This window comes from Spirosoma aureum, assembly GCF_011604685.1.
In the GTDB taxonomy this organism is placed as follows: Bacteria; Bacteroidota; Bacteroidia; order Cytophagales; family Spirosomataceae; genus Spirosoma; species Spirosoma aureum.
Genome location: NZ_CP050063.1, coordinates 2,084,289 through 2,141,959, shown reverse-complemented (window position 1 = coordinate 2,141,959; position 57,671 = coordinate 2,084,289). Strand labels below are relative to the sequence as shown.

General features: G+C 48.0%; 48 protein-coding genes (2 of these 48 cut by a window edge). 32 read left to right on the top strand and 16 right to left on the bottom strand.

Going from position 1 to position 57,671, the window contains the following annotated elements; genetic code table 11:
* The 3 genes from G8759_RS08605 to G8759_RS08595 form a co-directional block, all read left to right on the top strand.
* Positions 1-358 carry the end of an MFS transporter gene (locus G8759_RS08605; RefSeq protein ID WP_167207018.1) on the top strand. It extends 851 nt beyond the left edge of the window, so the window shows 358 of its 1,209 coding nt (coding positions 852-1,209); the start codon falls outside the window, past its left edge; it ends in the stop codon at positions 356-358.
* 84 nt (positions 359-442) lie between these two features.
* A complete protein-coding gene (locus G8759_RS08600; RefSeq protein ID WP_167207016.1) occupies positions 443-1,105 on the top strand; it encodes an HAD family hydrolase in 663 nt (220 codons plus the stop codon).
* A gap of 108 nt (positions 1,106-1,213) precedes the next feature.
* Complete coding sequence (locus tag G8759_RS08595; protein ID WP_167207014.1) at positions 1,214-1,993, top strand: peptidase associated/transthyretin-like domain-containing protein; 780 nt, start codon at positions 1,214-1,216, stop codon at positions 1,991-1,993.
* Between the two features lie 20 nt (positions 1,994-2,013).
* Here G8759_RS08595 and G8759_RS08590 read toward each other — a convergent pair whose 3' ends face one another.
* Together G8759_RS08590 and G8759_RS08585 are read right to left on the bottom strand one after the other, a co-directional pair.
* Positions 2,014-2,499 (bottom strand): MOSC domain-containing protein, encoded by a 486-nt coding sequence (locus G8759_RS08590; protein ID WP_167207012.1) that lies wholly within the window; start codon positions 2,497-2,499, stop codon positions 2,014-2,016.
* Positions 2,500-2,556: 57 nt separating this feature from the next.
* The gene (locus G8759_RS08585) at positions 2,557-3,561 is read right to left on the bottom strand and encodes an NAD(P)H-dependent glycerol-3-phosphate dehydrogenase (RefSeq protein ID WP_167207010.1); all 1,005 of its coding nucleotides are present in this window, start codon (positions 3,559-3,561) and stop codon (positions 2,557-2,559) included.
* A gap of 185 nt (positions 3,562-3,746) precedes the next feature.
* On the opposite strand from G8759_RS08585, the gene G8759_RS08580 reads away from it, so the two are divergent.
* The 4 genes from G8759_RS08580 to G8759_RS08565 all read left to right on the top strand — a co-directional run bounded on the left by G8759_RS08580 (position 3,747) and on the right by G8759_RS08565 (position 8,309).
* On the top strand, positions 3,747-6,221 hold the full coding sequence (locus G8759_RS08580; RefSeq protein ID WP_167207008.1) for a DUF2339 domain-containing protein: 2,475 nt from the start codon (positions 3,747-3,749) through the stop codon (positions 6,219-6,221).
* Positions 6,218-7,462, top strand: a complete 1,245-nt coding sequence (locus tag G8759_RS08575; protein WP_167207006.1) for a hypothetical protein — start codon at positions 6,218-6,220, stop codon at positions 7,460-7,462. Before G8759_RS08580 ends, G8759_RS08575 begins: the two co-directional genes overlap by 4 nt.
* A 212-nt stretch (positions 7,463-7,674) precedes the next feature.
* Entirely contained in the window at positions 7,675-8,019 is a 345-nt protein-coding gene (locus tag G8759_RS35815; RefSeq protein ID WP_232074182.1) for a hypothetical protein, read from the top strand.
* Positions 8,020-8,039: 20 nt separating this feature from the next.
* Positions 8,040-8,309 carry a hypothetical protein gene (locus G8759_RS08565; RefSeq protein WP_167207004.1) on the top strand — a complete coding sequence of 90 codons (270 nt, stop codon included), beginning with the start codon at positions 8,040-8,042 and terminating at the stop codon, positions 8,307-8,309.
* Between the two features lie 95 nt (positions 8,310-8,404).
* On the opposite strand, the gene G8759_RS08560 is transcribed toward G8759_RS08565, so the two are convergent.
* Positions 8,405-9,748 (bottom strand): sensor histidine kinase, encoded by a 1,344-nt coding sequence (locus G8759_RS08560; protein WP_167207001.1) that lies wholly within the window; start codon positions 9,746-9,748, stop codon positions 8,405-8,407.
* Between the two features lie 220 nt (positions 9,749-9,968).
* Here G8759_RS08560 and G8759_RS08555 point away from each other — a divergent pair, with 220 nt between their 5' ends.
* The 5 genes from G8759_RS08555 (at position 9,969) to G8759_RS08535 (ending at position 15,118) form a co-directional block, all read left to right on the top strand.
* Positions 9,969-10,661, top strand: coding sequence for a VOC family protein (locus tag G8759_RS08555; RefSeq protein WP_167206999.1), 693 nt, complete (start codon positions 9,969-9,971; stop codon positions 10,659-10,661).
* Between the two features lie 182 nt (positions 10,662-10,843).
* Complete coding sequence (locus tag G8759_RS08550) at positions 10,844-11,773, top strand: hypothetical protein (RefSeq protein WP_167206997.1); 930 nt, start codon at positions 10,844-10,846, stop codon at positions 11,771-11,773.
* 274 nt (positions 11,774-12,047) lie between these two features.
* Positions 12,048-13,103, top strand: a complete 1,056-nt coding sequence (locus tag G8759_RS08545; protein WP_167206995.1) for a sensor histidine kinase — start codon at positions 12,048-12,050, stop codon at positions 13,101-13,103.
* 4 nt (positions 13,104-13,107) lie between these two features.
* The gene (locus G8759_RS08540) at positions 13,108-14,148 is read left to right on the top strand and encodes a sensor histidine kinase (protein ID WP_167206993.1); all 1,041 of its coding nucleotides are present in this window, start codon (positions 13,108-13,110) and stop codon (positions 14,146-14,148) included.
* A 160-nt stretch (positions 14,149-14,308) separates the two neighbouring features.
* The gene (locus tag G8759_RS08535) at positions 14,309-15,118 is read left to right on the top strand and encodes a LytR/AlgR family response regulator transcription factor (protein ID WP_162387884.1); all 810 of its coding nucleotides are present in this window, start codon (positions 14,309-14,311) and stop codon (positions 15,116-15,118) included.
* Between the two features lie 11 nt (positions 15,119-15,129).
* Here the strand turns inward: G8759_RS08535 and G8759_RS08530 are convergent, their stop codons facing one another.
* The 3 genes from G8759_RS08530 to G8759_RS08520 form a co-directional block, all read right to left on the bottom strand.
* Positions 15,130-16,179, bottom strand: coding sequence for a sensor histidine kinase (locus G8759_RS08530; protein ID WP_167206991.1), 1,050 nt, complete (start codon positions 16,177-16,179; stop codon positions 15,130-15,132).
* A gap of 3 nt (positions 16,180-16,182) precedes the next feature.
* The gene (locus tag G8759_RS08525) at positions 16,183-17,229 is read right to left on the bottom strand and encodes a sensor histidine kinase (protein WP_167206989.1); all 1,047 of its coding nucleotides are present in this window, start codon (positions 17,227-17,229) and stop codon (positions 16,183-16,185) included.
* 244 nt (positions 17,230-17,473) lie between these two features.
* Positions 17,474-18,025 (bottom strand): cupin domain-containing protein, encoded by a 552-nt coding sequence (locus G8759_RS08520; RefSeq protein ID WP_167206987.1) that lies wholly within the window; start codon positions 18,023-18,025, stop codon positions 17,474-17,476.
* A gap of 544 nt (positions 18,026-18,569) precedes the next feature.
* On the opposite strand from G8759_RS08520, the gene G8759_RS08515 reads away from it, so the two are divergent.
* From G8759_RS08515 to G8759_RS08495, 5 genes are all read left to right on the top strand, one after another.
* Complete coding sequence (locus tag G8759_RS08515) at positions 18,570-19,514, top strand: NADP-dependent oxidoreductase (protein WP_167206984.1); 945 nt, start codon at positions 18,570-18,572, stop codon at positions 19,512-19,514.
* Between the two features lie 280 nt (positions 19,515-19,794).
* Complete coding sequence (locus tag G8759_RS08510; protein ID WP_167206982.1) at positions 19,795-20,724, top strand: EamA family transporter; 930 nt, start codon at positions 19,795-19,797, stop codon at positions 20,722-20,724.
* A gap of 316 nt (positions 20,725-21,040) precedes the next feature.
* The gene (gene idi, locus G8759_RS08505) at positions 21,041-21,568 is read left to right on the top strand and encodes an isopentenyl-diphosphate Delta-isomerase (protein WP_167206980.1); all 528 of its coding nucleotides are present in this window, start codon (positions 21,041-21,043) and stop codon (positions 21,566-21,568) included.
* A 332-nt stretch (positions 21,569-21,900) separates the two neighbouring features.
* Entirely contained in the window at positions 21,901-22,503 is a 603-nt protein-coding gene (locus tag G8759_RS08500) for a YceI family protein (protein WP_167206978.1), read from the top strand.
* Between the two features lie 103 nt (positions 22,504-22,606).
* On the top strand, positions 22,607-23,566 hold the full coding sequence (locus G8759_RS08495; RefSeq protein WP_167206976.1) for a sugar phosphate isomerase/epimerase family protein: 960 nt from the start codon (positions 22,607-22,609) through the stop codon (positions 23,564-23,566).
* 80 nt (positions 23,567-23,646) lie between these two features.
* On the opposite strand, the gene G8759_RS08490 is transcribed toward G8759_RS08495, so the two are convergent.
* Positions 23,647-24,231: a Crp/Fnr family transcriptional regulator gene (locus tag G8759_RS08490; protein ID WP_167206974.1), complete on the bottom strand. Its 585-nt coding sequence runs from the start codon at positions 24,229-24,231 to the stop codon at positions 23,647-23,649.
* Positions 24,231-25,103, bottom strand: a complete 873-nt coding sequence (locus G8759_RS08485; RefSeq protein WP_167206971.1) for a pirin family protein — start codon at positions 25,101-25,103, stop codon at positions 24,231-24,233. The genes G8759_RS08490 and G8759_RS08485 overlap by 1 nt, the downstream gene beginning before the upstream one ends.
* 388 nt (positions 25,104-25,491) lie before the next feature.
* On the opposite strand from G8759_RS08485, the gene G8759_RS08480 reads away from it, so the two are divergent.
* Complete coding sequence (locus tag G8759_RS08480) at positions 25,492-26,364, top strand: alpha/beta hydrolase (protein ID WP_167206969.1); 873 nt, start codon at positions 25,492-25,494, stop codon at positions 26,362-26,364.
* Positions 26,365-26,586: 222 nt separating this feature from the next.
* A complete protein-coding gene (locus G8759_RS08475; protein ID WP_167206967.1) occupies positions 26,587-27,336 on the top strand; it encodes a LytR/AlgR family response regulator transcription factor in 750 nt (249 codons plus the stop codon).
* A gap of 28 nt (positions 27,337-27,364) precedes the next feature.
* Here G8759_RS08475 and G8759_RS08470 read toward each other — a convergent pair whose 3' ends face one another.
* Both G8759_RS08470 and G8759_RS08465 read right to left on the bottom strand, forming a co-directional pair.
* Complete coding sequence (locus G8759_RS08470; protein ID WP_167206965.1) at positions 27,365-28,009, bottom strand: response regulator; 645 nt, start codon at positions 28,007-28,009, stop codon at positions 27,365-27,367.
* Positions 28,010-28,019: 10 nt separating this feature from the next.
* Positions 28,020-31,055, bottom strand: coding sequence for a sensor histidine kinase (locus G8759_RS08465; protein WP_167206963.1), 3,036 nt, complete (start codon positions 31,053-31,055; stop codon positions 28,020-28,022).
* 182 nt (positions 31,056-31,237) lie between these two features.
* On the opposite strand from G8759_RS08465, the gene G8759_RS08460 reads away from it, so the two are divergent.
* From G8759_RS08460 to G8759_RS08440, 5 genes are all read left to right on the top strand, one after another.
* On the top strand, positions 31,238-31,681 hold the full coding sequence (locus tag G8759_RS08460) for a hypothetical protein (protein ID WP_167206961.1): 444 nt from the start codon (positions 31,238-31,240) through the stop codon (positions 31,679-31,681).
* A 366-nt stretch (positions 31,682-32,047) separates the two neighbouring features.
* On the top strand, positions 32,048-32,218 hold the full coding sequence (locus G8759_RS08455; RefSeq protein ID WP_167206959.1) for a DUF1059 domain-containing protein: 171 nt from the start codon (positions 32,048-32,050) through the stop codon (positions 32,216-32,218).
* 23 nt (positions 32,219-32,241) lie between these two features.
* Complete coding sequence (locus tag G8759_RS08450) at positions 32,242-32,709, top strand: DsrE family protein (RefSeq protein ID WP_167206957.1); 468 nt, start codon at positions 32,242-32,244, stop codon at positions 32,707-32,709.
* 363 nt (positions 32,710-33,072) lie between these two features.
* Positions 33,073-33,534, top strand: coding sequence for a lipocalin-like domain-containing protein (locus G8759_RS08445; RefSeq protein ID WP_167206955.1), 462 nt, complete (start codon positions 33,073-33,075; stop codon positions 33,532-33,534).
* 12 nt (positions 33,535-33,546) lie between these two features.
* Positions 33,547-34,137: a hypothetical protein gene (locus G8759_RS08440; protein WP_197933107.1), complete on the top strand. Its 591-nt coding sequence runs from the start codon at positions 33,547-33,549 to the stop codon at positions 34,135-34,137.
* A 27-nt stretch (positions 34,138-34,164) separates the two neighbouring features.
* On the opposite strand, the gene G8759_RS08435 is transcribed toward G8759_RS08440, so the two are convergent.
* Together G8759_RS08435 and G8759_RS08430 are read right to left on the bottom strand one after the other, a co-directional pair.
* On the bottom strand, positions 34,165-34,908 hold the full coding sequence (locus tag G8759_RS08435) for a LytR/AlgR family response regulator transcription factor (protein ID WP_167206950.1): 744 nt from the start codon (positions 34,906-34,908) through the stop codon (positions 34,165-34,167).
* Positions 34,886-38,152 (bottom strand): sensor histidine kinase, encoded by a 3,267-nt coding sequence (locus G8759_RS08430; RefSeq protein ID WP_167206948.1) that lies wholly within the window; start codon positions 38,150-38,152, stop codon positions 34,886-34,888. The genes G8759_RS08435 and G8759_RS08430 overlap by 23 nt, the downstream gene beginning before the upstream one ends.
* A 13-nt stretch (positions 38,153-38,165) precedes the next feature.
* On the opposite strand from G8759_RS08430, the gene G8759_RS08425 reads away from it, so the two are divergent.
* From G8759_RS08425 to G8759_RS08415, 3 genes are all read left to right on the top strand, one after another.
* Complete coding sequence (locus G8759_RS08425; protein WP_167206946.1) at positions 38,166-39,047, top strand: SGNH/GDSL hydrolase family protein; 882 nt, start codon at positions 38,166-38,168, stop codon at positions 39,045-39,047.
* A gap of 129 nt (positions 39,048-39,176) precedes the next feature.
* Positions 39,177-41,396, top strand: coding sequence for a VWD domain-containing protein (locus tag G8759_RS08420; protein ID WP_167206945.1), 2,220 nt, complete (start codon positions 39,177-39,179; stop codon positions 41,394-41,396).
* 4 nt (positions 41,397-41,400) lie between these two features.
* A complete protein-coding gene (locus G8759_RS08415; RefSeq protein ID WP_167206943.1) occupies positions 41,401-42,954 on the top strand; it encodes a right-handed parallel beta-helix repeat-containing protein in 1,554 nt (517 codons plus the stop codon).
* A gap of 3 nt (positions 42,955-42,957) precedes the next feature.
* On the opposite strand, the gene rodA is transcribed toward G8759_RS08415, so the two are convergent.
* The 3 genes from rodA to G8759_RS08400 form a co-directional block, all read right to left on the bottom strand.
* Positions 42,958-44,238, bottom strand: a complete 1,281-nt coding sequence (rodA, locus tag G8759_RS08410; RefSeq protein WP_167206941.1) for a rod shape-determining protein RodA — start codon at positions 44,236-44,238, stop codon at positions 42,958-42,960.
* A 91-nt stretch (positions 44,239-44,329) separates the two neighbouring features.
* Entirely contained in the window at positions 44,330-46,279 is a 1,950-nt protein-coding gene (locus tag G8759_RS08405) for a penicillin-binding transpeptidase domain-containing protein (RefSeq protein ID WP_167206939.1), read from the bottom strand.
* A gap of 136 nt (positions 46,280-46,415) precedes the next feature.
* Positions 46,416-47,438 carry an SMP-30/gluconolactonase/LRE family protein gene (locus G8759_RS08400; RefSeq protein WP_167206937.1) on the bottom strand — a complete coding sequence of 341 codons (1,023 nt, stop codon included), beginning with the start codon at positions 47,436-47,438 and terminating at the stop codon, positions 46,416-46,418.
* A gap of 234 nt (positions 47,439-47,672) precedes the next feature.
* Between G8759_RS08400 and G8759_RS08395 the strand changes: the two genes are divergently transcribed.
* On the top strand, positions 47,673-49,106 hold the full coding sequence (locus tag G8759_RS08395) for a Gfo/Idh/MocA family protein (RefSeq protein WP_167206935.1): 1,434 nt from the start codon (positions 47,673-47,675) through the stop codon (positions 49,104-49,106).
* Between the two features lie 78 nt (positions 49,107-49,184).
* Here G8759_RS08395 and G8759_RS08390 read toward each other — a convergent pair whose 3' ends face one another.
* The gene (locus G8759_RS08390) at positions 49,185-53,291 is read right to left on the bottom strand and encodes a glycosyl hydrolase (protein ID WP_167206933.1); all 4,107 of its coding nucleotides are present in this window, start codon (positions 53,289-53,291) and stop codon (positions 49,185-49,187) included.
* A 333-nt stretch (positions 53,292-53,624) separates the two neighbouring features.
* Here G8759_RS08390 and G8759_RS08385 point away from each other — a divergent pair, with 333 nt between their 5' ends.
* From G8759_RS08385 to G8759_RS08370, 4 genes are all read left to right on the top strand, one after another.
* On the top strand, positions 53,625-55,259 hold the full coding sequence (locus G8759_RS08385; RefSeq protein ID WP_232074181.1) for an amidohydrolase: 1,635 nt from the start codon (positions 53,625-53,627) through the stop codon (positions 55,257-55,259).
* A 202-nt stretch (positions 55,260-55,461) separates the two neighbouring features.
* Positions 55,462-56,322, top strand: a complete 861-nt coding sequence (locus G8759_RS08380) for an ABC transporter permease (RefSeq protein WP_232074180.1) — start codon at positions 55,462-55,464, stop codon at positions 56,320-56,322.
* A gap of 10 nt (positions 56,323-56,332) precedes the next feature.
* Complete coding sequence (locus tag G8759_RS08375; RefSeq protein WP_167206929.1) at positions 56,333-57,610, top strand: ABC transporter ATP-binding protein; 1,278 nt, start codon at positions 56,333-56,335, stop codon at positions 57,608-57,610.
* A 22-nt stretch (positions 57,611-57,632) separates the two neighbouring features.
* Positions 57,633-57,671 carry the 5' end (the start) of a glycosyltransferase gene (locus G8759_RS08370; RefSeq protein ID WP_167206927.1) on the top strand. 1,581 nt of this gene lie beyond the right edge of the window, so 39 of the gene's 1,620 nt are visible here — the first part of the coding sequence; it begins with the start codon at positions 57,633-57,635; its stop codon lies beyond the right edge, outside the window.

The window sequence follows — 57,671 nt, the reverse complement described above, 5'->3', positions numbered from 1 at the left end:
AATCCCTAAAATCGGCTCTAAACGCTGGCTGCAAATTGGCGGTTTATTAGCGGCATTTGGCCTTTTCTTCGCCATCGCACTCCCCTATCCGGCCACGGCGCTCATTGGCTTTGCCATACTTGGGGCAGGCTGTTCGCTCGGAGCACCCATTTTGTATGCAGCCTCCATGCGCGTACCGGGCATTCCACCAGCTGCCGGTTTAGCTACCTTTGCTACCTTTAGCTTCATCGGATTTCTGGCTGGCCCACCCGTCATTGGCTTCGTCGCCGAAGCGTTTGGCCTGTATTATGGCCTGGGCTTTGTAGCCGTCGTGCTCCTCATTTCAGCTGGTCTGGCTCGTATTGTAAACTTATTTTAACCGACAAACATCGGGCAGCAATTTTCAGGACGAAATCATCTCTGGATAAGCTGTCAAAACGTTCCCGGTGTTTACTATCAAAGTATGAAAGCAGTAATTTTTGACATGGACGGTGTGATCGTGGATACGAATCCACACCACCGAATTGCCTGGCGGGAGTATTATCAGCGCTATGGCAAAACGTTGAGTGACAGCGATTTTATTCAATACGTTTCGGGAAAACACAATACCGATATTGTCGCTCACTTATTCGCGGACCGCACGCTTACCGCAGCGGAATCACTCCAGTTAGCTTACGAAAAGGAAGCATTATTTCGGGAACTGTATCAGCCGGTTATCACGCCTGTAGCGGGATTTGTCGACTTTCTGAAAGCGTTAAAAGCGGCTGGTATTCGCACAGCGGTGGCTACGTCGGCTCCCGTCGAAAACCTCGACTTTATTATCGATGCGCTGAATCTTCGTCCTTATTTCGATGCCCTGCTGAACGAAAGTATGGTCAGTCATCCCAAACCTGACCCGGAAATTTACCAGAAAGCAATGGCCCAATTAGGGGTCGATCCGGCAGATAGTGTTGTCTTTGAAGATTCGATGCCGGGCATTCAGGCCGGTAAAGCAGCGGGCGCTTTTGTCGTTGGGGTCGCCACGACCCTAACCCCGGATGAGCTTCGGCCGTTTGTCGATGATGTCATTCGGGATTTTACGGAAATGTCTCTCGATCGGGTACAGCAACTGGTTAACGTTTTTTAACGCGGTAGTTCGCCTTGGCGAAACCAAAAAAAACGTAACTTTACGTACTGACTGTGTAAAACCTGTGCCATTGCGCTGAGCAGTGGCACAGGTTGTTTTATAAGCCCTATGCGTCAACTCATCGTTCAACTCCTGCTTATTCTGACCGCGCTGGTCGCTGAACCGGGTTCTGCATGGGCACAAGGCAAATATGTTATTGGCACAGTGGTCGACCAGACCAGCCAAAAAGGGGTTGACAAGGTTACAGTCATTAACCAACGGACTCGGCAACGGGCCCGAACGAACTCAACCGGCCGTTTTTTCCTGACGGTATTACCCGGCGATTCGCTCATTCTCACGAGCCAGTTGTATAACCGCACGGGCATTCGCTACGACGGCGCCGATAACCCAACCATCACAGCCCTTGCCCTTCCTCCGATGCCTTACCGCGTTGTGGAGCTGGCGGAGGTTACGGTTACAGGAAAACGATATGAAGAAGTCAAGCGGGAGATTCAGCAGCTTTTGGATGAACCCGTAGCCTCAAAAAAAGTAACGGGCGAACAGGCTTTTGACCGGCTGGCCGATGGTGCTGGCGTTACACTGCTCTATGAATTGTTTGCCAAACGGCCCAAATCTGACCGAAAGGCGTATTACATCATGCAGCAGGACCGGCGTCACGCATTGGCTCTCGAACGGTTCCGTTTACTGGTCGAACAGTCGACCAACCTCAAAGCGGATGAAATCGATCGCTTCTTCGATTTCTGCGATCTAGATGATGAATTTCTGCTCAAATCGCAGGACTACGACCTCATCAATACCATTCAGCAACTGCGCAATCGCTACCGGGACGGCTTCAACCGGCCCAGCAAACTCTCCGCCGATCCGGACAAAGCAACTAAACAGCGCTAGTTTAGACGTATCGGTATCAATCAGGTCGGTTTAGTCACGACGACGGTATCCCCAACTCGTATTGTTCCACCCCGAATCACCTTCGCTGTCATGCCTCCGTGTCCACGCATGGCGTTGTAACCGCCTGGCCCAAGCGCCGTTTCCATTTTGGAGCAGGGGTGGCACTGCCCGGTAACCTGAAGTACTACCTCACCAATCTCAATCTGCTGATCTTTGAGCGCCAGCAAATTGATACCTGAAACGACAAGATTTCTACGAACGATGCCCGGATCAAGTTCGTCGCGGCCAGTCAGCGCAGCTACGACCGGCAAATGCTCGGCCTGAATGAGCGTAACGTGACGATTTCCGCTTTGGCCGCTGTAATGATCACCCAGCAGCCCCTTCTTTTCCGACACGTCGACCGATTGCACAACGACTACGGGGTTCCGCCGTTCTGGCCGAATGCCGATCCACTCTACCCGGCCCGGACGTGGAAATATGTTGAATAAGTCTTTTATATTCTCCATTCAATACGACAACAGAGCCAATTCCTGCAACGATCACTTTCGTCCGATCTGGCTCTATTACGTTAACAACTCTTTCAGGGCATTCATTTCTGTAGTTGGCGCAGCTTTTTCGTAGAGAATAGTATAAACCGCGTCGACAATCGGCATTTTGACATTAAATCGGCGGTTGATTTCGTAGATACTCTTGACCGCGTAATAACCCTCGGCAATCATGTTCATTTCCGCCTGCGCCGATTGAATGGTATACCCACGACCGATCAGGGTGCCGAAAGTTCGGTTTCGGCTGAATGGCGAATAGGCCGTTACCAGTAAGTCACCGAGGTAAGCCGAGCCACTCAGGTCACGATGCTTTGGATAAATAGCATCAACAAACCGCTTAATTTCCTGCATGGCGTTGGACACTAACACAGCCTGAAAATTGTCGCCATAGCCCAGCCCGCGCGTAATGCCGCAAGCTAGTGCGATGATATTTTTCATAACGGCGCTGTACTCAATGCCATAAATATCATCGACAGGTGTGGTCTGCACGAACCGGCAGCGGAGCAGGTTCGATACAGTGTCAGCACAGGCCGGATCGGGCGAGGCAATGGTCAGATAGGAATATTTTTCAAGAGCGACTTCCTCAGCATGGCAGGGACCGGCAATAACCGACATTCGCTCTGACGGAACGCCATACTGCTCGCTAACCCAATCGGTTACCAGCTGATTTGCCCCCGGAATCATGCCTTTGATAGCCGATATGACGCACTTGCTGGTGAAGTGTTCGGGCTTTATCCCGGTTAGGGCATCGGCCACAAAAGCGGCTGGAACCGCCAATACAACATACTCACTATCTCGAAATGCCTCCCGAATTTTTGTACAGACTTTCACCTTCCGGGTATTGATCTGCACATCGCTCAGATAGCTGGGGTTATGACCAAACTTTTTAATGTGTTCCGCATCAGACGTTTTGCGAAGCCACCATTTTATACTGACGTTATTTTCGGAAAGGATTTTGACGAGCGCAGTCGCCCAACTTCCCCCACCTACCATTGTCAGTCGAACGGGTTGCGATACTTTCATGGGGTAAAGAACGGAAGAAAGCCAATGCCTGACAAGTTTGCCAGCCAGGCTTTTCCGTACCAAACGACCGATGACTAAGTTGTCTTACCTATTAGAAAGTCATGTGCTATAGGGTGTTCTATTTTTTGCATATTTGTCCGTCTACACCTCCGTAACACCACTCTAAATCTGCCTTTTACCTTAAAATGGAAGCCTTTTTACTCTTTGTTTTAATTGTGTTGGTCATTGTCGCCAACAGTCGGTTTAGTGCCGTCAAACAATTGCTCGAAAACCAGCATACCGATCTGACTAACCTACGGAATGACCTACTTAAATTCAGGAATGAAATCGTCAACAATGCCGGTCCTGCTCCAACTCCCGAACTAACAACCGAACGCACCGTCGAGAAGCCACCTGTCGTGGCAATTCCTCCCATAGAAGTGCCACCGGTAGTTGTAACGGAACCCGAGCTTGTGTTGCCTCTGGCAACTGTACCTGACATCAGACCCGAGCCAACATCAGAAATACCCTCTCTTCGGCCCATTCCTCAACCCATTATTCCAGCGGAGCCAACGCCTTCATTTTTCCAGCGTTTTCTCGCTGAAAATCCCGATCTGGAAAAATTCATCGGCGAAAACCTAATCAACAAGATTGGTATTGCAATTCTGGTTGCGGGGATCGGATACTTTGTCAAATTCGCCATCGATCAACAGTGGATCAACGAAATTGGCCGGGTCTTCATCGGCATTCTGGCTGGCGGACTTTTGTTGGGAGTAGCACACCGTATGCGCAATTCGTTTGTAGCCTTTAGTTCCGTGCTGGTCGCGGGTGGCTTATCGGTGCTTTATTTTACCATTGCCATCGCCTTTTCGGACTATAAGATTTTTAGCCAGACAGTGGCTTTCGTGCTGATGGTCGTCATTACTGGATTTTCGGTCCTATTGGCCATTGCCTACAATCGTCCTGCTTTGGCCGTCATGTCGCTCATTGGTGGATTTGCCACCCCCTTTATGGCTAGTTCGGGCCAGGGAAATTACATCGTTTTATTCACCTACCTACTTGTTTTAGATTGTGGGATGCTGGTGTTAGCCTATTTCAAAAAGTGGAATATCGTCCATTTTGTGGCTTATGGTTTCACCGTGCTTCTTTATAGTCTGTGGCTTAGTGGTGAAGTCAATGGCGTAAAGAATGCTCCTTATGTGGGAGCCCTGATCTTCGCCACGTTATTTTATCTGGTGTTTATGGCGATGAATCTGATTTATAACCTGAAGGAACGTAAGAAATTCTCGGCGGTAGAAATCAGCCTGCTTATGAGCAATACGGCGTTCTACTACGCGGCCGGGATGTTCATTTTAAGCTCTATTAATCAGGGTGCCTACCAGGGGCTATTTACAGCGGGCCTGGCGGTTATAAACGCGGGCATTGCCTTGCTTTTATACCGACGTGAATTCGTTGATCGTACCCTCATTTACCTGCTTATCGGGCTTATAATTACATTCGCCAGCCTGACAATACCCGTGCAACTGGATGGCAATTTTATCACTATGTTCTGGGCGCTGGAGGCTGTATTGTTATTATGGCTGGCTCAGCGTTCCGGAATTACATTAATCGCGACAGGAGCTATCGTTGTCATGGGTTTAATGCTGATCAGCCTGACCATGGACTGGGCGAATCTTTACGGTGTAGCGTCTACTCCTCCCCTGCCCATTATACTCAATAAAGCATTCATTACCAGCAGTATTGCTATCATCGGCCTCCTATTAACCAATCGGCTGCTTCGGAATCAGACATCGCCTTTTCAGTTATGGATGGGTCAGTTGAGCGTACCAGCTTATACCCGGATCATACGATACCTCACGCTTTTGACAATTTATTTAAGTGGTGCGTTCGAAGTAAATTATCAGCTCATAACGGCATTTGGTTTCGGTCCCAACCGTACGATTTTGCTGGGTACATATCATCTTTCGTTTGCCTTTGTACTCTTGCTGATAGCCCGACGCTATCAGGTTCGTAGCTGGCTCCTACAAACGTCGGTAATTGGACTGCTTGGCCTGATCCTGTTCATAACGCTATTCAGCCCTGCCGTTCTTGAGCTATTAGGTACGTATTATCGAGGAGATGAACCGAGCTTAATTGGCTATCCGCTCCATTATCTCAGTCTGGCTGCGGTCGTTGGCATTCTGGTTTTGGGAAGCCAGGTCAAGTCGCTTCTGGAGCCTATACCACCACTAATTACTAAAATCTGGCCCTGGCTTCTAGGATTTGTCGTGGTTTATATCGCGAGTTATGAATTGGCTGCTCATGTTATTTTCTTCAACTTTTCGGCAGCCGATATTGCCCGCCAGCCGTCTCAAAAAATTGTTATCGATGATCGCTATTACGCTCTGCTCGTGCAAACCAATAAGGTAGGACTGCCGATTATTTGGGGGCTGTGCGCCTTTGCCTTCATGTATCTGGGCCTCACCCGCCGAAACCGTGCATTCCGGATTATGTCGCTTAGCTTATTTGCACTGACCCTACTGAAGTTATTCTTTTATGATCTTCAGGGCATTTCCGAAGGAGGACGCATTGCCGCCTTTATCTCATTAGGTGCATTATTGCTCATCATATCGTTTATGTACCAGCGAATCAAGCAGTTAATACTAGCCAACGATACGACACCACCGACGGCTGAACAATGACCCACTTCATTTATCTAACCATAGCCAGCCTCTTCATAACGATAACAAGCCAGGCGCAATCGTTTCGTCTGGAGGCTCCTGTCGAAGCGGTTCAACAATCGGGCTATCATCGTATTCAGTTACCACCCGATGTTGTTGGGCAGCTCAATATGGGGCTGACTGACATCCGGCTTTATGACCATCAAAAGCATGAGATTCCCTATGTATTGATTCGTGAGCAACCGGGTCGGATTGCCCAATTTATCGACTATGAAGTCGTGAGTCGAAACGCGTTACCGCATGTGGCCACGACAGTGATTCTACGAAATCGGGCTAAAAATCGGATTAATTCACTCGGCCTTCTTATTAAAAATACAAACGTGGGTAAAAAGGCCAGACTTAGTGGCAGTTCAGACGCTCAAAACTGGTATGCAATTGATGATAATTTGTGGCTGGAACCCACCCAGACTAACGCTAGTACAACCGAAACGAAACGACTGGACTTTCCCCTAAGTGATTACGAGTATTACCGGCTCGACATCAATGACTCGTTAAGTACCCCATTAAATATTTTACGAATTGGCTACTATCTGACAGCGGCCAAAGCAGGCGATTTTTCGCTGATTCCTGATGTCACGATTTCGCAGAGAGACAGTAGTGATAAACAAACCTACATTCACCTTAGCCGAACCCGTAATGCCCGCTTCGATAAACTTAGTATCCGTTTCAAAGCGTCTGCACCATTTAGACGGCAGGCCGCTGTTGGTCAATTTCGTACCCGGAAAAAGAAACGGGGCCGCCTAGAACAGTGGTTTGACATTGTACGCACGGTCGAACTAAGCTCAGCAGATAGCAGTGTGATCTACCTGCCGGGCCTGAAAGCAAAGGATTTATATGTCATCATCACGAATGACGACAATCAACCGCTGGTTGTCAGCGATGTTCGGGCGTATCAGTATGCCACATTTTTGTTGGCGAACCTGACGGCTGACTCAGCCTATCTACTCCGTTTCGGTGCCAAGAATAGTGCCGCTCCAGCTTACGATCTGGCCTATTTCAAAAATAATCTTCCGGCCAATTCGCCAATCGTTCAGGTCGGAATTGTTCGTTCTATCAGCTCCAGCAAGACCGAAACTACGTCTCTTTTCAGTGATCGTCGGATCATCTGGCCTGCATTAGGGCTGGTGTTGGTGATGCTGGGGATTTTGTCGTATCGGATGTTGCGGGAAATGGGAAAATCGAACCCCAAACCAGACCTATAAGGTTTTTAAAACCTACCGAGTGTGTTTGAGTAAGCCTATTTTGAACTAAACGAAGGGGGCCACTCGTCAAGAAGGTGTGCAAAACTCCTATTCGATTGACTTAGGCCCTTTGCAGTGGCAAGTTATCCAACCCCTAATTCAAGTCCAACGGCAAAGTAAATGGAAATGGCCCATCAAACTAATCGTGGAAGCCGTGCTCTAACTGACTAAAAATGCCGCCACTTGGTGTGATTTACCCCAGGGCTTTTCCCCCTGGCGGAACGTCTACTGGTATTTTTATAAGTGGGTGGCGGATGGTACGCTTGAAGGGATCGTCACCAAACTGCCTCTGGTACATCGAGTGGCCCAAGGGTGGCCCCCTGCCCACCCAGGTGATAATCGATGCGCAACGTGTGCGCTCAACCGAAACGACTGGCCAACAGGTAGGCTATGATGGCTACAAGCGAATCAGAGGCCGTCAGCGGCTGATTGCTGTTGATGAGTTGGGGAACCTATTGTGGCCGCCAACCACCATGAGTGCACCAGGGCGGCATGCTATTGGCCATCAGCCCTGGTAAAGCAACCGCTGCTAGAGCGCGTGAAGACCATCTATGCCGTTGCCAGCTTGAGCAGACACTTTGCCCGGATTGCCACCCACACAGGCCAACAAGTACGGGTGCCGGCTCATCCGATTGCCAAAGCCAACGAGTCGCTCTTAACGGCCAAACGCTGGGTGTTGGAACCTATCTTTGCCTTGTTGGGCAAGTATCGTCGGTTAGCCAAAGACCATGGACGCCCTCCCCACACCAGTGAAGGCTTCAATTGGGTGGTTCATAGTCGGCGCACGCTAAAATGGATCATCCACTAACTCAAACACACTCATAAGGTTTAAATGAGCCGGGCACTAGTTTGAGATAGATGGGTAACTGGCGAGCAAATCCTGCCAGTTACCCATCTATCATTTCAGGCTTGTTGTTTCAGCAGCATCGTCTGTGGTACGAGTAAAGGTAAAGTAACCCGAAACCAGCCATCCTGTTCTTCAATCATGGGATCTGGCTGATTCAGAAGCTGATATTTAATGGATATGTTCGACAAACCCACGCCATTCGATTCGACCCGCAATGGTTTCCGTTGCAACGTATTTTCGACAATCAGTTGTTTCTGATCGGTCGTACGGATACGAATAAGGAGTGGTGCTTCGGGCAGAACAACGTTATGCTTTACTGCATTTTCAACCAGTAACTGCAAGGTTAGCGGTGGAAGCCAGGCCTTATTATAAGCCTCATCGATAGATACTTCCAGACTCACATTGTTGCCAAACCGGGTTCGGAGCAGGTGAAAATACGAATGGATAAAGGTCAGTTCAAGATCCAGTGTCGTTAATTCATTTTCGTTACTCCGCAGCAGATAGCGGTAAACGCTCGATAATTCATCGACAAAATCATTGGCCTGCCGGGGACTTTCGTCGATCAGTGACGACAGCGTATTCAGACTGTTGAACAGGAAATGTGGATTAATCTGACTCTGTAAAGCCCGCATCTGCACTTCCGTTTTTTCATGCTGGAGCTGCTGCATGGCGAGATCCGCTTCGAGCTGTTCACGATAATGCTGTTCGCGTTCGTTTTCCAGATTTTTTTCGACAACGGCCTTCCGAACGGCTTCGCGCCGATGCCGGTACGAAATACCCAGCGAAAAGAATATCAGATCCAGCACGACACCCAGTTGAACAAACAGATCAGGGTGTTGCCAGAACGGTAATTTCAGGCTAAGATCAGACGAACGAATCAGTAGAAGCAGCGTAATCGAGTGATTGATCATCAGGGAGGCAGTACCGGCAACAAAGAACCGGGCCACCATGTCTTTTGATCGATAAAACGTGAAAACGATATAACCACCCACCGTCAGAAGGGCAAAGCGAACCGGATGAAGCAGTAAATCGTGAAGCTTTGTTTGCCAGAAATCGGTAAACAGATAGATGTACGTTTTGGTCACGCAGTAGAAAACCAACACCCACTGTACGCGGGTTACCCAGTACAAAAAACGGGGCCGCCCCCGAAGTTCCAGAAAAATTTTGGCTAGCTCCAGATACAGAATATACGACGAATACGACAGCAGCAGCTTGTAGAAATTTCCAATATTTTTAGGCAGGCCAAAGTGATTAATGGTAAAGTAAATGGCCCAGGTCAGCGTATAAATGGTATAAAGGCCGTAAATGCGTTCCCGATACATGAACCATTGTACGGCATTGGTCAGCAACATGGCAATCACCATGCCCAGAAAAAGGGGTGACCAGGCTTCGTAAGTCATTGACGGTGTCTTCCTTATGATTGCCCAAAAGCAAGAACGAATGTACAAAAAAATATAGATGCTTCAATCAATTGGTTTAATAGTCGGTAGAATGATGTAAAAACGGTTCATGCCCATCTTTTTCCGTTTCAGGAAGCAGAGTCTTGATTTACCAACCGTATATCAACCATTTTTGGGATAGTAAACAACAGAAAGCAGGTAGTAGTCTATCTCCCAGGCCATGAAATTCCTTGATATTGAACTTTATACAGCCGATCCGGCAGGGACCCGGCGATTCTACACGCAGCAATTAGGGCTGGATATTCTGGCCGAATCAGCGGACTATATCACTCTGCAATTGGGCTGGACACGCCTGACATTTAGAGCGGTAACCATTCCGGTGGCTCCTTATCACTTTGCCATCAACGTTCCGGCCGGCACTCTGGAAGTATGCATGCATTGCTATCAACTCGATTATCTGGACACACAGGCTGTTAATCAAACGATTGCCGATTTCCCCAACTGGAATGCCAGAGCCTGTTACTTCTACGATAACAACGGCAATCTGCTCGAATTCATTGGTCGAAACGAACTGTTACTCGACAACCCGAACCTGACCATCGGTGATTTGTTTCAGGGCATCAGCGAAATAGGTATTGTAACCGAGAACGTGTCTTATACGACCCGCCAGCTCAAACAACAGTTTGGCGTAACGCAATTCAGTCGCTCAACACCCATGTCCGACTTCAACGCGCTCGGCGACGATAATGGGTTGTTCATTCTCTCAAAGGTTGGCCGCAACTGGCTATTTACCAATACACCGGCTGGCCTGTCTTACTGCCGGATAGTATTCGAGACAAAGCCTAACGGAGACATACAAACGTTGTTTAGTTATCAGGTAAATCAGTCGCCAATTGGTTCAGCCATTGGGTAATGACGAGAAATGAATAACGGCAAAACCGGTTCATAACCAATTACACAGTTATTCATTTCAACGACAAAATACTACGGTTGACCATTGGTTTGTTGCACTTGGTTTCAGTCACACTTCTGTAAGAGCGAACGCTCTGCCAACTTTGTCAACATCAACTCCTTCCTCTTTTTATAACCAATATCATGAAACCCGTTAAACAACTCTTTTTACTGGCACTGCTTACAGCTAGCTACTGGCTGATTGCCGCCCGTTCCAGCGATGTACTGGCCGACCTGGGCATTGGTCTGGGTAAACTCCAACAAGATGTACTGCTCAATCTGAAGGAACCCAAATGGTTCTTTTTCAACAGCACCTCAACGATTCGTACTATGGCCCGCCGACTCCCCGAATCGTCGAGGGCGGCTACAGTGCGGACGTTAGGCAAAACCGTTCGGACGTACGTTGAATCATCCGTTTTTCGGCAGGAATGGCTTCAGGATCTGAAGCAGGAGTACCCATACAACGATGCCTACAGCCCCGAAAATCTGGCAAAGAAAAAACAGGAGCACGATGCCGGGAAAGTGGCCGCAGAAGGGCAATTGGCAAACATGGATCAGGCCTTTGCTCAACTAGACCCGGCTATGCTGCAAATGGGCATCCGCTCGCAATTGCCGGAAGAAGAAAGGAAAATAGCCTCGCTCTCCGGCGATGAGCGTACAGAGCGGACACGCTATATTGCTGACCTCAAAAAGATGTTATCGCTCCCAGCGGCCGACTTCAAAAAGCAGTACTTAGCCTATCTCAAACAGCAGGCACGGGGAAACATGGCTAAACCAGCCAACGATTCGGAGGCCGACCGGGAAGGTATTGCCCGGTATCGCCAACAAAAAGCCGAATTTGACGCCCACGCGGACTTTAAACCCTTACTAAAAAAGCGGCTACAGGATTTTATTGAACTCAGCAATTCAGTTGATTTTGAAGCCAGGCTCGTGCCGATGGGATCTAAACAGGAATTTGCCAACCCGCTCTACCAGCGCAAACCAGCCGAATGGAAATTTCTGTATCGCCTAGGTAAAGAACCGGTTGCAGAAGCTCGTTCGTTTGCGCAACAGTGGCTGGCCGACCTCCACTAAGTTAACACAGACAGGCCACAGTACGTAAGTATGGAAAAATAGCAACTGAAGTCCTCAATTCATTAACTCATTCTGGGACACTTCGTCAATCCATTACCTAAAATACCGTTTCATCCTCTGAATTTGTCACATGAGCCCACTCACCATTTTCGGAAGGTGAGTGGGCTTTTATTTTTACATTACCAACCCATAAGCGGTTGACTACCTGTGAGATCGAAAAATCATTAATTTTACCCGCATCGTGATTCCCCGTTTTGTTCAACCAAAATCGCTTTTGGAACATCCTAACGACAAATGGCTCCGCTGGTTTGTTATTCCACTGGCGGTCCTGCTGGCTAATCTCCTCTTTTTAAGGGAGGGCTACTACAACCTGCGGCTCTACGTAGGCTGGTCGCTTGTTGGTATCGGCTATGCTTCGCTCATGTGGCATGTGACCCTGCAATGGCTGATGTACATCCGTCGGCGATATTCCGACATTAAACAAACCCGTAAACGAGTATTTATTACGTTTGGCGGCTACCTGGCGATCACAGCCAGTATGCAGGCTATGATTGTCTGGCTCTCAGGCGCAACCGGGCTGAGCAGTATTCCGGCTACGGGTGAGGTATATGGTAAATTTATAGCCGTCAGTCTGGTTTGGGTGCTCATTGTCGGGACTATCTATGAGGTCATCTATTACCTCCAGAAATACCGGGAAGCTTTACAGGAAGCTGAAGCGCTGAAAAAAGCAGGTCTGCAACAACAATATGATCGACTGAAAAATCAGGTGAATCCGCATTTCCTGTTCAACTCGCTCAATTCGCTATCGGCGCTCATTGCCGAAGACAGAACGAGGGCCTGTGCGTTTCTGGATGAGTTATCGAGTGTTTATCGATACCTGCTACAGGCCGGACAACGCCCCATTGTAACGCTCTGCGATGAGATGACGTTTTTTACAGCGTATCGTTATCTGCTCGATACACGCTTCGGAACGACTATTCACTGGGACATCCGGGTCGATGACCAGTTTTCGGATCGGTGGCTCCCTCCGCTCACCATCCAGACACTCATTGAAAACGCCCTACGCCACAATCTGCTGTTACCTGAACAGCCACTGACAATTTGTATCCTAACGACCAACGACGGCAACCTGGAAATTAGTAATGGTATTCAGCGTAAGAAACTGACCGTGTCAACGCAACCAGGCGGACTAAGCAGGCTGGCCACCCGCTTTGAAACCCTTGGTCTACCCCGACCTATTATTGAAGACGACAGTCACCTGTTTACTGTTCAGATTCCGCTGGTCCGTACGTCGCAGACCCAGGAGAATTTTATCGCCGAAACCCAGTAGTCGGATGAAACGATTCAGCTACACAGAACAGGACAGCACATTGCAGTTAGTCGTATTGCCCGTTTTTGTGTTTATTCTGAACTGGATTCTGCTGAGAAATGTATACTGGCAAAACTGGCAGATTTTCGGATTTGCTACCCTCTCGGCGGGTTTGCTTTCCTATGGTAACTGGTTGGCCAACAACGCTATTTCCATTTATATCAATCAGCATTTTCCGTACTCTCAGCAGACTCCCCGGCGCATTCTTTTTATGTTTATTCTAACCGGTCTTCAATCATGCCTGACAATATCGGTTATTTATGGATTATATAAAGTGGTTGCCTCACCAGCATTTCCTGTTTATCCGGGCTGGTTGGGGTGGGCTTATACCTATGACCTGCTGGTGGTTGTTATGGTCATTACGGTTTATGAAGGTGTTTTTGCTTTTACGCACTGGGAACAAACGCTCATTGAAACCGAACAGCTAAAAAAAGCTAATCTCCAAAGCCAGCTCGATGGATTAAAAAGCCAGATCAACCCCCATTTTTTATTCAATTCGCTCAATTCGTTATCGTCGCTGATTGAAGATGACCCCGATCAGGCCGAACGATTTGTGGAAGAAATGAGCAGTGTGTATCGCTATCTGCTCCGAAGTAATGAGACCGAACTCGCTACGCTAAGTCAGGAAATTCAGTTCGCTCAATCGTATTTTCATCTGCTCAATACACGCTATGGCGACGGTATTCAGCTAAGGCTTGCTATTGATCCTGCCTTAGCCGACTATCTGCTTCCTCCACTAACGCTTCAAATTTTGATTGAAAACGTAGTGAAGCATAATATCATTCTTCCCCAGCAACCGCTCACGATTCGCATCGCCACAACGCCGGATGGAAGGCTGGAAGTACAAAATAATGTGCAGCGAAAAAATATTCGGGTGCCCTCAAACCGGGTAGGCTTATCCAACATAACTACTAAATATCAACTGCTTGGCCAGGGTTCGGTAAGCATTCAGGAAAATGATCAGACTTTTAGTGTAACCTTGCCATTACTAGCCAATTCTGAGTAATTCTACCCCGGAAATGCGTGGTTTCATAGGCAGAAAGCACCGTTTCATGGCTCACTTATATCAGTTCAAGCAATATAATTTTGGATAAATAGTGCTTCTTTTATCATTTTGTAACATAACCAGGCCAGAAACTTAACCTCACCCTCAAGGTAGCGACCCTATGAACGTATTTTTAATTGAAGATGAAGAATTAGCTGTTCGGAAACTATCCAAGCTTTTGCTGGATGTAGACCCAACCATTCAGATTGTTGGCACCGCAGCCAGTGTACGATCGTCGGTTGCCTGGCTCAACGCCAATGGCCCCGGTCAGCCATCTGCGCCCGACTTAATTCTAATGGATATCGAACTGGCCGACGGACAAAGCTTCGAAATCTTCGAGCAAACAACGGTTGGTGCGCCGGTTATTTTTACAACTTCCTACGACGAATATGCGCTCAGGGCTTTCAAAGTCAATAGTATCGACTATTTATTGAAGCCCATCAAACGGCACGAACTAGAGGCCAGTCTGGCCAAATACAAGCGTACGGTTGCCGATAACGGCGACACGATTGAACCGAAAACCAGTGATGTGGGCGTAATGGATATCGACGCGCTGGTTCAGCAGCTCCGGCAGCAAATCCAGCCGACCGATTACCGGCGTCGCTTTCTGGTCAAACACCGGCAGCAGTGGGTACCAATTGAAGTCAGCGACATTGCCTATTTTTATTCGGAAGAAGGCGTCAGCTTGTTTCGCACGCACGCAAACCAGAAATATTCACTGGATTATCCACTTGATGAGCTGGAAAAAATGCTTGATCCAGCACAGTTTTTCCGGGCCAATCGCCAATTTATTGTCCAGATCAATACGGTCCAGCAGATCCACCCCTACTTCAACAATAAGCTTAAACTTATACTCAAACCGGCTACCGACGAAGAGGTTCTGGTAAGCCGCGAACGGGCCACCGATTTCAAAAAGTGGATGGGAAAATAACTACGTTCTACTTAATGGACAAGTGATTCGTGGTCGACTAAAAGCGGCAAGGTTACCCGAAAACAATCGTCCAGTTCTTCGATGGTTGGCGTTGGCTGATCGAGTACCTGGTATTTAGTGGCCATATTCGACAATCCGGCGCCTGCCGTTTCTACCCGCACCCGCTTACGCTGGATCGTATTTTCGACGATCAGCTTATAGCCCTGAATCGTACGAATTGTGATCTTCAAGGGCCGATCGGGCAAAAAGGCATTGTGTTTAAGGGCGTTTTCGAGAAGCAGTTGTAAGGTTAGTGGTGGCATTAAGTAATGGGAATAAGCCGGGTCGACCGAAATCGTTAACTCAAGCCCTGCGCCATAACGCATCTTAAGCAGATACGAATACGACTCGATAAAGGTCAGTTCGTTACGCAAGGTAGTCAGCTCGCGTTCACCCGCCTGCAACAGATACCGGTACACGCTCGCCAGTTCATCCACGAAGGCTTCGGCCTGATGGGGATTTTCGGCAATCAGCGACGAAATGGAATTAAGGCTGTTGAACAGGAAATGCGGACTCACCTGATTTTTCAGCGAAACCAACTGGCTCTGGAGATTCCGTTTTGTTAATTCGTCTTTCTCGATCTGCGCTTTTCGCCATTCTTTAAGCACATAAGCACCTTCATAAATCACAAAATAAGCGCAGTGGTAAAAAAACTGCATGCCAACGGCCCGCGAATATTCAATCAGTTTCGAAAAATACCAGATATTTCCATCCAGCACGAATCGGGTAGTCTGGCGCACAAACCAGGCCAGATTCGCCATAACAGGCAGCAGTATCAACAACCAGAGCAAGCGTTTCCGGCTATTGTGCAGGCCGGGATAATGGGTCTGAAGCTGCAAAACGACCCACCGCGCCAGTTGCCACCAAAGTAGCCCGATCGATAAACCAATCAGATCATTGATTACGAGCGTTCGAAAAGGCAGTCTGAGATACCAATCCAGTCGAAAAAATAGCGCAACGAACGCAAACAACCCAATGGGTCCCCAAATACGGAGTTTGCTATCGTTGAAGGATGTCGTCATGAATTACAAGGTAGTCGTCAATTGGTGGGCACGCAGCAAGGGCAATCGTACTGTAAAATAGTCTTCATCGTCTTCAATTGATACCTGATCTTCACCCAGCAGTTTGTATTTGGTCAGAATGTTCGCTAATCCAATGCGATTTGAAGCGACTTTGGTTGTTTTACGCTGAAGATTATTCTGAACAATAAGCTGTTCATTCTGCACCCGTATGTCAATCTGCAACGGCAATTCCGGCAGAATTACGTTGTGTTTAACAGCATTTTCCACCAGCATCTGCAACGTTAGTGGTGGCAGCAGATAGTCGTCATATTGCGGATCGACAGCCATATAAATGTCAATACCGTCACCATAGCGGGTTTTCAACAGGTGATAATACGACTCAATGAAAGCCAGCTCATCGCGCAAGGACGTGAGTCGATCCTCATTGTTACGCAATAAATACCGATAAACGCTGCTGATCTCATCGACGAAGGTTTCGGCCTGAGCAGGATTTTCGCCAATCAGGGCTGATAGCGAATTGAGCGAATTGAATAGAAAATGGGGGTTGATCTGGCTTTTTAGTTCTTCGAGCTGGCTCTGTAACGCAGTTTTCCGGAGGGCTTCCTTCTCTGCATGCGTCTGTTTCCATTTACGCAGGCTATAAATTCCTTCGTAAATCACCATGTAGACACAACAATAAAAAATTTGAATCCCAATCGAATAAGTATAGTCGACGAAATCAGGCAACTCCCAAACGCTGTCATTCGCCACATTCTGGGCTACATACCGAATAAACCAGGCAAAATTGACCAATACCGGAGCCATTGCCAACAGCCATTTGAAGCGCGTTTGTGTTTGAGACAAATCGGGAAAACGACGTTGTAACGACATGATAACCCGCCGGGCTACTTCCCAGCAGGTAAAGCCAGCGGCTAAGGCAATCAGATCAGATTTGACTAAATCCGGGAAAGACAGTTCGAAATACCAGTTCAGCCGAAAAAAGATAGTGCCGAACACAAACAGTACGATGGGCCCAAAAATTCGCAGTTTTGTGTCGTTGAACGGCTTCATGCTTACTGATGTGTAGAAAATACGGCTACAACAGCGCTTTCCAGTAAAGATATAGATTTTAGCGTAAGTTGCGAGTCCTGGGTTGCCCCGGTTCCCGGTAGCTTTCTATTCACAAAACGTACCCCGCAGCAGCCAGCCGTAGAACCTCGCCATCGACCCGTATACGGCACTGGGCAATAAGGGTTAGGCCATTGTACGCTGTAGAGACGGTCTCCGATTCATCTAATAATGGCAAAGAAACTCCTTAGTCGAGGTATTTCTTATAGGTCGGCTTATAACCAGCAAGATAGGCAAACGGCGTCAGGAGCGTAAACAGGATTTTCTGCACGGCAAACGGTGGTTTAGCAATCCTGAAAACATTCGAAAAATGGTTGGCCATGAGTGCCGTCTGCAACAGTGGTGGCATTCCGGTTGCCTTCACTTTACCATCGCTGGCGAGCCCATTTGCCGTTTCGAGCAGTTGCTCGGTGTCCATGGCTGGCCTTACCTGCCAGTTGATGACGGTCTCACCGTCAGACGCATTCCACATGGCATGGACGGTATTGGCCGGAACATGCAGTTTATCACCCTTTTTCAGAATCTTCAATTGCCCATCCAGCTGAACAGTAAGCTCTCCGGCCAGAATTTCGAAATCTTCTTCCTGAAAGGGATGATAGTGTGCCGTTGGCTCTTTTGAGTGCGCGCGATAGGTCGATTCCATCTCCAGCAGTTTGCCGTTCGTGTCGGCAGCTGTCTGCAAAAACCGGATGTTCTGGCCGGTTATTTTATTCTGAACTAGTTTATTTTGATAAGCCATAGTATCAGTAAAGAGGTTAACACGTCGCAATTGGGAAACAAGAATAGGTACAAGATGAGCGAATATCAATCAATTCTGAACTGAACTCCCGGAATTGAGCCATGAACCGGAACTATTAACTGTCGAATAAATTATCTTCAGGCAATGCTGCGAGTTAGTCAATCAGCACTTTCGTATCAAAAATTTAAACCCTGGTAGCCGTGTCATTTTCCAGACGATAAATTGGCAATTCACCCCTGTGCGGCTTATAAAGGCATGGATTATTCTCGTTCTATAAATCAGTTTATGACTTTGGCATTTTTACACGAAATTCCTGTTAAGTAACTATAGGAACATGCTATGAATGTGATTTTTCGTCATTTTTATCGCCGTATTTCACCAACCCTAACTGGCCGGCGATTCGGTTTTTTCGCGCCGATAGTCGGCTGTTTTATTTGTAGAACCCACCTATTTTTTGATTAGTTTATTCAGGTGACGCTCGTTACTAAATCCATTGGCATCGTGTTTCGGTCAGCCATAACAGTAATCGATTAATTAACTAGACATGAAAGCGGTAATTCTTAAAGAACCGGGAGGGGTTGACAAGCTAATTCTGGCCGACCTACCCATGCCAGTACTAGCTCCAACCGACGTACTGGTTCAGACAAAAGCCATTAGTATAAACCCGGTGGATGCCTTTCTTCGAACCAGTCGCCAGTTTCCACCCTGGTTTACCCCTAAGGCTGGTGAGCCCGTTATATTAGGGTGGGATATTTCGGGGATAATCACTGAAATCGGTAGCGATGTTACCAATTTCAAACCGGGCGATGCGGTCTTTGGCATGGTACGCTTTCCCGGCCACGGTCAGGCCTATGCCGAGTATGTGTCGGCTCCGGCTGCGCAACTTGCGCTAAAACCCGATCTTGTGTCCCATGAATCCGCTGCTGCTGCCACCCTCGCAGCCCTGACCGCCTGGCAGTCACTGGTCAATTTTGTTAAGATCAAACCGGGCGATCGGGTCCTCATTCATGCGGCAGCGGGTGGTGTTGGGCATTATGCCGTACAACTGGCAAAGCATCTGGGAGCCTATGTGATTGGTACGTCATCAGCTGCCAATCGTGACTTTGTGCTGGAGTTGGGGGCCGATGAACACATCGACTATACGTCTCAGAAATTCGACCAGGTGCTAACCGACATTGATTTTGTGCTGGATCCGATCGGGCGGGATACGTTTGAGCGATCGCTGAACATTATCCGGCCGGGTGGTGCCCTTGTGGGTATCGTTGGCAACAAAGCCGTTATAACCGAAAAAACGCAGGCCAAAGGAATCAATGGCTTCCGGCAGGGTGTAATGTCAAATGGCGATGACATGCGTCAAATTGCCGATCGGATGGCCAATGGCACGCTACAGTCCCATGTATCCGATACATTTACGTTCGATCAGTTTCCCGAAGCGCATACACTGGTTGAGACCGGCAAAACAAAAGGCAAACTGATTGTAACCGTATAGTCGTCTGACCCTTTACCCGCTGAAACTGGGGTTTGCCTCAGGTTGTCAGGGTGCGCACTCTAAAACAGCCACAACGCCACATTGGGCAGGGTAACTGGCCGTAACGGCCAGTTACTTTGCATTGGTTTCCTGTAACTGCCTGATCTGTTCGCTGATCAGTCGAATTTTTGCCGCTGTTTTCTGAGAAAGCGCATGAGTCAGCATAATCTTCTAAAATTAAGTCTTGACAATTATATTAATTGGCACTTAGAAAAGCAGGCGCTTTATTTCCTGGAAAGGCATGACAACACAAACGCAGCCGCGTGCTCTCTCAACGTCCTGGACGGTCGTACTCGCATTCGCAGCTATTTACCTGATCTGGGGATCAACCTATATAGCTGCCCTGATCGGCCTGGAAAGTCTGCCCCCTTTTCTAATGGCGTCGCTTCGGTTCTTCATTGCCGGTGGGTTACTATTCAGCTGGTGTCGTATGCAGGGAGAGCGGGTAGATATGCGTATGGCGCTCCCACGTAACGCACTGGCTGGTACATTGATGCTGGGAGGAGGCACTGGTTCGGTCATCTGGGCTGAACAATACCTGCCAACCGGTCTGGCAGCTATTCTGGTTACGACCTTACCGCTCTGGTTCGTAGTACTCGATCGCCCACAATGGGCAACGTATCGCACGGCTAAACTCCGTTTAGTGGGGCTTTTACTTGGATTTGGTGGTATTCTGTTGCTTTTCAGCGAAGATCCGGCCGCGTTTGTATCGCAGGCAAAGGCCAGTATGTACTGGCCAAGCGTAGCGGTTATTTTAACGGGTACGATTTGCTGGGCAGTCGGATCACTTTATTCCCGATACCGCACAGCCCCAGGCTCAACCATCCTGAATGCAGCCATCCAATTGCTGGCAGCCAGCCTGTTCTGTGCCTTGGTGAGCTGGCTACTGGGTGAGTGGTCAGGATTTAGTTTCGATCAGGTAACGGTTCGAACCTGGACGGCTCTGGTTTATATGATTGTGTTTGGATCGATTGTCGCGTATTTATCGTATCTGTGGTTACTTCAGGTACGCCCACCAGCCGTGGTAGGCACCTACGCTTACGTTAATCCGGTGGTAGCCGTATTGCTCGGCTGGGCACTGGCCAACGAGGTAATAACGGAGCGGCAAATTGCGGCTCTGGCTGTCATTCTGGTTGGTGTTTTACTGGTTAATCGGCCTTCGTCTCCTTAATAGCGCCCTTGCACCTAAGCTCATTTTACTCTGATCATTTGCTAAAATTAGGCCTGGATATTACCATTCCTGACCCAGATCCTGATGGAACTGGTTTCTACACCCGGCAAGTTATTAATGAACTAGCTCCCATCTGGCAGCAGTTTCATTTGCGCTTAAACAAATTGATGGGCCGTTTGTATAAACTCAGTATTAAATTTCACTTTTTAACGAAACTTACTAAACTACGTACCCCTGCAAGACCGTTCATAAAATAATGGTATATTGAGGCTAGGACTTTCACTTCGAACCGTGCCACCATCTATTCTACTCACTTATGACGAACGAAATTACATCTTCACCAACCGTATTGCTTGTCAATGAACATGACGCCGTGATCGGCACGGCCGAAAAGCTGGCTGTACATCAGTCAGGGGAACTTCATCGGGCCTTTTCCGTACTGATTTTCAACGATCAGGGAGACTTTTTGCTTCAGAAACGAGCACCCCAAAAGTATCATTCCGGTGGTTTATGGTCGAATAGTTGTTGTGGTCACCCAAGTCGGCCCGACAACACCGCCGATCAGGCCGAGCAACGCCTGTTCGAAGAAATGGGTTTTCGGACAGCGCTGGAACCTCTATTCAGCTTTCGATACCACGCTGAATTGCCGAACGGCCTGACGGAGCACGAACTCGATCATGTTTTTACTGGTCGCTACCAGGGCCAGGTTCCGTTCAATCCTGACGAAGTTTGCGCTGTCCGCTGGATATCGGCCGATGATCTGGGGCAGGAAATAATCAGTGCTCCCGATACGTTTTCGGTTTGGTTTCGAATGCTCTTCGAGCGACTTCAACAACCAGTATAATTTACGTCAATTGTATACTTAGGTATTTAACCGAAAAAATACCGGATTCAGCTACCTAAATCGGGCATTCCGCAAGACTCATTTCTAAAATCCGGCTTAATCACCCCAATTTAGTAGCGCAGATACCTGATTAATAGCCGGTAACGTTATCCAAGGGTACTAATACATGTACCTACAGGAAAGTCGGTTTTACGGGTTAAAACACATTAATTATGAACTGATACAGGAAAGTAGTTTTGCTTATCAGGCAATTACTCGTTTTTTTAACCGTTTTCATTTCGAATTAACCAGTCTAACTTAGAAAAATTGATTCCATTAAACCAATTAAACACATGAAGACACTTACCGTATTAGCTGCCTGCCTTTTTGTTTCCGGAGTTTCGCTAGCCCAAAGCTGGACGGTCGATAAGGCCCACTCCCGCGTCGGGTTCACCGTAACTCACAATCTGCTGGCAGAAGTAGATGGTAATTTCAAAACCTTCGATGCTAAAGTTACTTCGGCAAAGCCTGACCTTTCGGATGCCGTTTTTGAACTTACGGCTGATGTAGCCAGTATCAATACGGACAACGAACGCCGGGACAACCACCTGAAAAGCCCTGACTTTTTTGACGCAGCAAAATTCCCGACCCTGACCTTCAAGAGCACATCGTTCAAGAAAGTAGATGGCAAGAAATATACCGCAACCGGTGATCTGACTATGCATGGTGTAACAAAACCGGTTACGCTGGATGTAACGATGGTTGGTCCTGTAAAAATGAAAGGACAGGGCGGCAAAGAACAGGAAAAAGTTGGTTTTAAGATAGCCAGTTCGGTGAAACGCTCTGATTTTAGTATTGGTACGATACCCGTAGTAGTTGTCAGCGATGAAGTTGAAATAAAAGCAAGCGGTGAGTTTGTAAAACAGGAAGGCAACGCTGCTGAGGCCAAGAAATAAGTAAAAATCAACCTGTCTTGAATCGTGCCTGATGATCGTTTTGTTATCATCAGGCTTTTTCTTTTTAACTAGTACCCAATTACTCGTCAAACCTTTTACCTCCATGAGAAACCGCAGAGATTTTTTGAAACAGGCCAGTACAGTGGCGTTAGGTGGATTGGTACTACCACAGCTTACACAGGCCGAACAACTGTTCGGATTGGCTGCTTCCCGCCCGATCGGCATCCAGTTATTTACGCTGTTCAGACAGATGAACGAAGACCCGAAAGGCACACTCCAAAAAGTAGCCGCAACGGGTTACAAAGAGGTAGAGTCGGCTTTTAGTCTGAAAGGGAAATACTACGGCTACACAGCCAAAGAATTTAAATCGCTGGTTGAAGGCATGGGTATGAGATGGCGGGCGCACCATGCGGGTGGAGCACCGTTCAAACCACGGCCAACACCGCCTGCCAGCACAACCGCAACGGGTGCAGCGGCAGCACCAGCTCGAAACCCATTTGGTAGTGGACCGATGCCTCCCATGCTGAATCTGCGTGATAACTACCAGCAGTTGGTTGACGAAGCAGCCGAAGGCGGGTTGAGTTATCTGGTTTGCGCCAGTACACCCGTGGCAACGCTGGATGAGATCAATAAATCAATCGAGGTATTTCAGAAAACCGGTGAAGCTGCGAAAAAGGCAGGTATCGGTTTTGCCTATCACAACCACGCTACCGAATTCGATCCTGTCGAAGGTGGGAAGACCCCTTACGAACTGGTTCTCTCGCAGACGGATAAAGACCTTGTGAAGATGGAACTGGATCTAGCCTGGGCAACTAAAGCGGGTAAAGATCCCGTTGACTTGTTCAAAGGGCAGCCAGGACGCTTTCCGCTCTGGCACATAAAAGACATTAAGTCGGATCTGAAAACGATTACCGAAGTTGGCAATGGCGTCGTTGACTTCAAGCGAATTTTTGCGGCAGCCAGTATTGCCGGTTTAAAATACTTCTTTGTCGAGCAGGATATGGCTCCCGGAATTGAAAACATTCAGATCAGTTACCAGAATCTCTCGAAAGTACTGGCCTGATCATACTAGCCTCAGCGAGATTTCCCAAACTGAGCCGACTGATGGCTCAGTTTGGGAGAGTTCTATCAGATTCAGCTTATCTACCTGGTAATCGAATGTTTACGAATACGGCTCAGCGTTTCGGGTGAAATACCTAAGTAAGAAGCGATCATATTCTGCGGAAATCGCTGCAAAAATTCAGGGTTTGATTTTAGTAAATCAATGTACCGTTCTTCGGCAGTAAGGCTAATCGATGCGTGAATTCGTTTCTGAGCGGCTATATAACTCCGCTCATCGAGCAATTGCCCCAGTTTTATAAACGATGGCGAGTGAGCCCTTAATTCCTGCAAACTGGCATTGGTTATCATCAACAGGTCGGTATCTTCCAGGGCATCGATATTATACCGGGATGGCGTAAGCATAATAAAGCTCTCCCGGTCGCTCATCCACCAATTCTCGATCCCAAACCGGACAATATGTTCTATTTCTTTCGCATCAACGGAGTATTGGCGCATCGCTCCTTTGACAATAAAGGCAATGTATTTACACACATCGCCTTCCTGCAATAAATACTGTTTCCGTCTGATTTTTTTAGCGACAAATGCCCGTTTGATCAACTCAAATTCCTCATCAGACACCGTATCGGATAGTTGAGTATCTATATAGTTTCGAAGCTTATCGTACATTACGCTGTGTACTTAATGGTACCATATTTCCCGTTAAAAAAATCACGGTATGCCTCCGCAATTTCCAGATGGGTATTCATGACAAACGGCCCTTCAGCCACGATGGGCTCCATGTAAGGTTCCCCGCCAAAAAGCATCACATCGGTCGACGCAATACGGTCGCTCTGGAGCACAATATCACCACCATCCATCTCAAAAGTAAGGAGTTTGCTGTTACCAAGCATCGATCCGTTTACGTTTACTTCATCGGAAGGTACGAAAGCCGCGTACTCAAAATCAGACCGCGTTGGCAGCGTAAACGATGACTTTGGATTCAGCTTTATATGGTATAAAAACTGCCTGCTGAATGTTTTGACCGGCGAGACCTCGTTACCTAATTTCCCAATCAAAATCCGTACAGTACCAGCATCATTGGGTAATACCACCTCCGGAATTTCGTCGGCCTGCACGGCCAGGTATTCGGGGGCTTCTGCCTTGTTTTTTGCGGGCAGATTAATCCAGAATTGCAGCGCATGGAGTACAGAGCCGCCCGCATCGGTCATACGGGGCTGTTCGTCATGAATGATTCCATTCCCGGCTTTCATCCACTGAATTCCCCCCGAGGCTACCGTACCGCGATGTCCCTGGCTATCGAAATGTGCAAGGCTACCCTTGAACAAATAGCTGAATGTGGCAATACCCCGATGCGGATGTGCAGATTCGCCGGTTGGCACTTCGGGTACTTCCGGATTTAGTTCTGTTGGGTATAGGTGATCAAGAAATATAAACGGGCCAACGGCATCTACATAACGATTGGGCAGTAAGCGATTGACTAGCAAGTCGCCCACTCTTGAATTGGTACCTCCGTAGCTAATTGCGGTTACTTTTTCCATGGCTAAAAACGGCAAATAATAGACTACAAATATGCAGTAACCAGCCCTTTGGCAGGAATGATATAGATCAGAAATAAGTCTTGACAAATATCAAGCGACAACATTCAGCACGGCCTTTGATTTGTATTACCAGACGAAAAAATTAAAAATAATCAATAGTAAATTTCACTTGATTAGCGAAAAATCTTATCATTACGTATAAATTACACAAAGAATTTTTCTTCTTCCTGAGCAGTCATTTATACGAGTAAACCTGGCGTTATTGATAGACTGAACTATAGTCCCACACTTCTCCCCTGCTTTCAACTTCACAAATATGAACCAGCACCAGAATCCAGTCTAACACCCATACTATCGTTTTTCCGTCACATTCCTAACCTGGCAAACTATGTATTTACGTTTTCTAATTCTAGGTATGGGCGTACTCATGCATCTCTCCGCATTTAGCGCGAAGGTCGATACGCTCGATATTCCCAGTGCCGCCATGCAAAAAAACCTTCGGGCGGCTGTTGTATTGCCCAGTAGCTATGCGAAAAGCAAGGCGTCCTATCCGGTTCTCTACCTACTGCATGGTGGTGGTGGGCAGTTCAACGACTGGCTGTCAAAGACGCCCGACAAGATGCTGCTGCACAACCTGGCCGATCAGTATAACCTGATTATTGTTACACCCGAAGGTGAGAAACTCAGTGGTTATCTCGACAGTCCGATTCAGAAAGACAATCTGTTTGAGACTTATATCACGAAAGAAGTGCTCGAAAAGATCGACAACACATACCGCACCATTCGCGATAAAAAAGGTCGGGTAATTACGGGCCTGAGCATGGGTGGGCATGGCGCATTGTATCTGGCTACGCGTCATCCGGATCTCTATTGTGCGGCTGGCAGCATGAGTGGCGCCCTCGATCTGAGCCCAACTCACTGGCGAATTGCGCCCGAGTTTGCCAAACAGATTGCTCCTCAGTTCGAGCGAATCCTGGGACCGCAGGGAGCTACACCCGATTTATACGCGGCTAACTCTGTCGTGAACATGGCCGATAAGATAAAGGCCAATGGGCTAAAGCTGATCATTGACTGTGGCGTCGATGACTTTCTGATCGAACCGAACCGAGAACTGCATCGCCGGTTGGTTTACAACCAGACGCCACACGATTACACCGAACACCCCGGCGGTCATACCTGGGATTATTGGGAAAATTCGCTACCCTTTCACATCCTTTTTTTCAATAAGGTTCTCAAATCCAACGGCGCAATTGCACCCTAGATAATTCCTAATGGCGCAGTACAGTAAAGCGGTGTTAGATGTTGATTACCAGAATCTAACACCGCTTTACTGTTTTTTACGCAGACGAAAATCCAGGTATACATAAGCTGAGCGATCAATTGGTTTCACTCCGAAGAAACGGCTTTTTTCGTAGCCTTTTAGTTACCGGTCAATCTTCTGCCCTCATAAGTCCGTATATTTATCAATGGACAACCAACCGGAATGATGAAATTATCTGCTATTCTTGTTGATGATGAGCGAGCTAGTCTGGATGCATTACGTGTAAAGATCCAAAAAGTAGCCCCTGACGTGGATGTTCTACAGACCTTTCAACATCCGTCAGATGCCGTGGCGAGTTTAGCCCATTACAAACCCGATGTATTATTTTTAGACATCGATATGCCTGGGATGAACGGGTTCTCTCTCCTGCGCGAACTGGGAACAATCGACTTTGAGGTGATTTTCTGCACAGCCTACGGTCAGTATGCGATTGATGCCCTGCGGATGAGTGCACTCGATTTCCTGCTTAAACCCATCCACGAAGGTGAGCTTCAGCAGGCCATCGAACGGCTGCACCAGAAGCGTCAGCACCGCGAAACGGTTTCGATCGATATAAATCGCCCAACGCCGTCGCCACATGCCCTGTTCAATAAAATTGCCGTGTCGTCATTGCGGGGGCTGATGTTCGTACCCGTTCAGGACATTATTCGGCTTGAAGCTGACAGCAATTACACGACGTTTTATCTGGTCGATGGCCGTAAAATTGTGGCCACCAGAACATTAAAAGACTTTGCTGACCTGCTCGAGCCGCTCAGCTTTGTCCGGATTCACCGCTCGTCGCTCATAAATCTTCAGCATCTGAGCGAGTACGTCCGGGGTGAAGGTGGCACCGTCGTTATGTCTGATGGTAGTGAGGTGGAGGTCTCGCGCCGGGAAAAGCAGCACTTTTTTGAGCGGATTGGCTGGGTCTGATGAGCAGGCTTTATAATGTCACTAACGATTATAACCCATGCTCATTGGCAAACCGAATCAGTTCGGCCAGGTTATTTATGTCCAGCTTATAGTAAATATTCTTTCGGTGTGTTTTAACCGTTTCTTCTGAAATAAAGAGTTGCCGGGCTATTTCTGGCGCCGATAATCCTTCTCTCATTAACACAATAATCTCTAACTCTCTGGGCGACAACTTAAACCGTTTCACAAACTCATCTTCCTGATGGAGGGCAGCTGCTTTTCCATTCAGCTTTATATCGAAATACCGACCGCCTGTAATAACACTTTGCAAACAGCTGATCAATTCCTGTTGTGAGGCACTTTTCAACAAATAACCGGCAACACCAATTTCTTTAAGTTCATCAACAAATTTCTGGTAGTTATACATCGAAATGATTACTACCCTGACGGTCGGGTAGTCGCGTACAATTTGCCGGGCCACATCGATACCATTTCGATGGGGCATATTGATATCTAATAAAACGACATCAGGCTGTAGTTGATGAATGCCCAGGATTACGTCATCGCCCCTATAGACCTGACCAACAACCTGAAACGGGCTCCCCTCAAATGTTAATAATGTACGTAATCCATCATTGAATAGTTGATGGTCGTCGGCAATGAGAATTGTAGAAGGAATTGCTCCCGAAACCATACTTCTGGATTTAAAGAGGCACTTCCAGAGTGATGGTTGTACCTCTCTCTCCAGAATCAACCAGCAACTTCGACTGAAGATAGGCTACGCGGGAGCGAATATTTCGTAATCCGATTCCTGATTGACTTATGCCCTCGTTAATCGGATAACCCCTGCCGTCATCTTCAACCAATAAAGATACTTGTTGCGGGTAAAAAATCAACTGGATTGTGATTTGCTTTGCTTTTGCGTGCTTAATCGCATTATTAATCAGTTCAATGGCAATTCGGTAGATTGTTAGCTCCGTTTCGTTATCGAATCGTCGTTCCTGCCCATGGGTGATGAACAGAAAATGCAGTCCCGAACTAGTTTCGGCCCGCCTGACGGTCTCGTGGATAGCCTCTGTCAGCCCCAGCCTGGCAAATTCGGGAGGCATTAGGTTATGTGATATATGCCGCAGATCCCGAATTGCCTTTTCCATCAGATCGATTGGTCTGGCCAATTCATCGCTGGTTTGGTGAACGGTTTCCAGCTGCCCTTTTATAGCCGATAATGTGGCGCCTAAATCGTCGTGCAGATCAGCCGCCAGCCGTTGACGTTCTTCCTCCTGCACCTGCAGGACCCGTTTCAGAGCGTTTCGTTGCCGACGTAGCCTGGCCTGTGTATACAACCGGATCGAAATGCCGGCGAGCAGCAACAAAATGAAGGCTGCTGTTAACCGGAACCAGATGGTTTGCCACCACGGTGGCTGAATCATTACGTGGATAGATGCCCCTTTTTCATTCCAGACACCATCATCGTTTGAAGCTTTTACCCGAAATGTATAGTCTCCGGGGGGTAAATTGGTATAGTTGGCAAATCGGCGGGTTCCTGCCTGTACCCACTTCTTGTCTACACCAACGAGTTGATAGGCGTACTGATTTTTTTCGGGAGTGTTGTAGTTGAGAGCGACGAACTCAAAAGAAAGAAAGTTTTCCTGGTAGGCTAATGCAATATGATCTGAGGGTACCGCCCGACGTTTTCCCAGCACCGTGAAGCCGGTAATATACACGGGAGGAGGAATGGCATTATCCCTGACGCTATCTGGGTAGAACATAACGAACCCATTCCGGGTACCAAATAAAAGCTTACCCTTGTGATTTTGAACCGCACCGGTCAAAAACTCATTGTCGGGCAGGCCATCTCGCACATCATAGTTACGAAACACGTTGGTCATAGGGTCAAATCGGCTTAGCCCCCTGGTTGTACCCATCCACAAATGTCCTTTCTGATCGCCTATAATACTTAGGATTCGATTACTCGGTAGTCCTTCCTGAGTCGTATAGGTAGTAAATTTGCCCGTCCGGGGATCTAATCGATTAAGACCGCCCAACCCCGTACCTGCCCAGATAATACCTTGAACATCTTCGTACAGGCAACGTACTTCTTTGTCGTTGACATGGCCAATTAGCGACTGATAGTCAGGCATATAGTGCCGAAATCTACCTGTTTTTGGATTCAGACGATTTATGCCTCCCCCTCCTGTAGCCAGGTAAATATCTCCATTGCGGCTGGCCAGAATGCCGTAATAAAAGGGATTATTTAAACCAGATGTATCCTTTTCGTTGTAGCGATAGGAAGTGAACTGTGCTTTATCGGGATCAAACGCAGAGAGTACGGCCGAATCGCCTGCACTGCCGCTCGGGAGCCATAATGTACCCTTTTCATCTTCAGCCATATGGTAAACGGAAAATGGGTATGCATAGCGGACAAACCTGCCCGTAGTGCGATTCAGTTGATACAGGCCGTTGGCAGCACCCATCCAGAGTCGTCCTTTACGGTCTTCATAGACCGTTAATACATCCTTGCTGGCAGGATCAGAAGTATCCAGCGGAACAGGCTTGATTTGCTTATCCCTGGGATCAAACCGGAATAACCCATTCTTGAAACTACCATCCATGTTCCCGGCATTACTACCTAACCAGATGGTTCCCGTTTTATCCTCCAGCAATGTGTTGATGTAGTTGCTATTCAGGCTGATTGTGGGTATAGACGGAATAATCTGGTGAGCTATAAATGATTTGCTATAGGCAGATCCTTTATTAACACCACTATTGGTCCCTACCCATAACGTGCCTGTTCTATCCTGAAATAATGACTGAATACTGTTATTGCTTAAACTACCCTGCTGAGAAGCATTGGACTGGTAGGTGATCACCCGGTCAGTTTTCGTATCAATGTCTTGCAAACCCTCGCTGGTAGCCAGCCACAAGTGTCCAGCTTTATCAGAATAAATTCCGTTATACCGTATCGCTTTATTGACTTCCCCACGAGGATTGTAGCGTGTAAAGGCCAAAGGACGCCGTTTGGTATCCATTCGCCATAATCCACCGGAAAGGCTCCCTGCCCATAATAGGCCATCGGCATCAATACAAAGCGACGAGATAAATGGCTGACGATCAAGAGAAGAATCCAGTAACACATCCGTAAACGTACGGGTCTGTCGATCAAACTGTTGTACACCCTGAATACCACCCACCCAAAAACGCCCTGATTGTTCCTGGGTTACGGCAACGAGGTATTTTTGTTTCGTATAGAGCGTATACTGTTTGGCCTGCGTATCAAATCGGGCAAGGCCCCTGCCCGTTGCGATCCATAAAAAACCTTTCGCATCTTCATGGATAGAAAAAAGCGTATTTAATGAACTATTATGCCCCGATCCAATCTCATAAGCCGTCACGTTTCCGGACCGTTTGTCTACGAGGTGTAATCCACCGCCGAGGGTAGCAGCCCATAATAGTCCCCGGCGATCCTCATGAATGTCGGTTATGATGTTATGATGAAAGGTGTGTTTAGGATCACGGGGATCGGGCTTAAAAACCGTAAAGGAGTACCCATCATATTTGTTCAGGCCATTATGAGTGCCAAACCACATAAAGCCTTCCCTGTCCTGACAGATGCTTCGCACTGTGCTTTGCGAAAGCCCCTGCGGAGTAGAAAGATGTTCGAAGTTAAGGGTCGTTTGGGCATTGCTTAGCGACGCCAAACTAAGACTGAAAATTAGTACTGTAAACCATGTGTAGTTCATGGTGATGTGCTTAGGCATTAAGAAACCGTGTTCACTGATTACTACGAAAGTACACGACAGAAAGGGCACTAAAAATCCCCCTTTCGGGGGATAGAATACAACTGAAAAGTCAGTGAAATTTACAGGCAATTCAGTACGTATCTTTAGTTAATCAATTAACATTCTTCCTTGAACTAAATACTATGCTCTATTCTTTACGTTTATCTCTGATTTGCTGCCTCATCGCCCTGATCAGTATACCTGCCCTGAGCCAGAGCACACGCACCGTTGCCAAACCGAATGAAACGGTTTGGGTGATTGCCTATCCGGTCAAGGCTAACAAACGTGCCCAGTACGAACGATTCATTCACGAAATTTTCTGGCCCGGCGCCAAAAATTTATCGGCGGCTGAACAGAAAATATTCAAACAGACGCGCGTTATGCATCCCACCAAGCCAGAGCCCGACGGGTCGTATGCCTACCTGTTCATCATGGACCCAGTGATTAAAGGGGCCGATTATGGCATTGAGTCGTTGCTGAAGAAAGAATATGGCGAACCCAAAGCCAGCGAGTATTTCAAGCTGTTTAAGGACGCTATTATTGAGAAGAATTACAAAGATTACCGACTTACTCAATCAAAGGATTAAACGGCTATTGAGTTTCATTTTCTTGACATAACGATTGCTTTCCGATTCTATCCACACAATATCTCCCAGAACAGGCGAGTCCAGGTCTATAATCGCCGTTTGCTCAAAGGTTTTTGCTTTTCGACAACCAGCGATTTAGCTTGGACTCATTATTCTCGTTTCCTTTACGCTGCCTATCAGCTCATTAACTGAAAATCTTAGCTAACTTTTTTAAAGAATATCATCTTTTGGCTTGCCAGTTAACTGAAGATTTTTGTATAGAGTCGTGCTACGGTTCCGAACCGTAGCACGACTCTATACAAAAGCCTCAACTACTCTGAAGCTTTTGTTTTTATAGTCCATTTAACCTAAAAAATTCACACGATCATGAAAGAACTACGCTGTAAAGATGTTGGATTCGATTGCCCTGGAATTATCCAGGCTGAAAGCGAAGCCGAAGTATTGCAATTAGCGGCACAACACGCTCTGGATGCGCATCAGGTGATGGTCACTCCGGAGATGGCCGAGCAGATCAAACCACTGATTCATGAAGCATAGTAACCAGGCGAAACCGAACGATCATGCGCAACAAAAGCTGTTTATTTATCGCCCTCTGGTTCCTCCTGGCCTGTGCAACAGGTCAGGCTCAGACATCCACAACTAGTTCCACACCGACAACCGCCAAGAAGATGAAATTCCTGATACATATTACCTGTGGTCCAGAAAACGCAACGAAGGCTGCACTGGGTTTTCTGGTGGCGAAGACCGCTATCGATGAAGGTCACACCGTTACGCTCTTTCTGGCGGGCGATGCCGTTACGCTGCTGAAAGATGCAGAGATGGATAAGGTTGTCGGGTTGGGTACAGGCAAGCTCCGCGAACATTATGAAGCCATCGCGAAAGGAGGTGGCCGATTCTATTTATCAGGTATGTCATCGAAAGCACGGGGACTTGCTGATGCGGACATTGCCGGAAAACCCGCTGAATTTGCGATGCCAACGGTACTGGTTCGGCTAGCGACAGACAGCGACCGCATGTTTACCTATTAAGTTTTTCCAACACCAGCGAAACAGACATAATCATATTGACAGTCAATAATTTACAGACCAATTCTTTTCATAGCATTTCCGATAAACAGGCGGCAAAACGACTATTTATTAATCGTCAATTTTGTAAACAAATTCTCTGAATATCAAGAAAAATCGCACTTCGCTAAATAGTAACCGCCGTTTGCGCAGGGGCTTTTGCCCGGTGCTAAACGGCGATTTACTTTTCAGGTATAAACTACCTACCTATGAAACGGCCCATGCGCCAGCAACTCATCGAATGGCTATGCTTATTCCTGGCTGGCCTTCTGGGCTTGTTATTGATTTTTCTCTAAATACCGACTAAGACCGAAACCATTGACCCGTATGTATCGCTCATTTATCCTGTTAATTCTGATCGCAACAGCCTTCCGACCTGCGTTTGCTCCTCGTGTCGGTGGTGTAGCTGGCACCTGGAAACGTACGGCAATGACCCTGGTCGAAAGTAATGGCAAAGCAACCGACATGATGCAAATGATGACGCGTAGCATGCCCTGTACCAAAGACGTTACTTATACATTTATGAGTGATGGAAAAATGAAAACAAATGTTCCCGATGCCTGCGGATCAATGAAAAAGACCATCGAATCAATGAGCGTCGATGCGCACTGGTCAATAAGTGGCCGGAAAATAACCGTTACATCGTCAATGAAGGAATTTCCCGAGGCTGTGTATGATGTTAGTATGCAGGGCCGTACCATGACCTGGGTATTCACCTATGCCGACAATCCGAAATCGCCTAATCCGACAAAAGCGGAACGGCTAACGACGGTTTATGAGCGGATTTAGAAACGTATGCCCATGAAAAAGCCTTTGGGTTGTCTGACTGTTCTGGCAGGGCTGTTCCTGATCGGTTTGGTCTGGGGTGGTATTCGTTTCTATGGAGGAAAATTTTTTGATCGTTACCAACGTCCCTGGGCCTACAGCGACACCGAACCGCTTTTGGTCGGCCACTGGCAGGGTTCTTTTAACGATCCAGATGGCCTATCGAAGAATCTCACCCTTACTATCGACGTACCCGTAACCGACGATGAGCGTTGGAATAAGGCGTTTAAAAAGCGCAGGCGTCGATCCCGTTCTAATAAGCAGGCATTCGATGGTCTGGCCACCGTAACGAGTAAGCTTGGCCGGGAAGAGTATAGAATCAATGGGAGTGTCAATAAAGACGACTATCATCTGTTTACGATGCACTTTGGCCCAGTTGATGCGAAGTATCATGTGGTGCCTAATTTTTACATCAACGACATCGAACAGGGTCGTTGGGAAACGGATGCGATGACCTTAACGCTACGGTTCAGCTATTTCCAGAAAGATGGCTCAAGTTATTCGAACAGCGCCGATCCGCGTTTCAGCAAGAACGTTACGGTTACTCTTCATCGGGGAAATCACTAAATTTATTGCCGGAAAATACCCTGGCAATCAGTCTCCTGATCGGGTAAACAGGTTCTGGCGTATCCGTCGCGACATCGTAATGGCGGTTCCATCGTTTAAGTTGACCGTACCATCCCGCCCAATGAGCGTCACAAACTGCATATTGACCAGATGAGATTTATGCACTCGAACAAAATCGTGCTCTTTCAACATGATTTCAAACTCTTTCAGCGTACGGGAAGCACAAAAACGACGATTCCCAGTCATATACAGGAACGTATAGTTTGAATCCGCTTCGCAACGAATAATCTCGGCTATGGGCAGCATATGAATGCCTTCGGTCGTTGAGACGGGTAATTTATGCTGCTGGATTGTGGGCGCATTCAGATTACCTACCAAATTCTGAATCAACACCTTACGTGGCACTTGATGTAACTGTCGGTGCAGAAACTTATCGAATGCAATACGCAGATCATCGACGTCAATTGGTTTTAGCAGGTAATCCAGTGCACTGACTTTGATGGCCTGCAAGGCAAACCGGTGATAGGCTGTCGTGAAAATAATGTCAAAATCCCATTCATCAACGGCATTCAGCACATCGAACCCATTCATCAGCGGCATCTCCACATCCAGAAAAATCAGATTCGGTTTCAAGCGCTGAATAAGTGCTATGCCTTCGTCAGGGCGGGTTGCTTTGGCAAACGTGGTAATTTCGGGTAAGTGTTTCTGAACCAGTATTTCCAGCACATGGCAGGCCCTGGGCTCGTCGTCAATGACCAGTGCTTTGTACATGATTAGCAATATGAGTGAATTTGGTACGAAGAGATAGTTCTGTAATGATGGGTAACCATACGCTTACCCGCGTTCCCCCTGGCTCACCTGTAGCGTCGGTCAGGTCGTCGATCTGTAGGCTGCCCTGTCCCCAGCCACTCTTTTCGAGCAGTGTTATTCGTTCGGCAACCAGCTTTAACCCCTGCGAGGTCCCATATACTGTTTTCCGGCTTTCTGATGCTTTTTTTCGGCCTACACCGTTATCGTCAATTACGGACAATAGCCGGTTAGGACCATCATGACAGATGGAAATCCGGAGTTTTCGTGGGCCAGTCTGCTGAACCAGGCCATGCCAGATCGCATTTTCAACCAGAGGCTGAAAAATCAACGAAGGCACTTGCCAATTATGCGTATCTACTTCAGAATCAACGTCGATCGCGTAGTGCAGCGGCTGCTCGAACCGGAGTGCTTCCAGTTCGAGATACAGGCGAATCAAATCCAGTTCGTGTTGTAATGAATGAATGTTCCGGGCCGATTCTTCCAGTACCATGCGCAAAAGCCGGGAGAATTTCGACAAATAGCGATATGCCGTATCCGTATCATCGGCCAGAATGCATTCCTGAATCGAATTGAGGCAATTGAAAATAAAATGCGGATTCATCTGAGCGCGTATGGCCCGCGTTTCGAGCTCGGCGATCAACTGCGCCAGGCGGCTTCGTTCCGTTTCCTGCTGCTTGATCCGTCTCTCCCGAAATCGGATCAATAGCCAGATTCCCGTTGCCAGACCAATAGCCAGCAAAATCAGAAACCACCCGCGTTGCCAGAATGGAGGCAGTACATCAAAGGAAAACGAAGCCGTTTTACTCCAAATCCCACTGGCCGATGTCCCTCGAACGGAAAACGTATAATGGCCAGGTTTCAAGCCTGAATAAGTAACTGTACTTTCGCTTCCGGAGGTATTTCGCCAGGTCGATTCCGCCCCATCGAGTCGGTAACGATACCGATTAAAACCCGGATTGGCCAAACTCAGGAGCGCAAAACGAAACGTCAGCGCATTCTGCGAGGAGGAAAGCTGCCGAATTCCGGACGTATCACTGAGTAGATTACCTGGCTTGCCTGCTGCTACCCCAACATGGCTGGATTCATCCCGAAGCCGAACATCGGTTATCAATACCGATAACGCAGGGCGCTGAGGTTGTAATTTGTTCAGACTTAACCGCAGTAATCCCTCCGTACTACCAACCCAAAGTGTACCAACCGGGTATTCAATTAAATGGGGGTTCAGAAACGATTCGCTGAAAAACCCATCTTTATAGTCAAAATTCTGGATTTGCTCTGCCGGTCCATTGATTGACAGACAGGTGAGAGCCGTGGTTGCAGCGGCCCAGATTCGCCCGCTGCTATCGACAAGCAGATCACTAAACGAATTTGAAGGCAGCCCATCCTGCTGTGTATATTGACGGTTAAGCGTAAACTGCCCGTTCTTCACTTCGCCCCGCAACAGCCCGCTCCCCTCGGTTGCCAGCCAGATTTGGCCGTTTTTATCCTGTACAATTTTCCGGATAGACCGAACGGTGGTTTGGTTAACCGTCAGCAGATGGTTCCGAAACTGGCCATTTCGAAATGATACCAGCCCAAAGTCGCTGGCAAGCCAGAGCGTGCCGTCGGGTGTTTCCAGCCCCGAAAAAAAGATCGTGAATTTATAGCGGTTTACTTTATGCTCGTAAAATTGAAGCCGGTATCGATTGGTCGTACTGTCATAAACAATTCGCGTAATACCCACATCGCCTACAGCCCATAACGTACCTGATTTACCCGGAATAATAGCATTGAAAGCTTCGTTGATCAGTCCGTCGGCAAAGGTGTAGCGACGGGTTTGCCGGCCGTTAAATGAGAAGAGCCCCTGATAGGTGGTTGCCAACCAGAGTGTTCGATGGCTGTCCTGTTTAATGGCGCTCACACCAGCAATCGGTGCCAGGCCCGCCAGCATTTTTTTCAGCGTGTCGCGTTCCCATATAAACACACGACCATGATGTGCGCCAACCAGTAAGTCGTTATCATACACACCAAACCCGTTAATTTCGCTTCCACTTACGGATTTTGGTAGTGGTATTCGCTCAAAAAAAGAACGTCGGATTTTGAGAAGTCCTTCATTAGTCGCTACCCAAAAAATACCTTCCCTGTCGATATAAAGCTTGTTGAAGCTGCTACTGGTTTTCTCGTACAGGTCCAATACCGAAATTGGGTGGTTATCGGCTGGACCTTGCCGATGTAACCCATACGACAAATACCAGAACTGGTTAGCCTGATATACTACATCGGTGGAATAAATATTGGGGAAAAACCGCTCTTCGTTGCCGTTATGAAGTCGGATATAACCCAGAGGGTCGAAGGTTGTAAAGACAAGATCGTCCGACGACCGAACGGCCAGCGCCTGAATTTCGACCTTTCGGTGCTGGTTGGGCCACAAACGCTCTACCTGCTTCCCTTTTTCGTAGCGAAACAAGCCATAGTTGGCTCCTGCGTATAACCGCCCTTTTTCATCGAAAGCCAGCGTAAACACGCGTTGATGGGCAAATTCGGGCACTAAATTTTCGTAACCGGGAAGGGGTTTGGGTTGGATAGCAATAGCGGGTTTACGGGCAATCTTCTGAAGATCAGACTGATCTATCAAATACGCTCCGCTGCTGGTTCCGCACCATAAATTCTGCTGTTTATCGAAAATCAGGCAGTTCATCCGAAGAAACCGGTCCGTTTGCAGGCTTTTAACGGCATTAGCGGCTCCATTCCTGACAACGAATAACCCATCCTCTGTTCCGACCCAAAGCTGACCGTCCTTGTCTTCAGCAAGCGCGTTTACGACCCCAAGCCAGCGCCCCTCCTGCGAAACACTGATGGTCTCGAATCGGAACCCGTCGTAACGGACCAGGCCAATGTCGGTTCCGAGCCAGAGATAACCCTTTGCATCGCGAAACAAAGCCCGGATATCGGAAGCTGGCAAGCCCTGCCGTAATCCGATTGTCTCGACCACAAACGACGACTGCCCCCGTGAAGCATACGTCATGAGGGCCATGAGCAATCCCATAAAAAGCTGAACAACAGGCATGACAGCAGGCAGGTATTTCGGAGAGACAAGGTACGCCCGTAATTCTACGCAGTCAATCACTTGCCCGACCGTTCCCTCAACGGCTACACCCGTTCCGTCAACGGATTGGATTTTCAGCCCACTCAACACCACATTCACCCTATCAAAAAGCAAAACCATGAACTACTCACCGATGAAAAAGACACTGTTTTTCTTTTTAGTACCGCTCCTTCTTTCCTGTAGCCAGGGCGGAAGTACTGACCCCGCTCCGGGTACGGGTAGCAGCACAACACCCGGTACCAACACCAGTCCGGGTACTGGTACATCGGCGCTGGGCAAAGGCCAGCCCGGAGTAGTCGGGCTGGCAGGTATTGACGCCTGGGATAAGCTGGCCGTTTCTGAACGTGACCGCATCAAAACCTGGAATACACTTTTCCTCCATCAGTCCGTTGGTCAGGATCTGGAAGAAGGCGCAAAGGCCAATGGATTTCCATTCGAGTATTATGGTAAAGGTGATCAGACAACAAAAGGGCTGCATGGTGGTATTTTCGTCGATGTGGGAGGCATTCCTAATGGAAATCCGCAGGAGAAAATCCGGGTGTTCCGCGAAAATGTATTAGCTAATAAAGCCAGCCTGAACATTGCAGTATTCAAGTTCGGGTACGCCGATATTCAGGACAATAATTTTGAGCAGGTAAAAACAGACTACAAAAAAATGGTCGACGATCTGCGGACGGCTATTCCTGGTCTTCGCTTTGTTCATCTGACTCCACCACTGGTTTATTCAACAGCAGCCTATGAGGGTAACGGGGCTAAAATGAAGGTTGGTCAATGGATGAAATCCACCTTCAGCACTACCGATGTCATTTTCGATTTACAGGAACTCGAAAGCAACAACGGAGCCTGCCAGCAAACCAGTGTCTGGCGTATCTGTCCCGAAAACCGCAATACGGCCGCTGACCCATCGGATGTAAATGGTATAGACTCCTCTGATGGTCAGGGGCATATTGGCAAAAAAGCAGGACAACGAATCAGCAAAGCACTTTTGATGAGTATTTACAACGCTGGGAAATAAAAATCCCCGAACGCTGGCATGAAAAGGAATGACGATTCTAAACCCAGTGAGCCAGTCCAAAGTGTTGACCTCTGATAGGTCATTTTCGAAAACGATAGACTCGATCAAAAAAGTAACCACCGAAACAAAATGAAACAGTCAGTTTGGGCAATAAGCTGCCGGATCCTATGCAGTGTGTTTACGCTCCTATTGCTTCTGGTCCCTCAATCGTGTAAAGAAAAAGAAACCAGTCCGACCGCCACCTCCGACGGGCCGGTGTCGATTCGTTATCACCAGCTTATCATTGAATGTACGGAATTAGCCTCTCAAAATAAGGGCGTGGCTATTCTTGATTTTCGGTTCGATACCTACGCGAATCAGGAGGTCGAAGGCTTTGCATCAGGCAAATACGTGGCATTTCAAACAACCAGCTATATAGCTATCGATGCGGCTATTCAAACGGCGAATACGGATATTGCCAACAAAGCAGCGGAGGTGAAAACGTTTGGGACACTGACCGATTTTGTTGCGAACAGACTCTCAAAAGTACAGGGCTATACGGTTACGAAAGAGCTGGTGGCCGATGCCATCTGGGGCGTACTGGCAAACGAAGAAACAACGATTGCCAAACTGCACGGTAAACAGAAGTCGTTCGACATCGGCGATTTTCTGGCAGCGCTCATTGCTACACCCGCGCAGGCTCAAATTCGCCTGGGCCGTCACCCATCCGGCAGTATCGATTATCATAGCTCTTATTTCTATAGCCCACCGGCTCAACCTGGCAGTCCGTTGCCAGAATACCGGATGAATATTCCATCGACCGGAACGGCCCCGATGCCTTCCAATACTGCACCCGTCCAGCGGAACTCGCGCGGAGAAACGCCCGCCGAGCAAGCCGCCAGGGAAGAAGCCGCCAGAGCCGCTGCCCAGGCTGGCCGCACCAACCGGGGGCCTCGCAGCGTTAGTGATGCCTTTTCGGGAATATTCGATCGGTTGGGCGATGGTTTGGGGAACGCAGCAGACGCATTGGGCAGAGCACTGGGCGATCCTCATGTTATTACGCACGATGGTTTGACGTATGACTTTCAGACACTGGGTGAGTTCGTTTCAACCAAAGGCGACAACATTGAAATACAGGCTCGGCAGGAAGATACCTTCAAAACCAATCGGGCCACAGTCAACACGGGCGTGGCAGCACGAATCGGGACGGATGAAATCTGTTTCTTAATTAAACCGGCGTCATTGGATGAACCCCGTCTGTTTGTCAATAAGAAAGAAACGGCCCTGTCGGTGTTAACACAGCTTTCGCTCACCAATGGAAATAAGCTCCGGCTGGCAGGCAAAGAAAAACTGGTATTTAGTAATGCGCAGGGCGAAGGGGTAACGATCTATTGGAATACCCCCTACCTCGACTATGCCGTCATGCTTGATAAATCCCGAAAAGGGAAAGTAGCCGGTCTGTTGGGCAATTACGATGGCGACGATAAAAATGACGTTAAACTGGCTGATGGCACTACCCTCGAACGAACGTTTCCGCTTATTCACACTACGTTTGCGGATAGCTGGCGGGTGAGCAACCAAACGTCATTGTTCGTCTATGAAGCTGGTAAAAATGCAGACTCCTACGCCGACCGGACGTTTCCTAAAACGTTTCCGCTGATCGATCCCGATAAGTATACATGGGCAGAAGGCGTTTGTCAGACCGCCGGTATAACCCGCCAGCCTGAGTTGGGAAACTGCATTTTTGACGTAGCTATTACGGGCGATCAACGCATGGCGCAGTCGGCGCTGCTAAGCCAGCGGGAATTTCCGGCCAGCCCCGATGTCAGTGTTTTTACCAATCTCAAACTTGACCTGAAAGAAGGCCAGTCGAACGACCCGCAAACCCGCAATTTGCTGGACCTCGACAAGGGTACATTCTACCGCTTTGCCGATGGTGCGTCGGTTGCTTACGACATCGATGTGGTGTTCGATTATTATTCAGGCCCCTGGTTTGCAGGGCCACGAGCGGTCAAAAACTGCGGGGTTTCGTGCGGTGCCTATACCATCTGGCCCCAGATTGACCAGCAAAAATGGCCGCTGTTCCCCAATACATTTCTTCGATACACTACCATTCCCGCTAACCAATGGAATACGTTTGTCAATGCCGCAGATTTACGTAAAGCCTGGACATTCGATGCCGGAGCCGACGAAAAAACGGAACTGGTCACCGCTCTTTCCGACCTGACTACGTCGGTGCCGCTTACGCAGTATTTGTGGTCGTTCAGAACGCAACAGGGCAAAAAAGGCCTTATCCGCTTCACACAGGGCCAACATACCAAAACGAATAGTACCGCTTCGTTTGTGTTCGACATAAAGATTGAACGATAGGCCCATGAGATCGAACCTGCAGCTCCTTACTGTTTTCGTTATCGCCCTGTTCAGCTTAGCACAGTGTAAAAAAGCCGAAGATACACCATCGCCTGTGGTCATCACCCCACCTGGCAGCACAACCAGCACACCGGGTAGTGATACCTCGACGTCGCCAACGACTTCAGGTTTTGCCTGTAACGAATCCAACCCCACACCGCGAACGTGGTATGTAGCCCTCAATGGTAGCGATGCCAATGAGGGAACCCTTGGCAAGCCGCTCAAAACGATTCAGAAAGCGGTCGACTCGGCCAAGCCCGGCGATGCTGTCGAGCTGCGCGACGGAACGCACGAGAGTCAGGAAATCAAGATTCGTACCTGTAACCTCACACTCCGGTCGTATCCCGGCGAGTGGGCCATTATCAAGGCGGTTACGAACATAGAGGACATCACATCGGTGCTGTGGTATCGTGAGCCGACTATTACAGGCGGTCTGATCGAAAATCTGGAAATCGTGGGTGGATATCTTTACGGCATTAAACTCGAAAACAATTGGGAAGATGGCGCACCCGTTCGTCGGGCAGTCAGCGATTTAACCATTCGAAATTGTCGCATTCACGATACTGGCCGCGACTGCATCAAAATTGTGCCGGGCTGTGCAAACATCCAGGTACTAAACTGCGAGATTCATCATTCGGGCGTTGGACCAGCCAACGTTACCGCCGATAATGCGGAGGGAATCGATAATGTGAATGGGTCGAGGATGATCGTGCGTCATTGCTACTTTCATGACATTGCAACGAACGGCCTCTACGCCAAAGGTGGAGCCAAAAACTGTATCATCGAAAACAACCTGATCATCAATTGCGGGGAGTTAGGTGTTGCTGCAGGCAATACCGACACGGACGAAGAATGGTTCGATAAAGACAACACGGATTATACCGAAAGCTTTGATATTATCATTAGAAACAATATTATCGTCAACGCAAAATGGGGTGGTGTTGGGCTATTTGCGGCCCTTCGCCCTCAGGTCGTTAACAATACATTCGTGAATGTGGCGAGCGAAACCTACGGGGCTTTATACATCAGTCGGGGCGAAACCTACGTCGGTCCAAACGGTGCGCTCAGAACTCCCCCCTGTCGCGATGTGAAAATACTGAACAACATTTTCGTGCAGGCGCAGGCAGGCGACCGCGCCATGATCCGTATCCGCTATAATGACGATGATCTGGCAGAATCGCTTACCGGCACAAATCAGATTGATTATAATCGCTACTTCAGAACCGGCAAATCGGCCATCTATGAAAATCGGCAAACCAGCGATCTGACCTTCGCTCAGTGGAAATCAGCGACCAAATTCGATGCACACAGCACCGAAGGCGACCCGAAACTCAATGGCCAGTATCATTTACAAGCCGGTAGTCCCTGTTTAAAAGCCGGGCTTTCTATGGCTATCGTTACAACTGATTATGACGGCAACAACCGTTTCGCAAATCCCGATCTGGGTGCCGATGAAGCCGGAGGAACAGCGTTGCTGGTGCCACCACCGGCCAGCGTTATTGGAACAGGATTGAAGTAACCCTTACCTTCTGGTGAATGCGGTTCGGCGTGAATCGAGTTTGAGGAATATAAACAGCAGAATAGAGAACGACCAGAGTGACGACCCTCCGTAGCTAAAAAATGGCAGCGGGATCCCAATAACGGGCATTAACCCTATGGTCATACCGATGTTGACCATCACGTGGAAGAAGATGATTCCAGCCACGCAGTAGCCGTATACTCTGGCAAATTTACTCCGTTGTTTTTCGGCCAGTATCACAATGCGCGAAAGCAAGCCGATGAACAACGCGATGACAACGGCGCTACCAATAAAACCATGTTCCTCGCCAATGGTACAGAAAATAAAATCGGTACTCTGTTCCGGGACGAAATCGAATTTAGTCTGTGTTCCTTCCAGAAATCCTTTACCCTGAAGCCGACCCGACCCAATCGCGATTTTAGCCTGCGTCACATTCCAGCCAACGCCCAGTGGATCGATGGTTGGATCGACGAGTACTTTAATGCGATTACGCTGGTGCTTTTGGAGGACATTATTCACGAAGAAATCCACCCCCGTCACAAACACCATCATCATCACACCAACAACGCCCATCGAAATCAGGTTGCTCGTTGTGCGGTTGTAGCGTGGCATCAGGGCAATGACAAGTATCAGCAACGCGACAATACCGATGAAGATGTACAGCTTCGGGAAAACGAGTGCCAGCACAAACAGGGCGGCTGCCGTAATGCCCACAGCCGGAATCCAGCCCGGTAATCCCTCCCGGTAGAGCATGATGGCAAACGACGCAAAGACCAAGGTTGAGCCGGTTTCGTTCGAAGCCAGAATCAGTATACAGGGCAGCACAATGATACCGCCAATGTACATCAGCTCTTTCCGCCGGGACAGATTAATTCCGGGCACATCCAGATATTTCGCTAAGGCCAGTGCCGTTGCCACTTTCGCAAATTCGGCGGGCTGAATGGAAACCGACCCAAATTTGAACCACGATCGCGATCCGTTTATGTTCGTTCCGGCCACGAGTACCAGCAGTAGCATCAGAATCATGAACGCGTAAAACAAATACGCGAACGAATCGAAAAATTTATGGTTGATGACCAGAATACAAATGACCAGAATGACCGTCGTACCGATCCACATCATCTGTTTTCCGGCATTGGTTGTCATATCGAACAGGCTCGTATGATCTTCTGGACTATAAACGGCGGCATAGACATTGAGCCAGCCCAGGGTTACACAGCCGAGGTATAGCACTAGGGTTAGCCAATCGATGTCCTGAGTGAATGGGTCGTTATTGCGAGACAATTTAGTTTGTCGTTTATGTAATTTGTGGTCTATGGTTTGTCCGTTAACGCGTAACGCTCAAACTAGAAACTCTAAAACCACAAACTTATTTTTAGTTTCCACTGATGGCGACCGATGTCGTGGTCGACTTTGGCTTTGTGGATGTCATGAATGGCTTAGCCGTTTTCTGCGTCGTGTCTTTTTTCGACGGAGCGGGTTTCTTTGGGGTTATCAGCGAACTGGCAGGCGGCATATAATTCGATGCTAAAACCTGCTCTTCCAGTTTTTTGGCTTCCGTTTTGCGTTTCAGGTAGCGTTCGGCAACCAGGGCCGCTACTGAGGCTGCTGCTTTTCCACCCCATCCGGCATTTTCAACGAACACGGCCACGGCAATTTTAGGGTCGTTCATCGGCGCAAAGCCGATAAAGATCGAGTGGTCAAACTTATGCCCGAACTTGGCATTCTGCGATGTTCCCGTTTTTCCGCACAAATCGATCCCTTCAATGTTAGCCAGTGGCGTTACTGTTCCATGAGCAACCGCCCCGCGCATTCCGTCGATAACGGGGAGATAATATTTGTACTCAATGCCCGTTTCGTGCCGTTCGCGATATTCAGTTGGTAAACCATCACCCGCCTTACCAAAACCTTTGATATAGTGGGGTGTAATGTACCAGCCCCGATTGGCAACGGTCGCAGCCAGATTGACCAACTTGAGTGGGCTGATCAGTAACTCCCCCTCACCGATACTCAGCGAATAGACGTTTGAAAATTTCCAGCGCAAGGCACCCCGATACGCTTTGTCGTAATACTCGGGCGTAGGCAGATTACCTTTTAATTCACTTGGCAAATCGACGCCCAGCCGACTCCCGATGCCAAATTTCTCGGCCATATCGTGCCACTGTTTCAGGCCAATGGCCGATGCTTTGAAGGTATTATGCTCACCGTTGAAGTAGAGGAACTTACGGAAGACATAATAGAAATAAGGGTTGCACGAATTCTGAACAGCACCCCGCAGGTTATTCCCTCCACGACAGTGGCAACGCATTGGCGACCCGGCATGACCATAAACTGTATTCGGAAAGAGCGATCCCTGCTGTTGAGCGACCAGCGCCTGAATCAGCTTAAAGGTCGAACCAGGCCGATAGCTAGCCATGATAGGCCTGTTAATCAACGGCTTATAGGGATTTTTTATTAAAGCCCGGTAGTTTTTCGAGAAAAACCGGCTCGACAGCAGGTTCGGATCATACGTCGGTGCTGAAACCGAAACCAGAATTTCGCCCGTTGAGGGTTCGACGGCCAGTACCGCGCCAACTTTATTCTGCATCAGGCTATCGGCATACCGCTGCACTTCCACGTCTATGCCCGTAATGAGGTTCTGACCGGCTACAGCCAGTGTATCATAAGCGCCGTTTTTCCAGGACCCTTTATTAACGCCCCGAACGTTCTGCATCATAAACTTGACACCACGCTTGCCTCTCAATTGCTCTTCGTACTGTTCTTCCAGACCATTATGACCAACATAATCGCCTTGCCGATAATACGGAATATCCTGTTCTTCGAGTCGTTTTTTACTGATTTCGCTAACGTATCCAAGCGCATTGGCCATCGTATGGGCCGGGTAGGTTCGCATCGAACTAATCACCGGTTCGAAACCCCTGTAATCGACCAGAGCATCCTGAATCCGGGCAAAATCTTCTTTGGAAAGCTGCCGCAGAAACAGCGACGGCTTAACGGGCGAATAATTTTTAGCCAGCCCCATGATACTGTCAAAATCGGACTTAGTAATGTCCATCATCCGACAAAAAGCAACTGTATCAGGAATACGGACTTGTTTGGGGGTTACATACAGATCGTAAACGGGCGTATTGTAAACGATGAGCTTATTATTTCGGTCATAAATCTGCCCCCGATAAGGGATTTCAATGACTCTCTTGATTGAATTCTTCGATGCTCCCAGCGAATAGGTATCATCCAGAACCTGCAAATAAAATAACCGAGCCAGATACGCCACCGCGACGAGGCAGAAAACGCCGATAATGACATACTTACGATTCTCCAACATGAGAATAAAAACCTAACTTTCAAGCGATGTACTCTCTACAAAGTTAGCTTAATAATGATGAATTATGAATGATAACCGATGAATGTCTTTTCGCTTATTTACCGATCTCTTTTCATTCCTAATTCATCATTGCTTATTACCATCCTTTAGCCGTAGTTTTTATCCGACAGAGATACATATCGGCGGTAATGTAGAGCATGGATCCATCGTCGCCCCAGGCGCAGTTAGCCGTAGCACCACCAATTTTAATATGCCCCAGAAAATCGCCCGTTGGTGAGATAACCAATACACCACCGGGGCCTGTAGCCCAGAGGTTGCCTTCGCGGTCAACTTTCATACCATCGAACCCTCCTTCCAGGTTTTGCTTTTTCAGGCCATCGGCACCAAACACAACCCGACCTTTGCTCACCGATCCGTCGGGCTGCACGGCATAAGCCATAATGACGGGTCGGGATGGATCTGACTGAGCCACGTACAACGTTTTTTCATCTGGCGACAAAGCAATGCCATTCGGGCGGGTAAGATCGCCGACAACCATAGAAACGATTCCATTCTGGGCAATCCGGTAAACACCAAAGCCTTCGGTTTCCCGAGTGGGGTCTTTTTCTTTTTTAGGCATCCCATAAGGAGGGTCAGTAAAATAATAGCTGCCGTTGGAGTGCGCGATCACATCGTTAGGACTGTTGAACCGTTTTCCGTTATAATTATCGGCCAGTGTACGCTTCCCACCAATTCCATCTAAAGGCATGGCCGTTACGCGCCGGTCGCCATGCTCACAGGCAATAAGCTGCCCTTTGCGGTCAATGGTCAGCCCATTAGAGCCAGGCTCATCGCCGTACACACCCGTACCCGTGTAGCCCGAAGGTTTCAGAAAGGGCGTAACGCCTTCTTTTTCGGTCCACTTGAAAATAGTATTCTGCGGCACATCGGAGAAGAGCAAAAAATTTCCGGCAACGGCATCGCGGTTTTTGACCCAGATTGGTCCTTCGGTCCATACGAAACCACTGGCAAGTACTTCGATCTGGGCATCTTTCGGAATCAGTTTATCGATTCGGGGATCAAGTCGCACGACCTGGCCAATGGTCGGGTAAGGCGTGGTTTGCGCTAGAATCTGACCAACAATGGCCATTAGTAAACAAGTTAACACGAATGCTTTCATCTTACTGACAGTGATTTAGGAATAAGGACAAGATTACTAAAGTGATGAGGGGATTACAATGTGAATAAGTGGTTTCAGCTGACTTTTTAATTATTAAATTTTTTAAAAATTAAATAAAGACTTCGTTTATTTTTACAGGAGATTCGCCGGAAATCAAGTTATAAGCGGCTGAAACCTTAAACTGCCCTGTAACAGCGAATACGCGACTTTTCAAATCCTCAATCTATTTTTATTATGAAGAACGACAAACGGGCGGTTTCATCAGAAAACAATGGGAAAAACTCCCGCCGATCTTTTCTGAAGACCCTCGGCATTGCCGGTACGGCCGCAGCCACGGCACCAGCTGCATTGGCAGAAACCAAAGCAATAGCTGCTCCCCAGTATCTGAATCTGGTAAAAAGCCATTCCAGTACTGCGGCTAATGACAAAGTTCGGATTGCCCTCATCGGTACGGGTGGAATGGGTATTGGCGATACGCAAACGGCTCTGATGGTCGATGGTATCGAAATGGTAGCTGCTTGTGATCTGTATGACGGTCGTCTTCGTCGTGCCAAAGAACTCTGGGGCGATCAACTTCCAGTTACCAAAGACTATCGGGAGATTTTAGAGCGCAAAGACGTTGATGCCATCATCAATGGCACAACCGATCACTGGCACGAAAAAATCTCGACCGATGCCATGCGCAAAGGCAAGCACGTTTATTGCGAGAAGCCAATGGTGCAAAAGTTTGAGGACGGCCATACGCTGATCAAAGTCGCTAAAGAGACCGGTAAGGTGTTTCAGGTTGGCAGCCAGTTTGCCAGTTCATTACTGATTGCCAAAGCCCGTGAATTGATGAAGGCCGGTGATATTGGCGAGCTAGTCTTTGCCGAAGCTATATATGACCGCCACAGTGCGATGGGCGCCTGGCAGTACTCGATTCCGCCCGATGCTTCACCACAAACCGTCGATTGGGACACTTATCTGGGTAGTGCGCCCAAGCGTGCCTGGGACCCACTCCGCTTTTTCCGGTGGCGTAACTACCAGGACTACGGTACCGGAATTGCCGGTGACCTGTATGTTCACCTGCTGACGTCGCTGCACTGCATTACGGGCTCAAAAGGTCCAAATCGGGTGTATTCGAGCGGGGGTACCCGCTACTGGAAAGATGGCCGTGATGTACCCGATATTCAGCTGAGCATCTACGATTATCCGAAAACGGCCGAACATCCTGAGTTTAACCTGACGACCCGCTCTAACTTCGTCGATGGCGGTGGCGGTAATTATCTGGTTCGGATTGTTGGCACAGAAGGCGATTTGTCGCTTGGTTTCGATAGCCTGACCGTTCATCGAAATAAATTTCCGAAGGCACCGGGTATGTCGATCGACAACTTCCCCAAAGACCAGAAGGAACTCTATATACAAGAATACGCTAAGTTGTATCCACCCCATCCGGAACTGGAAGGCCCGAAAGAGCTTAAATATACCTTCCCCAAAGATTATAAGGGTGATCGGTACGAGCACTTTTCCAATTTCTTCAACTCAGTCCGGACGGGTGCTCCGAACGTCGAAGATGCCACCTTTGGCCTTCGTGCCTGTGGTCCAACCCAGTGCGGCAACATGAGTTTCGCACAGAAGAAAGCCATTAGCTGGGACCCAATCAATATGAAAATTATGGGCGCTGTTTAGCTATTTTCAAACTGTACCCCGTTCAAAAACAAAGGCCATATCCCGGAGATATGGCCTTTGTTTTTGAACGAAACTTTGTCATTTCTTCGCAGCTAAAAGCGTGTCCAGTGATTTCAGTTCAGCCACGCGTAACGTTACGGGCCCGATCAATCCCGACTCAAGCAGGGGCGAGTCTTTGGTATAATGCTTCCAGGTGGTAAATGTAATGCGGCCCCCGGCAGGTTTAGGCTTACTCTGTTGATACCAGTCGGGCAATTGCTCAATGGCTCCATTGCTCAGGCTCGCAAATCCACTGGCTCCCCCTCCAGGCGTATATTTTGCTTCCTCCGGGCGGTTTTCGTCGCCAATCAGGCGATTCGGCCATAGGTTCGTTACCCGAATCTCGATTGTATTCGCTCCAGCTTTCATGGCTTCGGTAACGTCAACCTGATAAGGTCGTTTCCAGAGAATACCCAGTTCTTTTCCATTCACGCGCACCTCAGCAATCACTTCAACCCGCCCCAAATCGAGCCACACCCGTTTAGTATTGCCCAATTTACTGGCCGGAAATGAAACGGTCTGGCTATAGGTCGCCGTACCCGAAAAATGCTTTACGCCTTCGTCTGTGTGGGTATGCAATGACGCGAGACGGGGTAATTTGATCGTTGCCGGTGCACCCAAATCAGGCGGAAAACGCACTTGCCAGGGCCCGGTTAACTCGATTGCTTTCCCCAGACCAGAAATCTGAAATGCAGTATCCCGGCCAGCACTATCGCGAAGCGTATAACGGCCATCCTGCCAGATCATCAGGCCCGCTTTCTTCGCACCTGCTATGGCTACTACCGGCATCGGTTGCTCAACGTATGGTAATTCAGCCGCCATCTTCTGGATCTGGGCCTCGTTAAACACCTCCCCCACTACCTGTGGTATACTCATATCACCATTGTAGTATGAAGCCCCCTCGTTCAGATAGGCTTTTCCAATACCCGGATGAATGACCTTTCCATTGTTCTCTCCCCGCTGAATGAGTTTCCCATTCACATAGACCGATGGCGCTCCAGCCTGATAAACAAGCGCAATATGGCTCCAGCCCGAAATAGCGGTTGGCGCAGCCAGTATAAAGACAGGCTTACCGGCTCCATGATGCCATATAGCTACACCATTTCGCCCCACGGTTAAGCCACAGGTTTCGTGTCCTTCTCCGTATAAATCTTTCCCCGATGGTGGATAAATCGTATAATAGTCCGTCCACGGATCGGCTATATTGTCCATGAAGTTACGGGTACTAAGCATGACATTCGACTCCGGTTTCGCCCAGAAATCGATAGAAAAATTGTCTGTTACGTCTTTGTAGAGCGTACGGGTAACAGCCGGGAATGGCTTCGTGGTTACTAGTTGTTTTGCGTCTTTCAATACCCATTGCAGTTGTTTGCCCGCAGCAGGCTCCCGAAAAACAATAAATACCGAACCTGATGGATCAAGCTGTACAGGAACGCGAATCCGCCCATCAGTTTCTTCGTAAATCCCCACCGACGTGATAGTACCCGTATTGGCATCCCATAACTCCGGCTGGCGGCCATTTACGCGAAAGGTGCAGACAAGTTCTTCCGTCGTCCGGCGCTGATTTGCCAGAAAATAGAGATCCGTTTGGCCTATTCGTCGGTGTATGTAGGTAATCGGCGCATCACCCGACCGGGACGAAACTTCAAAATCAGGCTTTACGCTCAGCTTTTCGAGCACGGTGGGTAATATAATACCCCAGTAAACGCTGCCTTTTCCTACCCGGTTTTCAGTCAGCGTAGTGCCATTTATGTTTCCCCACAACTCATCCACAATCCGTTTAAACTCGGGCTCACCAGCCGCGTAGTCCCTCAGGCCGGGCGTTCGTTCGGGTTTTGCTCCAACCAGACACATTCCCTGATGAACCAGTTCACGAAGTTTTCGAAGCAGTTCGAGTGTAATAGTTTTATAATCCTGAAGCACCAAAACCCGATAGCTCATCCCATCGGGCAACACAATCCGATTATTCTCAATTTTTACCCTTCGGAGAATAACCTCGGCATTGATCAGGTCATAATCATGGCCTTGCGGAGGAGCAGGGTTAAGTTCATCCGGGCTCACCTTGGTATAGAGTCCACCCGATTCGCCCGTAAAATAAGCCAGATCAGCTACGAATAATCCTTGCTGAAGCAGGTATTGACAACGGGACAGGTAATTTACCCAACCTTTTCCGACCGACCACCAGGTCGTTGTTCGATCGAAGTGAATGCCCCAGGGCCCCATGGTCATGCCTGGCAATGCCGTTGGATGAGGTTGATGCGCATAGCGGTGAAAAATGATTCGGTTCAGCCCCTGCGTGAACATTTTATCGCCCGTGGCCTTCATGGCAAAAGGATACTCCTGCCACCGCGCCGACTCTGGCTCTCCGGTAAAGGCTTCGGCACCTACAACCTGTGGTTTGCCATCGCCCTTTCCGTTCACGTGAGCAATCGAAGCAGCCAATTTTGTTGTTCGGCGCATCGTCCAGTTATTCTGAAACAGCGTCGACAGGCCATTCCAGAACTCGCCCATGTTCACATCGACCCGCGCCCCGATCTGCATTTCTTCCATTGGGCCGCGGTCATAGGGTTCGGTGTAGGCAATGAGGTTATGTTGATGGCATAACTCCGTAAACTGGCCATAGTAGTTATCGGCCATCAAATCGGCCTGTATCCGCCGAAAATCCCAGAGGAAGCGTTCTGTCGTATCGACGCTGCCAACAAGGCGACCTGTCAGCGTAGGCAGGTAGTTGACCAGATCATATCCGGCACGTTTCCCGAACTCCTGCGGAAACTCGGGTGACCAGTTCTGCATCCCGATCTCATACGAATCGATCAGTAAACCGACCTTACCCTTTTGAGCGAGTGGGCCAAGCGTTGGCAACAGATTCACCATCATCTTGTTAAAATGGAATGTGATAGCCGTTTTGCTGTATTTATCACATTCCAGCCCCACACCCGTATCGGGAGCCGAACGATTTAATGCTCCTAACGGGGTGAATCCTATACGCAGAATAGTCCACTGCCCGGCGGGTGCATTCCAGTTCAGGGCACCCTCTTTGTCCATGTACTGCGTAAGGTTAGCAATAGACTCTGGTTTAATAGCGACACTGTCCAGATTAGCCGAAGCAGGTGCAACCTCCACCCCATTGAAAGTAGTATTGACTTTCTTCATCCAGTCTGTCAGGCGTGGCGATCCCGAAAAACGTAGTTGGGAAAGATTTCTTGCGATTGCAGTAGTCAGCCGGAAAAAGCGGGCTTTTGTAGCCGGAAACTCCTTCATGCTGAAGTCATCGTCGGCCGATCGGCTTAACGTTCCGGCAACAACTTTTCTGAATTGATTCCCATCATCCGATGCTTCGAGCGTAAACGCAGGCCCACCGCCAAAGCCACCCTGTCCACCTGATTCGGAAGCACCTGGTACGGATTTGCTCACAAATGCAATCGATCGGGCCTCAAACGGCTCATTAAATTCAAGCTGTAGATAAGCCGATTTAGCGCCTTCGGCTGGCCGGATAGTAGCCCCTTCGGGGCTTTCGCCGGTCAACAGTTTACTATCGACTGCTCCATTACCGGTTGTTACCTGTCTGATCAGCTTTGACAGAGAGACCTCACCGGGCAAAGAGGGGAATGCCAGCACCTGCACATCCCGGTAATAACCCAGCCGAGTCAAGGGTTTAGGCAACGTCAGGGCCACCGTTTTTCCACCATCCACATAGGCTTCGCTCCAGGTTACCTGCTGCATGGCCAGTTCTGGTGTAATCCAGGGGCCACCGCTCGATGACCAGCCGGGGCAGTTATGCATGGTAAATTCCAGCCCCAACCGCTCGGCTTCTTTAATCGTATGCTCTTTCAGCTTAAGCCATTCCGGACTCAAATACTGAACAGGCCCTTTGGGTATGCCCGTGCCCGCATCGAAGTTCTGAAAACCACCCAGGCCAATTTGTTGCATGGCTTCGAGATCACGAGTAATTCCATCCGCCGTAACATTACCATTCATCCAATGCCACCACGTTTGTGGTCGGGCCGATGCGGGAGGAGTCAAAAAATTGGTGGCTAATGAACCGGCATCAGTCGCCTGGCTACTGCGCCTTATAATACCCGTAGGAGTAATTAATGCCACCAGGCCAGCGGCAGAGCTATTTTTCAGGAAGGTACGTCTTTTCATTTAGGCTGATCGGGTAAGTCGAGTTTTGTTGGTTGGATAAACTATCAGTCTGCGCGGTACGGCCCAGACATAATACGTTTTGTCTATAAAAAGCCAAATTATAAGTCCAAATATTACTAAACTATCAGCGACTTCTATCATGCACTTTCCTATTCCAGTCTATTCTTTGTAAAAATTTCTAGTTCACAGCTATAAGGAAATTTCTTTGCCATCAACAAGACACAACAAATACTATAGTTTCGGTATATTTATAAATAATTAACCTAAACAGCCCAATATAATTTTACCATAACAATGAATTATAGAATAAAATCTCTACTACTATTCTGCCTGATGCCTGCTATACTACTGGCACAAGCCAAAAAGGCAAAACCAGCTGTCGATAAAGTTGAGCGACTCAAGCAGGAGGCAATGGCTGCTATTGATCAGCGCAAGGATCAGGCGCAACAGATCAATGATATGCTGTTCAGCTTCGCGGAACTGGGTTTTCAGGAGGTTGAATCCTTTAAATACCTGACTTCCATCCTCGAAAAAGAAGGCTTCACCGTTCAGAAAGGCATTGCCGGTATGCCAACGGCCTGGATTGCAACCTGGGGTTCGGGCAAACCCGTCATTGCCATTGGCTCTGATGTGGATTGCATACCCAAAGCCAGCCAGAAACCGGGGGTAGCTTACAAAGACCCAATTGTAGAAGGTGCTCCCGGTCATGGCGAAGGTCACAATTCGGGACAGGCGCTCAATATTGTGGCCGCTTTGACGGTGAAACAGTTGATGGAGAAAAACAAAATGTCTGGCACGTTGATGCTCTGGCCCGGCGTTGCCGAGGAATTACTGGGTGCTAAAGCCTTCTACGTTCGTGATGGCTACTTCAAGGATGTCGATGCCTGCATTTTCACCCACGTTGCCGATAACCTGAGCGTATCCTACGGCGACGTAGGGTATAATGGCATGATCTCGGTCAAGTTTACCTTTGAAGGTCAGGCTGCTCACGCGGCTGGTGCTCCCTGGCGAGGTCGCAGCGCACTGGATGCTGTAGAATTGATGAACATCGGCTGGAACTATCGGCGTGAGCATCTCGAACTAACCCAACGCTCTCATTACGTCATTGCTGACGGTGGCGATCAACCCAACGTGGTTCCTTCCAAAGCGTCGGTCTGGTATTACTTTCGCGAACGATCTTACCCTAAAATCAAGGCGCTATTTGAAAAAGGGATCAAAATTGCGGAAGGTGCCGCCCTGATGACTGATACAAAATTCACCTATGAAATTCTAGGGTCGGCATGGCCCGGACATTTTAATAAGCCCATAGCCTCAACGATGTATGAAAACATTAAGCGGGTTGGTTTGCCAACCTGGTCGCCCGAGGACCAGTTGCTGGCAAAAGCGACCCAAAAGGAACTCCAGTCGCCCAAACGGGAAGGGCTGGCCATCAAGCTGGATACAATCGGAACGCCAATTCCAACTGGCCCAACGCTTATGATGGGTGGTCAATCCATGGTTCCTCTAACGGGTGGTTCCGACGATATTTCGGACATTTCCTGGGCAGTTCCAACGGTGGTGCTTCTTTATCCATCCAATATTCCGGGGCTGCCGGGCCACCATTGGTCAGATGCTATTTCTATGGCTACTCCCATTGCGCACAAAGGTGTGGTGGCTGGGGCAAAAGCCGAGGCCATGACGCTTCTGGACATGCTCATGAAACCAGAAATCATTCAGCAGGCCAAGGCATACTACACCGACGAGCAAACAAAAGAAACGAAATACCAACCGCTGATTTCGTCAAAAGAAATACCGGCCATTTACCTGAATCAGAAAATAATGGCTGAATTCAAGCCTAAACTGGAGAAATATTACTACGACCCAAGCAAGTACAAAAGCTATCTGGAACAGTTGGGCATCAAGTATCCAACCCTCCGCGACGATCAGCGGGCAGAGTTTGAGAAGAAGCCAGAAAGCAAAGGGAAGTAAGCGAAGATACAATACAGGATTAGCCAGATGTATAGCCTGGCTAATCCTGTATTGTAAGGTGCTCGTTTCGAATAATCTACCCTAATAGATATAAACAATTAGCTGACTTTCAGTTATATAAAATTCGTAAAAGTTGCTTTTTACAGGCTTTACTTTTTTCCATGCCAGTGCTTAGTTACTTTTGGATTAGTAGCTATAGAACATGAAGAGTAATTCCAAAACAGAAGAGTGGGAATGGGAGCTTACCAGTGAAACCAGTTGGTGGGATTGGAACCTAAAAGAAGTATGGGCTTACCGTAATCTGTGGCTCCGTTTGATCAGGAAAGATTTTCTACTCAATCACCAGCAAACCCTGCTTGGACCGTTATGGATACTTTTTCAGCCTGTTCTGACTCTATTTACGTATGTGCTGGTTTTTAATAAACTGGTTGGTATTTCTACGGGGAGTATACCACCGGTATTATTTTACCTGATCGGTATTGCCTTATGGACATTCTTTAGTGAAAGCTTTATTGCTATTTCCTTTACTTTCACACACTATGAATCCATTTTCCAGAAAGTATACTTCCCACGACTTATTGTTCCATTATCGCTAGTAAGCGCCAACATCATACGGCTTTTTTTACAACTATTTCTCCTATTTATACTAATTTTAGTTTATTGGTTTATTTATAATACACCCATCGTTATAAGTTGGTGGCTACTTTTACTTCCGTTTGCGATAGCCATAATTGGTATTAATGGCCTGTCAGCTGGCTTATTGTTTGCCGTATTGACAGCTCAATACCGGGATTTGATCAATATTGTGAATGTGGGCATTCGCTTAATGATGTTCATTACACCTGTTATCTATCCAGTAACCATTGTTCCAGCCAAGTTAAGACTGCTTATGGAACTAAACCCATTGTCTTCCTTATTCGAACTGAGTCGGTTCTGTATTTTTAACGAAGGGACATTTACGACTGCTCAATTACTCTATAGTATTTCCATCACGCTGCTTTTATTCGTTGGGTCTATGATGCTTTTTCATAAACGGGTCGACAAGTTGATGGACGTTGTATAATTTTTTTTCGATGTCAGATACGATCATTCAGTTAGAAAATCTTTCAAAATATTACCGTCTCGGCACCATCGGGACTGGCTCGTTCCGGCAGGACCTCCAACGGTGGTGGACAACCAGTATTCGTCGAAGAGACGACCCATTTTTTGGAAATCCAATGTCACCCCATGACCCATCTCACCTAGTCGCATTAGATAATGTCAGTTTCGATATTAAGCAAGGTGAAGTCTGGGGTTTAATTGGTTCGAATGGAGCTGGCAAATCGACATTATTGAAAATTATTTCCCGAATTACCCGACCGAGCAAAGGTGTTATTCGTGGCAAAGGGACAATAAGCAGTCTGCTGGAAGTTGGAACAGGCTTTCATATGGAGTTAACCGGACGCGAAAATATCTACATTAGCGGCCATATGCTGGGAATGAAAAAAGTCGATATCCAGCGAAAGTTTGATGAAATTGTTGCCTTCTCAGGTATTGAAAAGTTTATTGATACGCCAGCAAAGCGTTACTCATCAGGTATGTATATGCGTTTGGCATTTGCGGTAGCGGCTCACCTCGAACCTGATATTCTAATTGTTGATGAGGTTCTGGCCGTTGGTGATGCTGAATTTCAGAAAAAGTGCCTGGGCAAGATGCAGGAAGTTGCACACGATAAAGGACGAACAATTCTATTTGTTAGCCATAACATGCAGGCAGTCAATAATTTATGCCAAAAATCGGTATGGTTACAGCACGGGCGAGTGAACGAGATTGGGGAAACACGTACCGTTGTCAGTAAATTTTTAGCTACCCTTCAGCAGAATAGTCTGCATCAGGCCTGGGAGGAGCCGGAAGATGCGCCGGGCAACAAATACGTCCGTATTAAACACGTTGAACTGTCTCCTCAGTTCAATAGTGGGCAAACCCTGATCGATGTCTGTACGCCACTGAAATTCAGGTTTTCTATCTGGAATTTTGCGGCATCAACACAATTGAGCCTATCCTTACAGTTGTTTACCAATGTTGGCGAATGCGTTTTTGATATTCCTACGGCGAGTCTCAACTGTAACGAAGGAGTCCTGGAAGGCGAATGTACCATTCCGGGAAACTTCCTGAATGATGGAGCCTACTATTTATCACTCCGGATCATAAAAGATACGAGTTCCATTTTATTCGACTATCAGCAATGTTTATCGTTTGAGGTAGAAGATTATCGGGAAAACACAACATGGTTTGGCAAATGGCCGGGTATAGTTCGTCCGGCATTTCCATTCACCTGGCGGCAGACGTTAGTCAATCAAGTACACCAATAAAGACAATTCGTCCAACCATCCTGTGGATTCACTCTTAGTTTCCGTAATTATTCCATGTTAT

What these genes read in the sequence shown, in the direction of transcription:
- G8759_RS08600 (WP_167207016.1), top strand. Translation starts at nt 443, where the DNA reads ATGAAAGCAGTAATTTTTGACATGGACGGTGTGATCGTGGATACGAAT.
- G8759_RS08595 (WP_167207014.1), top strand. Translation starts at nt 1,214, where the DNA reads ATGCGTCAACTCATCGTTCAACTCCTGCTTATTCTGACCGCGCTGGTC.
- G8759_RS08590 (WP_167207012.1), bottom strand. Translation starts at nt 2,499, where the DNA reads ATGGAGAATATAAAAGACTTATTCAACATATTTCCACGTCCGGGCCGG.
- G8759_RS08585 (WP_167207010.1), bottom strand. Translation starts at nt 3,561, where the DNA reads ATGAAAGTATCGCAACCCGTTCGACTGACAATGGTAGGTGGGGGAAGT.
- G8759_RS08580 (WP_167207008.1), top strand. Translation starts at nt 3,747, where the DNA reads ATGGAAGCCTTTTTACTCTTTGTTTTAATTGTGTTGGTCATTGTCGCC.
- G8759_RS08575 (WP_167207006.1), top strand. Translation starts at nt 6,218, where the DNA reads ATGACCCACTTCATTTATCTAACCATAGCCAGCCTCTTCATAACGATA.
- G8759_RS35815 (WP_232074182.1), top strand. Translation starts at nt 7,675, where the DNA reads ATGCCGCCACTTGGTGTGATTTACCCCAGGGCTTTTCCCCCTGGCGGA.
- G8759_RS08560 (WP_167207001.1), bottom strand. Translation starts at nt 9,748, where the DNA reads ATGACTTACGAAGCCTGGTCACCCCTTTTTCTGGGCATGGTGATTGCC.
- G8759_RS08555 (WP_167206999.1), top strand. Translation starts at nt 9,969, where the DNA reads ATGAAATTCCTTGATATTGAACTTTATACAGCCGATCCGGCAGGGACC.
- G8759_RS08550 (WP_167206997.1), top strand. Translation starts at nt 10,844, where the DNA reads ATGAAACCCGTTAAACAACTCTTTTTACTGGCACTGCTTACAGCTAGC.
- G8759_RS08540 (WP_167206993.1), top strand. Translation starts at nt 13,108, where the DNA reads ATGAAACGATTCAGCTACACAGAACAGGACAGCACATTGCAGTTAGTC.
- G8759_RS08535 (WP_162387884.1), top strand. Translation starts at nt 14,309, where the DNA reads ATGAACGTATTTTTAATTGAAGATGAAGAATTAGCTGTTCGGAAACTA.
- G8759_RS08530 (WP_167206991.1), bottom strand. Translation starts at nt 16,179, where the DNA reads ATGACGACATCCTTCAACGATAGCAAACTCCGTATTTGGGGACCCATT.
- G8759_RS08525 (WP_167206989.1), bottom strand. Translation starts at nt 17,229, where the DNA reads ATGAAGCCGTTCAACGACACAAAACTGCGAATTTTTGGGCCCATCGTA.
- G8759_RS08520 (WP_167206987.1), bottom strand. Translation starts at nt 18,025, where the DNA reads ATGGCTTATCAAAATAAACTAGTTCAGAATAAAATAACCGGCCAGAAC.
- G8759_RS08515 (WP_167206984.1), top strand. Translation starts at nt 18,570, where the DNA reads ATGAAAGCGGTAATTCTTAAAGAACCGGGAGGGGTTGACAAGCTAATT.
- G8759_RS08510 (WP_167206982.1), top strand. Translation starts at nt 19,795, where the DNA reads ATGACAACACAAACGCAGCCGCGTGCTCTCTCAACGTCCTGGACGGTC.
- idi (WP_167206980.1), top strand. Translation starts at nt 21,041, where the DNA reads ATGACGAACGAAATTACATCTTCACCAACCGTATTGCTTGTCAATGAA.
- G8759_RS08500 (WP_167206978.1), top strand. Translation starts at nt 21,901, where the DNA reads ATGAAGACACTTACCGTATTAGCTGCCTGCCTTTTTGTTTCCGGAGTT.
- G8759_RS08495 (WP_167206976.1), top strand. Translation starts at nt 22,607, where the DNA reads ATGAGAAACCGCAGAGATTTTTTGAAACAGGCCAGTACAGTGGCGTTA.
- G8759_RS08490 (WP_167206974.1), bottom strand. Translation starts at nt 24,231, where the DNA reads ATGTACGATAAGCTTCGAAACTATATAGATACTCAACTATCCGATACG.
- G8759_RS08485 (WP_167206971.1), bottom strand. Translation starts at nt 25,103, where the DNA reads ATGGAAAAAGTAACCGCAATTAGCTACGGAGGTACCAATTCAAGAGTG.
- G8759_RS08480 (WP_167206969.1), top strand. Translation starts at nt 25,492, where the DNA reads ATGTATTTACGTTTTCTAATTCTAGGTATGGGCGTACTCATGCATCTC.
- G8759_RS08475 (WP_167206967.1), top strand. Translation starts at nt 26,587, where the DNA reads ATGATGAAATTATCTGCTATTCTTGTTGATGATGAGCGAGCTAGTCTG.
- G8759_RS08470 (WP_167206965.1), bottom strand. Translation starts at nt 28,009, where the DNA reads ATGGTTTCGGGAGCAATTCCTTCTACAATTCTCATTGCCGACGACCAT.
- G8759_RS08465 (WP_167206963.1), bottom strand. Translation starts at nt 31,055, where the DNA reads ATGAACTACACATGGTTTACAGTACTAATTTTCAGTCTTAGTTTGGCG.
- G8759_RS08460 (WP_167206961.1), top strand. Translation starts at nt 31,238, where the DNA reads ATGCTCTATTCTTTACGTTTATCTCTGATTTGCTGCCTCATCGCCCTG.
- G8759_RS08455 (WP_167206959.1), top strand. Translation starts at nt 32,048, where the DNA reads ATGAAAGAACTACGCTGTAAAGATGTTGGATTCGATTGCCCTGGAATT.
- G8759_RS08450 (WP_167206957.1), top strand. Translation starts at nt 32,242, where the DNA reads ATGCGCAACAAAAGCTGTTTATTTATCGCCCTCTGGTTCCTCCTGGCC.
- G8759_RS08445 (WP_167206955.1), top strand. Translation starts at nt 33,073, where the DNA reads ATGTATCGCTCATTTATCCTGTTAATTCTGATCGCAACAGCCTTCCGA.
- G8759_RS08440 (WP_197933107.1), top strand. Translation starts at nt 33,547, where the DNA reads ATGAAAAAGCCTTTGGGTTGTCTGACTGTTCTGGCAGGGCTGTTCCTG.
- G8759_RS08435 (WP_167206950.1), bottom strand. Translation starts at nt 34,908, where the DNA reads ATGTACAAAGCACTGGTCATTGACGACGAGCCCAGGGCCTGCCATGTG.
- G8759_RS08430 (WP_167206948.1), bottom strand. Translation starts at nt 38,152, where the DNA reads ATGGTTTTGCTTTTTGATAGGGTGAATGTGGTGTTGAGTGGGCTGAAA.
- G8759_RS08425 (WP_167206946.1), top strand. Translation starts at nt 38,166, where the DNA reads ATGAAAAAGACACTGTTTTTCTTTTTAGTACCGCTCCTTCTTTCCTGT.
- G8759_RS08420 (WP_167206945.1), top strand. Translation starts at nt 39,177, where the DNA reads ATGAAACAGTCAGTTTGGGCAATAAGCTGCCGGATCCTATGCAGTGTG.
- G8759_RS08415 (WP_167206943.1), top strand. Translation starts at nt 41,401, where the DNA reads ATGAGATCGAACCTGCAGCTCCTTACTGTTTTCGTTATCGCCCTGTTC.
- G8759_RS08405 (WP_167206939.1), bottom strand. Translation starts at nt 46,279, where the DNA reads ATGTTGGAGAATCGTAAGTATGTCATTATCGGCGTTTTCTGCCTCGTC.
- G8759_RS08400 (WP_167206937.1), bottom strand. Translation starts at nt 47,438, where the DNA reads ATGAAAGCATTCGTGTTAACTTGTTTACTAATGGCCATTGTTGGTCAG.
- G8759_RS08395 (WP_167206935.1), top strand. Translation starts at nt 47,673, where the DNA reads ATGAAGAACGACAAACGGGCGGTTTCATCAGAAAACAATGGGAAAAAC.
- G8759_RS08390 (WP_167206933.1), bottom strand. Translation starts at nt 53,291, where the DNA reads ATGAAAAGACGTACCTTCCTGAAAAATAGCTCTGCCGCTGGCCTGGTG.
- G8759_RS08385 (WP_232074181.1), top strand. Translation starts at nt 53,625, where the DNA reads ATGCCTGCTATACTACTGGCACAAGCCAAAAAGGCAAAACCAGCTGTC.
- G8759_RS08380 (WP_232074180.1), top strand. Translation starts at nt 55,462, where the DNA reads ATGAAGAGTAATTCCAAAACAGAAGAGTGGGAATGGGAGCTTACCAGT.
- G8759_RS08375 (WP_167206929.1), top strand. Translation starts at nt 56,333, where the DNA reads ATGTCAGATACGATCATTCAGTTAGAAAATCTTTCAAAATATTACCGT.